The organism is Aurantimonas manganoxydans SI85-9A1 (assembly GCF_000153465.1).
Taxonomy (GTDB): Bacteria; Pseudomonadota; Alphaproteobacteria; order Rhizobiales; family Rhizobiaceae; genus Aurantimonas; species Aurantimonas manganoxydans.
Map to the genome: position 1 here is coordinate 1557717 of NZ_CH672387.1, position 55475 is coordinate 1613191.

The 55475-nt window shown below is 65.7% G+C and carries 56 protein-coding genes and 1 tRNA gene (2 of these 57 cut by a window edge); 32 read left to right on the top strand and 25 right to left on the bottom strand.

Annotated features, from left to right (window positions below; genetic code table 11):
* Window positions 1-261, top strand: partial view of a type II toxin-antitoxin system toxin DNA ADP-ribosyl transferase DarT gene (gene darT, locus SI859A1_RS07390; RefSeq protein WP_009209194.1) — the final stretch only. 378 nt of this gene lie to the left of the window's left edge; only the last 261 of its 639 coding nucleotides appear in the window; its start codon lies off the left edge, out of view; it ends in the stop codon at window positions 259-261.
* Window positions 261-1340, top strand: coding sequence for a type II toxin-antitoxin system antitoxin DNA ADP-ribosyl glycohydrolase DarG (gene darG / locus SI859A1_RS07395; RefSeq protein ID WP_009209195.1), 1080 nt, complete (start codon window positions 261-263; stop codon window positions 1338-1340). Before darT ends, darG begins: the two co-directional genes overlap by 1 nt.
* 219 nt (window positions 1341-1559) lie before the next feature.
* On the opposite strand, the gene SI859A1_RS07400 is transcribed toward darG, so the two are convergent.
* Window positions 1560-1853, bottom strand: a complete 294-nt coding sequence (locus SI859A1_RS07400) for a hypothetical protein (protein WP_024351529.1) — start codon at window positions 1851-1853, stop codon at window positions 1560-1562.
* Window positions 1854-1866: 13 nt separating this feature from the next.
* Complete coding sequence (locus SI859A1_RS21755) at window positions 1867-2274, bottom strand: hypothetical protein (RefSeq protein ID WP_024351528.1); 408 nt, start codon at window positions 2272-2274, stop codon at window positions 1867-1869.
* Between SI859A1_RS21755 and SI859A1_RS22055 the strand changes: the two genes are divergently transcribed.
* Complete coding sequence (locus SI859A1_RS22055) at window positions 2253-2408, top strand: hypothetical protein (RefSeq protein WP_156416169.1); 156 nt, start codon at window positions 2253-2255, stop codon at window positions 2406-2408. The genes SI859A1_RS21755 and SI859A1_RS22055 overlap by 22 nt on opposite strands.
* 279 nt (window positions 2409-2687) lie before the next feature.
* On the opposite strand, the gene SI859A1_RS07410 is transcribed toward SI859A1_RS22055, so the two are convergent.
* The 7 genes from SI859A1_RS07410 to SI859A1_RS07450 all read right to left on the bottom strand — a co-directional run bounded on the left by SI859A1_RS07410 (window position 2688) and on the right by SI859A1_RS07450 (window position 10497).
* The gene (locus tag SI859A1_RS07410; protein ID WP_024351527.1) at window positions 2688-2969 is read right to left on the bottom strand and encodes a hypothetical protein; all 282 of its coding nucleotides are present in this window, start codon (window positions 2967-2969) and stop codon (window positions 2688-2690) included.
* Window positions 2963-3184, bottom strand: coding sequence for a hypothetical protein (locus tag SI859A1_RS07415; protein WP_024351526.1), 222 nt, complete (start codon window positions 3182-3184; stop codon window positions 2963-2965). The genes SI859A1_RS07410 and SI859A1_RS07415 overlap by 7 nt, the downstream gene beginning before the upstream one ends.
* The gene (locus SI859A1_RS07420) at window positions 3178-3408 is read right to left on the bottom strand and encodes a hypothetical protein (RefSeq protein ID WP_024351525.1); all 231 of its coding nucleotides are present in this window, start codon (window positions 3406-3408) and stop codon (window positions 3178-3180) included. The genes SI859A1_RS07415 and SI859A1_RS07420 overlap by 7 nt, the downstream gene beginning before the upstream one ends.
* 129 nt (window positions 3409-3537) lie before the next feature.
* Window positions 3538-5088, bottom strand: coding sequence for a DUF6508 domain-containing protein (locus SI859A1_RS20280; protein ID WP_050767473.1), 1551 nt, complete (start codon window positions 5086-5088; stop codon window positions 3538-3540).
* Between the two features lie 556 nt (window positions 5089-5644).
* Complete coding sequence (locus SI859A1_RS07435) at window positions 5645-8404, bottom strand: hypothetical protein (protein WP_009209201.1); 2760 nt, start codon at window positions 8402-8404, stop codon at window positions 5645-5647.
* 14 nt (window positions 8405-8418) lie between these two features.
* A complete protein-coding gene (locus SI859A1_RS07440) occupies window positions 8419-9207 on the bottom strand; it encodes a PASTA domain-containing protein (protein ID WP_024351522.1) in 789 nt (262 codons plus the stop codon).
* Window positions 9208-9747: 540 nt separating this feature from the next.
* Window positions 9748-10497, bottom strand: a complete 750-nt coding sequence (locus SI859A1_RS07450) for a hypothetical protein (protein ID WP_024351520.1) — start codon at window positions 10495-10497, stop codon at window positions 9748-9750.
* A 354-nt stretch (window positions 10498-10851) separates the two neighbouring features.
* Between SI859A1_RS07450 and SI859A1_RS07455 the strand changes: the two genes are divergently transcribed.
* Complete coding sequence (locus tag SI859A1_RS07455; RefSeq protein ID WP_024351519.1) at window positions 10852-11034, top strand: hypothetical protein; 183 nt, start codon at window positions 10852-10854, stop codon at window positions 11032-11034.
* Window positions 11035-11286: 252 nt separating this feature from the next.
* Window positions 11287-11448, top strand: a complete 162-nt coding sequence (locus SI859A1_RS22440; protein ID WP_081451353.1) for a DUF433 domain-containing protein — start codon at window positions 11287-11289, stop codon at window positions 11446-11448.
* Between the two features lie 346 nt (window positions 11449-11794).
* On the opposite strand, the gene SI859A1_RS07460 is transcribed toward SI859A1_RS22440, so the two are convergent.
* From SI859A1_RS07460 to SI859A1_RS07475, 4 genes are all read right to left on the bottom strand, one after another.
* The gene (locus tag SI859A1_RS07460) at window positions 11795-12283 is read right to left on the bottom strand and encodes a hypothetical protein (protein ID WP_009209204.1); all 489 of its coding nucleotides are present in this window, start codon (window positions 12281-12283) and stop codon (window positions 11795-11797) included.
* A gap of 367 nt (window positions 12284-12650) precedes the next feature.
* Window positions 12651-12890, bottom strand: a complete 240-nt coding sequence (locus SI859A1_RS07465; protein WP_148233772.1) for a hypothetical protein — start codon at window positions 12888-12890, stop codon at window positions 12651-12653.
* 14 nt (window positions 12891-12904) lie between these two features.
* The gene (locus SI859A1_RS07470; RefSeq protein WP_040325510.1) at window positions 12905-13477 is read right to left on the bottom strand and encodes a hypothetical protein; all 573 of its coding nucleotides are present in this window, start codon (window positions 13475-13477) and stop codon (window positions 12905-12907) included.
* 592 nt (window positions 13478-14069) lie between these two features.
* The gene (locus SI859A1_RS07475) at window positions 14070-14462 is read right to left on the bottom strand and encodes a hypothetical protein (protein WP_024351517.1); all 393 of its coding nucleotides are present in this window, start codon (window positions 14460-14462) and stop codon (window positions 14070-14072) included.
* Window positions 14463-15366: 904 nt separating this feature from the next.
* Between SI859A1_RS07475 and SI859A1_RS07480 the strand changes: the two genes are divergently transcribed.
* From SI859A1_RS07480 to SI859A1_RS07510, 7 genes are all read left to right on the top strand, one after another.
* Window positions 15367-17160: a hypothetical protein gene (locus SI859A1_RS07480; RefSeq protein WP_156421792.1), complete on the top strand. Its 1794-nt coding sequence runs from the start codon at window positions 15367-15369 to the stop codon at window positions 17158-17160.
* 189 nt (window positions 17161-17349) lie between these two features.
* On the top strand, window positions 17350-17691 hold the full coding sequence (locus tag SI859A1_RS07485; protein WP_024351516.1) for a hypothetical protein: 342 nt from the start codon (window positions 17350-17352) through the stop codon (window positions 17689-17691).
* Between the two features lie 11 nt (window positions 17692-17702).
* The gene (locus tag SI859A1_RS20285; protein WP_051141624.1) at window positions 17703-18059 is read left to right on the top strand and encodes a DUF6634 family protein; all 357 of its coding nucleotides are present in this window, start codon (window positions 17703-17705) and stop codon (window positions 18057-18059) included.
* Complete coding sequence (locus SI859A1_RS07495; RefSeq protein WP_024351514.1) at window positions 18056-18403, top strand: hypothetical protein; 348 nt, start codon at window positions 18056-18058, stop codon at window positions 18401-18403. The genes SI859A1_RS20285 and SI859A1_RS07495 overlap by 4 nt, the downstream gene beginning before the upstream one ends.
* Window positions 18404-18490: 87 nt before the next feature.
* Window positions 18491-18847, top strand: coding sequence for a hypothetical protein (locus SI859A1_RS20290; RefSeq protein WP_009209210.1), 357 nt, complete (start codon window positions 18491-18493; stop codon window positions 18845-18847).
* Between the two features lie 2 nt (window positions 18848-18849).
* Window positions 18850-19662 carry a metallophosphoesterase gene (locus tag SI859A1_RS07505; protein ID WP_009209211.1) on the top strand — a complete coding sequence of 271 codons (813 nt, stop codon included), beginning with the start codon at window positions 18850-18852 and terminating at the stop codon, window positions 19660-19662.
* Window positions 19659-19898, top strand: coding sequence for a hypothetical protein (locus SI859A1_RS07510; RefSeq protein ID WP_024351513.1), 240 nt, complete (start codon window positions 19659-19661; stop codon window positions 19896-19898). The genes SI859A1_RS07505 and SI859A1_RS07510 overlap by 4 nt, the downstream gene beginning before the upstream one ends.
* On the opposite strand, the gene SI859A1_RS07515 is transcribed toward SI859A1_RS07510, so the two are convergent.
* Window positions 19895-21286 (bottom strand): site-specific integrase, encoded by a 1392-nt coding sequence (locus SI859A1_RS07515; protein ID WP_009209212.1) that lies wholly within the window; start codon window positions 21284-21286, stop codon window positions 19895-19897. The genes SI859A1_RS07510 and SI859A1_RS07515 overlap by 4 nt on opposite strands.
* Before the next feature lie 621 nt (window positions 21287-21907).
* Here SI859A1_RS07515 and SI859A1_RS07520 point away from each other — a divergent pair.
* Together SI859A1_RS07520 and SI859A1_RS21400 are read left to right on the top strand one after the other, a co-directional pair.
* On the top strand, window positions 21908-23107 hold the full coding sequence (locus tag SI859A1_RS07520; RefSeq protein ID WP_009207891.1) for an IS256 family transposase: 1200 nt from the start codon (window positions 21908-21910) through the stop codon (window positions 23105-23107).
* Window positions 23108-23503: 396 nt separating this feature from the next.
* The gene (locus SI859A1_RS21400) at window positions 23504-25087 is read left to right on the top strand and encodes a hypothetical protein (RefSeq protein WP_009209213.1); all 1584 of its coding nucleotides are present in this window, start codon (window positions 23504-23506) and stop codon (window positions 25085-25087) included.
* 110 nt (window positions 25088-25197) lie between these two features.
* On the opposite strand, the gene SI859A1_RS07530 is transcribed toward SI859A1_RS21400, so the two are convergent.
* Window positions 25198-25653, bottom strand: a complete 456-nt coding sequence (locus SI859A1_RS07530) for a hypothetical protein (protein WP_060567672.1) — start codon at window positions 25651-25653, stop codon at window positions 25198-25200.
* 99 nt (window positions 25654-25752) lie between these two features.
* Here SI859A1_RS07530 and SI859A1_RS07535 point away from each other — a divergent pair.
* Window positions 25753-25846, top strand: a tRNA-Lys gene (locus SI859A1_RS07535).
* Between the two features lie 258 nt (window positions 25847-26104).
* Here the strand turns inward: SI859A1_RS07535 and SI859A1_RS07540 are convergent.
* A complete protein-coding gene (locus tag SI859A1_RS07540; RefSeq protein WP_148233773.1) occupies window positions 26105-26761 on the bottom strand; it encodes a GntR family transcriptional regulator in 657 nt (218 codons plus the stop codon).
* 89 nt (window positions 26762-26850) lie between these two features.
* Here SI859A1_RS07540 and SI859A1_RS07545 point away from each other — a divergent pair, with 89 nt between their 5' ends.
* Complete coding sequence (locus SI859A1_RS07545; protein WP_040325513.1) at window positions 26851-27720, top strand: isocitrate lyase/PEP mutase family protein; 870 nt, start codon at window positions 26851-26853, stop codon at window positions 27718-27720.
* A 47-nt stretch (window positions 27721-27767) separates the two neighbouring features.
* On the opposite strand, the gene SI859A1_RS07550 is transcribed toward SI859A1_RS07545, so the two are convergent.
* Complete coding sequence (locus SI859A1_RS07550; protein ID WP_009209217.1) at window positions 27768-28391, bottom strand: DsbA family protein; 624 nt, start codon at window positions 28389-28391, stop codon at window positions 27768-27770.
* Window positions 28388-29107, bottom strand: coding sequence for a L,D-transpeptidase (locus tag SI859A1_RS07555; protein WP_009209218.1), 720 nt, complete (start codon window positions 29105-29107; stop codon window positions 28388-28390). Before SI859A1_RS07555 ends, SI859A1_RS07550 begins: the two co-directional genes overlap by 4 nt.
* 137 nt (window positions 29108-29244) lie before the next feature.
* On the opposite strand from SI859A1_RS07555, the gene SI859A1_RS07560 reads away from it, so the two are divergent.
* A complete protein-coding gene (locus SI859A1_RS07560) occupies window positions 29245-29910 on the top strand; it encodes a response regulator transcription factor (protein ID WP_009209219.1) in 666 nt (221 codons plus the stop codon).
* Window positions 29907-31262, top strand: a complete 1356-nt coding sequence (locus SI859A1_RS07565; protein WP_009209220.1) for an ATP-binding protein — start codon at window positions 29907-29909, stop codon at window positions 31260-31262. Before SI859A1_RS07560 ends, SI859A1_RS07565 begins: the two co-directional genes overlap by 4 nt.
* Before the next feature lie 37 nt (window positions 31263-31299).
* Here the strand turns inward: SI859A1_RS07565 and SI859A1_RS07570 are convergent, their stop codons facing one another.
* Window positions 31300-31701 carry a response regulator transcription factor gene (locus SI859A1_RS07570; RefSeq protein WP_040325514.1) on the bottom strand — a complete coding sequence of 134 codons (402 nt, stop codon included), beginning with the start codon at window positions 31699-31701 and terminating at the stop codon, window positions 31300-31302.
* Window positions 31702-31897: 196 nt separating this feature from the next.
* Here SI859A1_RS07570 and SI859A1_RS07575 point away from each other — a divergent pair, with 196 nt between their 5' ends.
* From SI859A1_RS07575 to SI859A1_RS22445, 5 genes are all read left to right on the top strand, one after another.
* A complete protein-coding gene (locus tag SI859A1_RS07575; protein WP_009209221.1) occupies window positions 31898-32875 on the top strand; it encodes a 1-phosphofructokinase family hexose kinase in 978 nt (325 codons plus the stop codon).
* Window positions 32876-33005: 130 nt separating this feature from the next.
* Window positions 33006-34898, top strand: coding sequence for a PAS domain-containing sensor histidine kinase (locus tag SI859A1_RS07580; RefSeq protein WP_009209222.1), 1893 nt, complete (start codon window positions 33006-33008; stop codon window positions 34896-34898).
* The gene (gene fixJ / locus SI859A1_RS07585) at window positions 34888-35508 is read left to right on the top strand and encodes a response regulator FixJ (RefSeq protein WP_009209223.1); all 621 of its coding nucleotides are present in this window, start codon (window positions 34888-34890) and stop codon (window positions 35506-35508) included. Before SI859A1_RS07580 ends, fixJ begins: the two co-directional genes overlap by 11 nt.
* A 222-nt stretch (window positions 35509-35730) precedes the next feature.
* Window positions 35731-37086, top strand: coding sequence for a UDP-glucose dehydrogenase family protein (locus SI859A1_RS07590; protein ID WP_040326381.1), 1356 nt, complete (start codon window positions 35731-35733; stop codon window positions 37084-37086).
* 89 nt (window positions 37087-37175) lie between these two features.
* Window positions 37176-37370, top strand: coding sequence for a hypothetical protein (locus tag SI859A1_RS22445; RefSeq protein WP_040325515.1), 195 nt, complete (start codon window positions 37176-37178; stop codon window positions 37368-37370).
* A gap of 109 nt (window positions 37371-37479) precedes the next feature.
* On the opposite strand, the gene SI859A1_RS07600 is transcribed toward SI859A1_RS22445, so the two are convergent.
* Entirely contained in the window at window positions 37480-38415 is a 936-nt protein-coding gene (locus tag SI859A1_RS07600; RefSeq protein ID WP_420804748.1) for an NAD(P)-dependent oxidoreductase, read from the bottom strand.
* 191 nt (window positions 38416-38606) lie between these two features.
* Between SI859A1_RS07600 and SI859A1_RS07605 the strand changes: the two genes are divergently transcribed.
* The 4 genes from SI859A1_RS07605 to SI859A1_RS07620 all read left to right on the top strand — a co-directional run bounded on the left by SI859A1_RS07605 (window position 38607) and on the right by SI859A1_RS07620 (window position 42750).
* The gene (locus SI859A1_RS07605; RefSeq protein WP_009209226.1) at window positions 38607-39614 is read left to right on the top strand and encodes a TRAP transporter substrate-binding protein; all 1008 of its coding nucleotides are present in this window, start codon (window positions 38607-38609) and stop codon (window positions 39612-39614) included.
* Window positions 39615-39694: 80 nt separating this feature from the next.
* Window positions 39695-40174 carry a TRAP transporter small permease gene (locus SI859A1_RS07610; RefSeq protein ID WP_009209227.1) on the top strand — a complete coding sequence of 160 codons (480 nt, stop codon included), beginning with the start codon at window positions 39695-39697 and terminating at the stop codon, window positions 40172-40174.
* Window positions 40171-41475, top strand: coding sequence for a TRAP transporter large permease (locus tag SI859A1_RS07615; protein WP_009209228.1), 1305 nt, complete (start codon window positions 40171-40173; stop codon window positions 41473-41475). The genes SI859A1_RS07610 and SI859A1_RS07615 overlap by 4 nt, the downstream gene beginning before the upstream one ends.
* An 87-nt stretch (window positions 41476-41562) precedes the next feature.
* Window positions 41563-42750, top strand: coding sequence for an AGE family epimerase/isomerase (locus SI859A1_RS07620; RefSeq protein ID WP_009209229.1), 1188 nt, complete (start codon window positions 41563-41565; stop codon window positions 42748-42750).
* A gap of 65 nt (window positions 42751-42815) precedes the next feature.
* On the opposite strand, the gene SI859A1_RS07625 is transcribed toward SI859A1_RS07620, so the two are convergent.
* On the bottom strand, window positions 42816-43859 hold the full coding sequence (locus tag SI859A1_RS07625; protein ID WP_009209230.1) for a Gfo/Idh/MocA family protein: 1044 nt from the start codon (window positions 43857-43859) through the stop codon (window positions 42816-42818).
* A gap of 184 nt (window positions 43860-44043) precedes the next feature.
* Complete coding sequence (locus tag SI859A1_RS07630) at window positions 44044-45615, bottom strand: aldehyde dehydrogenase (NADP(+)) (protein ID WP_009209231.1); 1572 nt, start codon at window positions 45613-45615, stop codon at window positions 44044-44046.
* Window positions 45616-46009: 394 nt separating this feature from the next.
* Here SI859A1_RS07630 and SI859A1_RS07635 point away from each other — a divergent pair, with 394 nt between their 5' ends.
* From SI859A1_RS07635 to SI859A1_RS07645, 3 genes are all read left to right on the top strand, one after another.
* Window positions 46010-46996, top strand: a complete 987-nt coding sequence (locus SI859A1_RS07635; RefSeq protein WP_009209232.1) for an aldo/keto reductase — start codon at window positions 46010-46012, stop codon at window positions 46994-46996.
* A 182-nt stretch (window positions 46997-47178) separates the two neighbouring features.
* A complete protein-coding gene (locus SI859A1_RS07640) occupies window positions 47179-48855 on the top strand; it encodes a thiamine pyrophosphate-binding protein (RefSeq protein WP_009209233.1) in 1677 nt (558 codons plus the stop codon).
* A 93-nt stretch (window positions 48856-48948) separates the two neighbouring features.
* The gene (locus SI859A1_RS07645; protein WP_009209234.1) at window positions 48949-49578 is read left to right on the top strand and encodes a glutathione S-transferase family protein; all 630 of its coding nucleotides are present in this window, start codon (window positions 48949-48951) and stop codon (window positions 49576-49578) included.
* 92 nt (window positions 49579-49670) lie between these two features.
* Here SI859A1_RS07645 and SI859A1_RS07650 read toward each other — a convergent pair whose 3' ends face one another.
* From SI859A1_RS07650 to SI859A1_RS07660, 3 genes are all read right to left on the bottom strand, one after another.
* The gene (locus SI859A1_RS07650) at window positions 49671-51629 is read right to left on the bottom strand and encodes a TRAP transporter permease (RefSeq protein WP_009209235.1); all 1959 of its coding nucleotides are present in this window, start codon (window positions 51627-51629) and stop codon (window positions 49671-49673) included.
* A 112-nt stretch (window positions 51630-51741) separates the two neighbouring features.
* The gene (locus SI859A1_RS07655) at window positions 51742-52680 is read right to left on the bottom strand and encodes a TAXI family TRAP transporter solute-binding subunit (RefSeq protein ID WP_009209236.1); all 939 of its coding nucleotides are present in this window, start codon (window positions 52678-52680) and stop codon (window positions 51742-51744) included.
* Window positions 52681-52727: 47 nt separating this feature from the next.
* Window positions 52728-53804, bottom strand: coding sequence for an Ldh family oxidoreductase (locus SI859A1_RS07660; RefSeq protein ID WP_040325517.1), 1077 nt, complete (start codon window positions 53802-53804; stop codon window positions 52728-52730).
* Between the two features lie 214 nt (window positions 53805-54018).
* On the opposite strand from SI859A1_RS07660, the gene SI859A1_RS07665 reads away from it, so the two are divergent.
* Entirely contained in the window at window positions 54019-54771 is a 753-nt protein-coding gene (locus SI859A1_RS07665) for an SDR family oxidoreductase (RefSeq protein ID WP_040325518.1), read from the top strand.
* 71 nt (window positions 54772-54842) lie between these two features.
* A protein-coding gene (locus SI859A1_RS07670) for a dihydrodipicolinate synthase family protein (RefSeq protein WP_009209239.1) crosses the window boundary here: on the top strand, window positions 54843-55475 show its 5' portion. It continues 300 nt past the right edge of the window; 633 of the gene's 933 nt are visible here — the first part of the coding sequence; the start codon lies at window positions 54843-54845; the stop codon falls past the right edge of the window.

Sequence of the window (55475 nt, forward strand, 5' to 3'; positions counted from 1 at the left end):
GCAAGATTCTATACGGACATGCAAAGGTTGAATGAAATAGACTGGGCAATATTGCGGGCGAAGGACTTCAAGAGAAATGCGGAGGATCCCGGCAAGTTCGAGCGATATCAAGCAGAAGCACTTGTCCACAGGTCGCTTCCGTGTGCTGGTCTATTGGGTATCGCATGCTATAATGAGGCCGTCATGGCTTCTGTGAAGCGCCAGACCGAGCGCCGGGGGTTAAATATGCGGGTCATCGCACAGCGGAAATACTACTTCTGATGATTAGATTTGTTTCAGGCAATCTACTCAACTCGGGTGCTGAAGCCCTCGTCAACACGGTCAACACTGTGGGCGTGATGGGAAAAGGCATTGCCCTCATGTTCAAGGAGGCGTTCCCGGCTAATTTTCGGGCTTATGCTGCAGCCTGCAAGAACGAAGAAATCAAGGTCGGCCAGATCTTCGTTACAGAGCGAACCGACTGGGTCGGCGGACCACGCTGGATCGTCAATTTCCCCACCAAAAAGCATTGGCGAAACCCGTCGAAAATCGAGTGGATCGATCAAGGATTGGAAGATCTCAAGCGGTTCGTGATTGCGAACGGCGTACGGTCGATTGCTCTGCCGCCACTCGGCAGCGGAAACGGGGGCTTGGACTGGCGGGAAGTGAGGCCGCGTATCGAGCAGGCTCTGGGTGATTTGATTGATGTTGATGTGATCGTCTACGAGCCGACTGATGTCTATCAGAACGTCGCCAAACGAGAGGGCGTCGAGAAACTCACTCCTGCGCGTGCTCTGGTTGCAGAGTTGGTGCGTCGGTATTGGATCTTAGGCATCGAATGCACAATGCTGGAAATCCAGAAACTGACCTACTTGCTTGATCGAAATGTGAAAGCGACTGGGGTAGATAGTCCGTTGAAGCTAGCCTACAAGGCGGAGCGGTATGGCCCCTATGCGCAGAACCTGCAACACCTGCTGAACAGTTTGGACGGTAGCTACCTGCACTGCGAGCGGCGGATTGCTGATGCTGGACCCTTGGATATTGTATGGTTTGAGGACAGTAAGCGCGACCACGTTGCAGCCTACTTGAAGTCGGCAGACGCTCGTCCCTATCTGGCAGCCCTACACGCAACATCGGACACCATTGATGGCTTCGAGTCCCCCTTGGGTATGGAGCTGCTAGGGACGATCGATTGGCTCCTCGATCACGGGGCTGAGGCCAACGTTCCTGCGGTGCGGGAAGGTCTTCGCAACTGGGCGGGCGGGATCGAAGCTGGCGAGCGTAAGCAGCGTCTGTTCGATGACCGGATGCTTCAGCTCGCCCTTGAGAGGCTAACCGGACGGATAGCCGAGGAAGCCTAACCGGAAGGTACGTCTTCATTCGGCTCCGCATCCGGCACCGACACGCTGACGAACGCCGCCGACACATCGATCTTGGTGCCCGGCGCGCTCCGATGACGGTGAACTCCTGCGCGCTCTCCCCGCGACCCGCGCGGATATCCGCCGCCCGCAGGACGCGGGTGCTGATGGGCCGGGTCGCCTTCTTGAGCGCGCGGACGAGCTGACGGGTGGACGAGCTGCTCATGCCTCGGACTCCAAGTCGATCTGCCTCGGCAGCGCCAACGGCCGGCACGTAACCCGCAGCCTCCTTGAAAGCAGGTCCTCCTGTCGCAAGGCGTCGTAGCCGACGACAAGCTGCGTCACCCGCGTTGCCAACTCCTTCTCCGGGTCGTCGGCGACGAACATCGCGGCGAGCTGCGACGCCGCTTGGTTCGACCACTCGAACACGCGCGGCGTCGCAATCCGAAGGGACATCGCGTTGACGGGCGTCGAAGCCGACTTGCCCGTCACCTTGTAGACGAGGGCGCCCGTCACCTCATCGAACTCGTCATCGGGCGGGATCGCCGTCGCCCGGCACGCAGCCGGTGGTGAAGCTCGCGACACGGTTGCCGTCCCCGTCGGCGGACAGCTCTAGGTCCATGATTTTCCCGACCGGCGCGGCGCCCGAGATGTAGCGGCCCGCGACCCGGATCTCGTCGTCCACCGTGAGCTCGCGGGCCAACTCCCAAGGGATTTCGCCGCTGAAGCGCACGCACTGTGCCTGTAGGAGGGCTTCGCGCTCCAGCATGTGCAGCGCGCAGTTCACCGTTCGCGCGCCCCGGTCGGTATCGACGTAGCTAGACCGCCGCGCATCGAGAGGGACGTCTTTCTCGGCTCGCTCCCACAGCACGACGCCCCCGTCGTCTTCGTGCAGAAGGCTTTCGCCTTGACGGTGTGCGCCTTCTTGCAGGACCACGCCTTGCCGTTCGCCAGCACCCGGTCTCCATCTCGCTGTCGCTGTCGCTGTCGCTGTCGCTGTCGCTGTCGCTGTCGCTGTCGCTGCCGAAGGCGCGGACCGACTGCACCTCTGTGGCGAGGATCGAGTCGTAGAGCGGGTAGTGCGGCACCGGGAGAGCCTTCGCCCGGCGGGTGTCCCGCCTGACCGATTGCGGCGCCGCGCGGCTGTGACTGGACCAGCCCGATGACGCCGTCGCGCTCCTCGATCGCCGTGAGCGTGCTGATGCCCTGGGCGTGCCACTTGAACCAGCGGCCGAGGTCGTCGGGTGCGTTGGGGTCCTTGTTGATGGCCGTCGTCAGGCTGGTGAAGGTGAAGAGGTCGGAATGGTTGAGCACGGTGTGCGTCTCCAAGGGATGTGGGGAGGACCGCGCTCAGCGGGCCTTAATGCCGTTCACGGCGAGTGCCGCGATGGCGGAAGCGGCGGCCGCTGGGACGGTCGGTAGCGTGAGCTCGAACCGCTTGACCTCGTCGCTATCGATGACCGCAGCCTCGACCCCCACCAGCGGGGCGGCGTCCGTCGCGTCGACGTGGCGGCACAGGATGACGGCGGTCTCGGCGCCGACGTACGGAACCGCGAACCCGGTAGGGTCGCCGTCGACTTCCTCGGACTCGAGCACGGTGCCGGCTTGGTAGTCGGCGCCGGCCTTCAGCACGCGGTGCCGCGCGAGCGGAAGCCGTTGGCCTCCGACAGGATGAAGACTTCGTCCGGGATGTGGGGGTGAGCCAGTCGGCCATGTGGGATGTCTCCGGGGGAAAGGGTGGCGGCGCGACGGCGTTTGGCTTCGTCCTCCGGGATGTGGCCCGGCTCGCTCGGCGGCGACCGCGTCGCCTCGGACTCGGCGGCCCGGCGGACGAGCCACTTCACCACGTCGGCGATGTCCAGCTCCCACGGAGTTCTGGTCGCTTGTTGCCGCGCTGGATGGCCGGGCAGCCCTGTTCCAGCCATTTCGCGATCGTGTTCCGGTCGCGGTCAAGCATCAACGCGATGGCGGCGAGCGACTTCACGCGGTTGGAGGCGCTCTCACCGCGCGGCGTCGTCTCATCGCCGCTCTCAATCATCACCCCGGCGCTGTTGCGCGGCCGCCTCGGCATCCTGCCCGACTCCTTTTGTTGCAAGGACTCCGGCAGGTTTGGCCGCAACTTTCGACGGCAGGCATGATGATGTTGGGAGGGCGATTCCCAGATTGTTGACGGCGGATTTGCGCGGCCGCCGTTGATCCCTTACTCGGGCGGCGCGCCGTCCCCGCCCGGCTGCCCCGTGCCGTTCAACGTCCCACGCTCCGCGATCAGCGCCATTTCCCGCGCACCGATGTTCCCCGCCGCCGGGTTCTCGAGAATGTGCAACTCGATGCCCCGTCCAGCCCGCACCGCGTCCGCCAGCGCGACATGGATGCGCCTGAACCCGGCAGCGTTCCCTGCGCGGTATCCCCGCCCGGCGAGCAGGTTGCGGACGTTCTGGGTATACTGACGGGTCGGGCGGGTGCCGCGCGTGTAGCGGCCGATGTAGCTGCCGACGCCCTGGATGACCCACTCGTAGATGCCGGGCAGCTCGAGCGACGCCCCGTCATGGACGGTCAGGGTGAACCAGGGGTCCGGTAGCTCCATGGGCTGATACCCGGTCAGATTGGCCAGCTCCGCGACCCGGCGGAGGATGCGGGGGAGAAGCCCGCTCTCGAACGCGGACGCGAGCGTGCCTTCCGAGAACCGGTCGCCCCGGATCAGCGTCGTCAGAAGCTTGGCAAGCTGACGGACGCTCGCCGCCTCCACCGCGCCGGGCTCGCGCTGGAGGCGGGTTGCCTCCTTCGCGCCGTGCCAGTCCGTCCACGAGAAGTCCGACGGCACCCACCCGCCATCGTATGCAGCGGTGACGAAGGCTTGCGCAGGATCCGACATCGAAAAGAACGGCATCTGCACCGCGCCGCCTTCCATCGGTTGCCCGCCGGCCCACTCGCCGAAGAAGAAGCCGGGCGCCGCGAAGGCGTCGGCGAACGGGGCGAGCGCCGCGAGGTCGGGGTTCATCCTCCGCCGGATGATCCCGCCGGCCTGGGTGTCCGGTCCGACGTTGATGGACCGCTGGGAGTCGGTCACCAGGCGGACGCGGTCGCCGTCGTCGGCGAGGCCCCAGCCGGCGTGGCTGCGGAACAAGATGACCTGCGCGCCCTCGGTCGCCCGTTCCCGGACGAACTCGATCGCGAGCTGGGACGACGGCAGCGCGGCGATGAGGTCGTCACTGATGAGGTTGGATCTCCGCGAGTGGTAAGCGACGATCTCCACGCAGGCGACGCGCTGCGCAAGGGACGACATTGCTTCGTCGAACGACCAGCCGTCGGCAACCAGCCCGTCGGCAAGGGCGGCAAATTTCGGCCACCACCATCGGAAGGCGCCCGTGTTCGCGATCTCGGGATCGACGCACCAGAACGGTGACGCGAGAGGTGCTTGATGCAGTCCCGAAAGCTTCAGGGCACGCGTCACTGTCCGGCTGCCCTCGTCGAGCCAGTTGCCGGGGTCGAGGCCGGGGTTCAAGAGGCACAGGACGATGTCCGCGCGGCGCAGGTCGCCGATATATGGCTGCGGGATCAGCGAGGCTTGGAGGCGGGACCGCTCGCGGCGGAACTCGTCAACGGCGTCGGTTTGGTTCTCCGGGGCGTCCCAGCGGACGCGGGCATCGTAGCGGTCCTGCCGAAGGATGGCCTCGTCGGCGGGGTGGATCCAGTGGCGGCCGCCCTCGAAGCCACCCCAGAACTCAGTCAGCCTATCTGCAGCCGTGCCCATGCGATCCTCCCCGACGTCCGGCACCGGATACTATGGCCGGGCGTCTCATGGAAACCGCTCGCTAACCATCACCACCGAACGGACGCGCGCGCGGCGGAGCATCGACCGGACGTTGAGGGTTTGTCCGCAATCACGGACGCACGATGGCTCCCACGTCCCTACGAGGCTGCCCAATGGAGTTGTCCTCCTTCATGCTTCCGGTGACGCTCGCGGTGTTCAGCATCGCGTTCTGCGTCCTCTGGCTCTACGGCTATAAGGCAGCTTTCTGGTGGGCGCTCGGATACGGAGCACACGGCCGGTAGCGGTTGATCAGCTCGGCACCATTGTATGCGATTGATATCGGCGGAAATCGCTGACATCAGCGAAGATGATGGTGTGAAGAGGAGATCGCGAAGCGTGTCGGACCAGTCCGACGCCTCGTCGTCGGCCTGCCGGAGGGTCAGGCCGTAATGGGCGAGACGCGCCTTACAGGCATTCCAACAGGCGACTTTCGATGGCGTCTTTGGCTTCCTGCACCGGAGGCAATGCGCTTCTTCAATCCGACAGTCGGAAACTGCTACTGAGGCAATACGACAGCCGCGAGCGCGGTATCCTCACCGAGCTGATAGTCTAGGTATCTCTCGATCATCCTCTCCCTCTGGGCGAACAGTGCGGCACGCCTTGGAGGATAAACGAAAGAGCCCTCCGCGAAACGGACTGGGGTAGGTAACGGCAGAACGGCGTTTCGCTCACCTACCGAGAACTGCATCCCGACCGCACCCTGCTCTGTGAGCGTCAAGGGCCGATCGCGACCGAAAAGGGCGTAAAGCGGTTCGAAACGGTTCGCCTCGTTCGAGACTTGTGCATACACGTAGGCTTGGCCGTACTTATCGGCGAAGCTGGGCTCGGCCGTGTCGGGCATCGGAGGCCAATTCCCGCGGAGCATGTTCAGATAGACGTGAGCCGCATTCTCGGCAAGATAGGGGCTGTTCTCAGCTATGCGGACAAGGCGGTCGTCAAGCCGACCGTCGCGAATGTCCTCCGCCATCGCAAGCGCCGTGACGCCTCCATGTATGCGCGCATAGTAGGCGATTGCGAGAGTCAGCATGTCTACCGATGCGCGGGTGATCTCCTCGCCGTGCGAATAGGAGGGCAGCCGGTAGACCTCGTCCATGTCGCGCGCGAACCGAACCGGGTCCTCCGCGTAGAGGTCCGCCAACTGGCTCACGACGAGCATCCAGTCCGTGATGTCGAGCAAAATATCAGTGTTGAGAGCGATCGAAGTGATGTCCCGCGCGATCTCGTCCTCGCTTTCCCCGGGGAGGCAAACTAGTCCCCGGATCAGGGCCTCCCGCCCATCGCGACTGGTGCACTGGTACCGGAACCCCTTGCCGATCTCGCCGCTCACGGTCGCTAGGTCCTGTACCCCCTCGATGGGAGATGCGTTCATGAACAGAAGTGTCGAGGGAGAGGCTCCGTGGCGGATGGCGAAGTCGACCGCTACGGCAAAGGCTGGGTCGACCACGTTCTGGCGGTACGACGTGAGAAGCCCCTGCCACGCATTCGCCTCATCCCTTTCCGCAGCCGACAGGGTGCTCGGGTCGCGCAGACGCTCGGGGTTAAGGGCGCGATCAGCGTCCAAGAAGTGGCCGAACCACCTACTGGCTGTGCCGGCCGACGTCGTGCGCAGCACGGTCTGGATGCAGTCGCTCGCCGGGGCAGCCCGCGCATCGAGGAGGCGGCGGGCGGCGTCGAACGAGGGGAACCTGAGGGTCGCCCGGTCGACATATGACCCGTCGTCTTCGGAGATGCTGTCTCCGGTGATCGCCTTGGCATAAACCGTGTAGCAAGCTTCCCACTCTCGCCAAACCAACGATTTCACTGCGTTTGAGATGCGCTGCTGCTCGACCTGCATCTCGCTCAGGCGCGCGTCCAGCGCCTCGTAGGAGGCCTGGACTTGGCGGGACACCTCCGACACGGCATCCAGGAGCACCTTCTGGTTCTTCAGAATGTCATCCAGTTTGGCATTGACGGCCCCAAACTGTTCCTTGAGGTAACCCATCATCACCTTGAACCGCTCCGCATCCGGATCGGGCTTCTTGCCGAACATGCCGGTGACGGAAGCGATCGCACCCAACGGATTGCCGGACATAAAGCTCATGTAGGCGTTTAACGCACCCGAAGCGATATCAATCGCCTTCTGACCGTCCTCACCGATTGGAATTCCTAGGTTCGAGGTGATCGCTTGGACGTCGCTGATGCCCCTGAGCACCTGTCCCGCGGCTTGCACCCGCATCGCTACTCGTGCCTCGCCATCGTACTGTTCAATCAGTGCCGTTTTAATCGTCTGGGCGTCGCAATTGGTCTGCTCCGCAGGGCAGGCGATCCGGGAGTCCATTAGCCCAGACCTCAGAGCGCGGACTTTCTCAGATGGCGGCATGGAGGAGAACATGAAGTCCGCCATCAGGCCTTGGTTGCTGCCAAGCTTGGTCACCTCCTCCCTGACAGTCTGGACGTCGGACGCCAACTCGGTAACATCGCCGCTTAGGGAGACGATAGCGCCCTCGTGTGCGACCAGAGTATCCTGCACCCGCTTCTGGCTGTTTCTGACCTCGGACGCGAACTCCCCGAAACTCCGATCTAGGCGATCTACGTCGTCCGCGACGACGCCCAGCGCATCCAGCGTCGCGACGGTGTGGGCCGCCCCGGCCCGCGACAGCGCCTCGGCAGCGGTCTTGACTAGCTCATCGTCGTTGGAGGCCTGGGCCCGCTCCTTAACGTCGCGAAGAAAGCGGTCGCTCTTCTCGACGGTCTCCCGTAGAAGCTCGGGATTGTTGAGCAGACCCTCTAAGCTGGCGGCGCCAGACTCAGCCACTAGTTCGTTCCGGAGCGTGCTGAGAAGCATGCCTGCCCGCTTGTTTCCGATTTCCTCAACCTTGCGGTTCGTGAGGTCGAGCGAAATTGCCGAGGCGGCACCGATTAAGGTAAGCGGCACGGTCACCGCGGCCTGCGGACCGCCGTAGAGGGCCACGCCTGCGATAAGTCCGCCCGTGCCCCATTTCACTCCAGTCGCAACGGTCGAAACGCCGGAATAGCCGTTGCGAAGCTCTTCGTAGCGGCTGAGCGACTGCTCGATTTTCTCGCTGCGCTCGGCGGCAGGAAGCGACGATGGGGGGATCGAGATGCTCTTGTGATCCATCCAGAGCTTCGCCGTGCCGAGGCCGACGCGGGCCGCGAGATTGGCCGCATCGGACGCTTCGATCTGCTTGGCGGCCACATGAGTCGTGCACGTCAAAAAGAACGTCAGCAGCACGGCAAGGCGACAATATCGTTCCATTTTGCACCTCGCTTCTAGCAAACCTCGTGCCTAGCCCCACCCGCGCAGCCACCCCTGTCATGAGGAGTAAGCGGCTCCGGCCCGCACTGATTGTCGTAGCGGAACCCCTGGCCTATGGCATAATCCACCTGGACACTGGTGCCTGGATAAACCTCGCTCCCAGCCGGCGGCTTCGTCCCGATCACGGTGGCGGTCCGAACGTCGAATCCCGAACAATCACGACGATTCTCTTGTACCGACCGGCTCACGAAACCGCTTGGATCGGTAGGCATCTCCATGGGAGTAAGTTCCCCTGAACGGATCGCATTCATACCATCGCTTAGGAGCGTTCCCGTCACGCCTGGGACAGCTACATATCGACCACCGACCACGTCGAGGAAGACCGCTTGGGTCGTCACGTCTATGGCTGTTCCGCCTACTGGGACCTGCGACCAAACGGTCCCGCGGACGCCGCCGTCGTGCCTGCTTTCGGTGACGTCGACCGCTACTCCCAGGTCGCGCAAGGCGGCAAGCGCCTCCTCCTGCGGACGGCCCTTCAAGTCGGGCAAGGTGATCCCGTTCGAGACCCTCAGCCAAACGGCGCGGTCGCTTCCTAGCTCCGAGCCCGGGCCGGGGATCTGTTTAATCACGATTCCCTTGCGATCCGAGGACTCGACTATCTCGATCTCAAGCTCGATCCCGACGTGTCCGGCGGCCTCCTGCGCTTCCTCCAGATACATGTTCTGGAACGACGGAACCGGCTCTGCTCTCGCGAGCACCGGGATGATCACCATAAGCATTATTATGGCCACGATGCGAATCATTGGAGCGCTCCAACGCAACGGAAGCACGAATATACCCAAAACCTTATGGGACTATGGTCGATTATCGCGCAAATGCAAGCGCTCGCTGTGGTGTTGCAGCTCAGGGTTTCCGCCGACGCGATGACACAGAACCGCGGCATCAAAATACCAATGCTTGATAAGGTGGAAATGCGCAGGAAGATACTCCGAGAATCAGTATTATCACGCATTACTCTGCACTACTGATGTAATTATGGCCAAGTGGTTCGCGGTATCGCCTGTCCGTTGGAAGCAACAAGGCTCACGAAGGCAGTGACACTCCGTCCCCGGGAGGGAGCCGCGCGTTCCGCCCAATTCATAACAAAGGTCTTGAGATGTCTCCTGGCGCCCGGCTGCATCATGTCGTGGGCTCCTTCGGACTCTCTAGGCGGCGGCCGCGCGCGGTGCCGCTAGGCAGGCCGTGGCGGCACGCGTCGGTAACGCGTTTTGCACCATCGACGCTGCCAAGTGGAAGTGATCCGGCCTTAGGTTCCGACCGCTCTCACGGTCTGTCGAGTGCCGTCAGCCCTTCGCCTTCGCCCGCTCCACCACCGCCGCGTGCCGCTCTCGGTGCGCGGCGTTGGCCTCCCGCCACCCGGCGTCCCATTCCTCCGCGAGTTCCGGATGGTCCGGCCGCCCCGTCGTCTCGTCGTCCGACAGCCCCGCGAAAATCTCGTACGCCGAGGAGCCCGCGTCCTGCGCGGCCTCGGCGTCGTCGGTCGAGACGGCCGGCCAGTCCCGTTTCCGTGTTCGCGGACCCGGCGGCGGAGCGACGACGCGCGGCGGCTCGGCATACCGCGCGACCCAGCCGCGGAGGACGCCGTCCATCCGGCGCTCCTCCTCGACAAGTGCCGCGTCGAACTCGGCGACCTGCGCCCGGAGGTGATCGATGTGTGCGCGCATGCGGGCGATGGCGATGGACGGGATCTTCAGAAGGGCAGGGCCGACCCAAGGCGGGATGGGCTTCTCGCCCGACGCCCAGCGCCGGATCAGGCTGCGGTCCAGCGCGCCGGCGGACGGCATGCTGCCCTTGCCCGCAGGCCGGAAGAGCACGAGGTCGGCCGCGATCTCGCGACGCCATCGATCCTCGGTTCCGTAAATCTCGAGACCGATCCGGACGAAGTCCCCGGCTTCGATGGACTTGTCCGGCCACGTCGCCCGCAGGACGCGTTCCGTCGCCTCGTCGAGGACGCCGAGGGTCTCGCGGGCGACGGGACTGGTGGTTCGCCGGGCGGGTTTGGGGCGAGGCGGCGTGTAAGGAGGCTCGGTCATGACGAGACTCCTTACACCGGGCGCCCGTCCGCGCAAGCCGTCGTCAGCTCCTGGCGCCGCGCGTCCCAAGTGCACGGGCCATCTTACGGTCGAGCTGGTACCCGAACTCGCGTTGGGTCGCGAACTTCCGGTTCGCCTTCTGGACGGTCTTCTCGAACCGGAACCGCTTCCTCGACGCTCCGCGCGGCACGCCGCAATAGCGGTCCGGCTTGATCGCCTACGTGAAGAGGTCGCGCGGACCGGACCCGCCGTCCTCGCCAGTCTTGCGAACGCCGCCCTTGATCTGGCGGACGAGGTACGACGCCGCCGGCAGCTTTGATGCTCACAGTCGCCGTGGCGGATGCGCCGTGTTTGATGCGCGCCGGCCGTAAGGTGAAGGCCTGGAGCGTCATCGGCTTCGGCCTGTCGAAGACGTCGACGGCGTTTTCCTTCAACGCGACCACGGCCTCGCGGGCCGCCCGGTTCATGACCGCGGCGGCAGCGCGGGGGATGGCCTTCCGGCCGATGGCGTTCATGTCGCGGGCGAAGGCGGCGTGATCGATGGAGAGGCCGAAGCCGATGGAGGGGGGGGGTTGGCATGGAGGGCCCGTGCGGGATGAGTCTCGGGATAGCGGAGACTCGTCGGGCGCAAGATGCTAGGCGAGGCGGCCGAAACCGATTGACGAGCAGGTGGAGACTTTCAAGAGGCTCTGGCCCGACAACCGGGCTGCGGCGAATGCCAAGCGGGCGGCGCGCGTGTTGGAGGACCCGAGTATCATTTCCGGGGAGCCGTGCGTGTCTGGCACCTAGGTGCCCGCGCGGACCATCCTAGCATACCTGCAAGCTGGGCGGTCGGACGTTGAGATCTTCGAGGACTACCCGACTCTGCCTGCTGAGGGTGTCCGTGCCGTCCGGGCGTGGACCGAGGGGTTAGGCTCACGCGTCCGAGAGCGGTCCAGATGCCCTGGATGACCTCTCGTACAGCGACGAGAAAGCAGACTGATAGACCTCCACGTACACAATTACACCCACTTCCGCGAATTGGGGGCTATTGTGTACGTGGGGCGCCTAGATGGGCCCGCCACCGTTCCGACGGCGACGCGGCGGCTCCAGACTTTGATGTCGGGTGGCTACTCGATGTCCGGCAGCCGCACGGACCCGTACGGTCAGCGGCTGGTCATCGTGACGCTCGCCGACGGGCGCGATGCCGGGAGGGTGCTCATCGACGAGGGGGCTGGCGCAGTCATCGCCAAACTCGGGGAATCTTTGGTGTTGACGCCCTCGATTCTTGCAATCGCTGATCCGACAAGCATGAGAACTACGCTCCGCCGACGTAGGCAGGATTCGGCTCGACCTCGATCCCGACGGTATGGTACCGCGCCAGCGGGTCTCGACCGTCCCAGTTCGGAGGCATGCGGCTGCCGAGGCGGGCCGCATTGAGAAGTGCCTCTTCCTCGGAGGTGATGATGCAGACCGTCAGGTCGCGGACGAGGACCTCCTTTACCGCGTCCGTGGAGGGGTCGGCCATCTCCATGAGCTGCGCCTGCAAGGCCCTGAACGGCACGGCGTGGTCGTAGCGGATCCTGCCGCCGCCCCGGGGGATGCCCGCAGAGGCGAGCGACCGGTAGCGGGCGGCCTCGAGCTTGTTTCCCCCGCGCTTCTCCCACAGGAAGTGTATGGGGTCGCGCAGCGCCTTCGTCCAGGCCGAATTCGGCATCCCCTTGTCGCGGACGCGCTGGCAGTACCGGATCGCGTCGCAGATCAGGTCGAGTCGCTGGGCTTCTGATAGGCCGCTCCTGACTGTCATGGGTCCTCCTTCTGTCGAGAGGGCATCTAGTCAGGTGGTGGCGGTCGTCTCGTCCGTGATCTCGGATGTCACGGGCGGATGATGCGGTCGGACCAGGTCACCTCCTTGCGAAGGACAGGCACTAGGCGGCGGGTTGAGTTGGACGTCGTTATGCGGCTGCCTCCGATGCGATGCTTCGAGGTCCGAACATGCGGCGTTTCGCCTACACCCGCTGTGCGATGTCGGATCGCTCGATGGTGCACTTCTGCCTCTGACCGATGCCCTGGCCTAGCGCGGTGGATCACCGTCCGAAGCGAGGCGTATCATCCGGGCTGGGTTCGATGCCCAAAGCGATGCGTCGTCGACGGACCAACTCCTCGACGATGGTCTATTCCGTGAACTCGTCACCCCTGACCCGGTCGACGAAGCGTGGCTTCGGGCCCGTGATCCAGAAAAAGAGCGCGTTGAACCGGGGTATCTCGACCAGCCGTATTTCCCGTTCGCCGGGTTCGTCGGCGATACGATCAGCTATGCTGATGGCTGCCAACAACCCGCGCTTCGTGGCCACGAATTCCGTTCGTTCGGCTTGGAATTTGCCGATCAACCCACGGACGGAAACTCGGGCCACGAGTGCATTCTCCTTCAGGACCTAGAAAACGAATGCGTCCGGGATCCACGCCTTTGGAAACAGATCGCTGTCCTCGTCGCCCTCGGTAACGTAGGAGCGCAGCGCCACCTTCGACTGCGAGTATTCGGTCGCTTGACCGGGTCTCGGACGACCGAAGGAACGTACCGCGCGACCTGCGCGGCGACCCGCCCGTGCAGCCGAGCCTCCTCGGCGGCGATGAAGTCCCGCGCCTCGCGATCTTGCGCGCTAAGCTCTGCCAGCCAACGCTCGATGTCTTGCTGGCGTCGGGTACGGACGATCCCGGGCGGGCGCAGCAGCCCGGCGGCCATCCACTCCGGGATCCGCCGTTCGCCGTTCCTCCAGCGCTTCATCAGCATCCTGTCGATGCGACCCTGCGACTCGAGGCCGCCCTTGCCGTCCTGCCGAATGGCGGCGCGGTCCCCCGCGAATTCGATCTCCCAGTCCCTCCGTCCGTCGTAGATCGCCTCGGCAACCGCCGATACGGCGTCGGGATCCGCGCCGTGGCCGTGCGGCCAGTGGCGCTGCAGGAGCGTCAGGTCGTCTTCGGCTGGAGGGGTCTCAGTCATGGTGAGACTCCTCCAGCCGGGCGTCTGATTCCGCAAGCGCGCCGTCACATCGGCACATTCCATGTGTGGTCATGGGAGGCCCGCTGGCGGTGCAAAATGCCGACACCGCGTGATCTGCCGGCGGTGCTCACCGCATGACGGGAGTAATGGGCGCGAACGTCAATCCGCACGGTCTCCGGATGCCCAGAAACGGCGCTCCGCGTCGGCCCGTCGACGGCGTGCCTTGGCGTCGTCCGGCAGCGTGTAATGAGATAGCCTCGTGTAGGACTCGGCAGCATCGAATCCTTGCCGGGTGAGATGCCTGTGAGCCGTTCGCATTAGCCGCTCGTAGACAAGGGCTTCCGGGCCGTCTGGAGCCTTGCGCACAGCCTCAGCCAGACGCCGCACGGCGACGGCCAGTCCTTGAACGACAATCCGCGTTTCGGGCGCGCCGCGGGAACCGGTTGCCCCGGCCTTCGCACGTTCACGCAGCCGTGCCCTGTACCTCCGCTGCTCTTCCGCATGTCTCGTCACCATAGCCCTGTCATCCCGCTCACCGCGTGAGGCATGAGCTTGTCGGATGGGCCTGCAAGAGACGACGGCGACGTGTGGATCAGGGTTTAGGCATAGAGAGACGTTCGGGGGTCAACATGCGCGGCCGCAGCGTCCCAGCTCGCGCTCGCATGCGCGTCGACGACGCGACGCCCGGTCGTCCCGGGAAAGCCGTATGAACGGCTCGCTCGATCGCGTTGGCGCCGGGACCGCCCACGGCGAGCAGGAGAATCGCGGCATCGGAGAGGGCGATCCTGATCGCTTCGTCCGTCGCCTCCGGTCGGCCGGCTTCGGCCGAGGCCCGCTTCTTCTCGCGGTGCCTGCGCTGGGCATCGCGGTTGTACGTGGCGCGGTCTTCAGCCGCCAGCTCTCGTACGGTGCGTTTGCCGCCCTGCGTCGCCATCGCGGTGTACAGCGCCGCGATGGCTTCGGTCTGCTTGTCCGTCGTCGTCATCTCGGTGTCCCCCTGCTCAGACCAAGGGTGCTCCGCCGGCGGAAATCTCGCAAGCGATGTTTGACATGTAAAACACGAAATCGTCGGCGCTTATTGCAGGCTTCCCACCCGGGGGAGACCCCTCGCGATAGCGTCGGCCCGCGCGCGAGCGGGGATCCCGCTTCGCCCCGGGGCGACAGGCTTCTTGTCGCGCGGAGCGCACGGAGACCTTCTCGCGAGATCGGTCGGCTGCTCTCGCGAGAAGGTTGACGACGGGCGTGGGGGGAGACCCATCGCGTAGCGATCGCTCGACGCTCGTCGGTTGGGCGCGACGCTTATCTCTCTCCATGCCCTGGCCAATACCCCGCGAAGCGGAACGGCTTTCGAGAGACCCTCGCGGAGCTTGTTGTCGGCTGGCTCGCGCGGAGGATCCCAACAGCGCGAGCAGGAAGACTCCTAGCAGGGGCGGAATCCCAAGGTGCGAGAGGGTCGTTGGATTCTACTTAGTATCAGGCCAAGGCGGTGGTGGATTTTTCTCGAAATGCCTACGTTTTTGCGGACCATTTGATCGCAGATCTAACGGAAGATGTTCCATTCGGTCGCATATCTAACGAGTTGCGCGACCGATGGCGCGAGCGAGCGGCGTACCGCCAGCCGAAGGCACGGAGCCATCCGCCGGCGGAGCCCTTAGTTGACTTCTACTTAGTATCGCAAACCCAAACGGTTGACCGGGCCTCTTCGTCGCTCGCCAGATCGAAGGCATTTGATCGCGCATCTAACGGCGAGCGGCTCATTTGGTCGCACATCTAACAGCCATCGCTTGCTCCACGCTCGGACAGAGCTCAGCATTTGATCACAGGACGTCTGCACGAGGCGACGAAATGGGAGAGGGACGATGGCGGTACAGAGATTGAGGCGGAGGCGGGTGCCCACGACGTCGTACGCGCGGCTCGAGAACGCCGCCCTGGCTGCGGTGGTATCCGAGGGCGGGGAGATCGAAGGGCGGGAGAGCGGGCTCTATAACCCGGCTCCACGGGGGAGCGTCGCAAAGGCATCGGCCAGCGTCGAAATCTTCCGCTCGATCGCCCCCCAGTCGCCCCGGCCGGCGGAGATGCTCGACACCGTCACCGTCAAAGGCGACGGGATGCTCTCCGCTCGAGACTTGGCAATCCACGAGTACCTTGTCGCCGCCGCGTACGAAGCCGCGTACGTCGCATCGGAGCAGGGGACCGAGCGCGAGGTCGTCGGGCAGGAGCTCGAGGTTCCGATGAAAGGCGTCCTTGCGTTCCTCGGTACTTCCGCCCGGCGTGCCCACGTCTTGAAATCGGTTGCCGCGCTGAACCGGACTTCGGTGTCATACAGCATCCCCGGGGGGCGCACGGTGACCGATGTCCCTCTCTTGGTCGGCTGGCACGAGTCGGGCGCCGAAGCCGACGTCGTCCGGTTCTCGCTTCCGTCGCGGGTGTGGTGGCTGCTCGCAAGCCAGCCGTCTTACGCGTATCTCGAGTTGGCCGCACTCGCGACGATGTCGTCGCGCTACGGCATTCATCTCTACCGCCACCTGGCGCTTCGAATGAGCCGGACGCGCTGGGATCCGATGGAGCCAGATACGGTCCTTCACTACAGCCCGGAGGAAGCGGCTGCCGCCATCGGCTACGACGAGGCGCCGATGCAGGTGGGGCGACTGACGACGGCACTGAAGCGCGCCGTTTCGGATCTTAAGGAGGTCCGGCGCTTCCGCGTCGAGTACGCCGCGCCGCGCCGCCGAGCTGCGAAGGGGGCTCCGATCTCGGCGTTCGTCCTCCAAATCGCGATGCTGCCCCCGCAGGTCGAGACGGCCAAGCTGGGGGGCATCCACAAGTCGGCCAAACCCTTCACCGGCGCGCCGGACGTGCCGGATCTTCGAGTCAATTCGCATGTGTGGGACAAAGCCTCGGAACTCGCGCGGCAGCACGGCCGGCGTATAGCGCCAAATTACATCTCCGGCGCTTGGTTCGGCTCTCTTCACGAGGCGTACGGGGGCGGGCCGACGGATCGGGACGCCGCCCGGAAAGAATATCGAGGCGCAGTCCTCCTCCGCGCGATCCGGGCGCACGGCCCGGACCGGGCGGCATTCGCTTGGTTCACGGAAGAGCTCAAGGATCCAGACCTGCTCGCCGAGGTTGACCATTCGTCAGAGCTCGACAGAAGGTTCAAGTACGAGGCCGCCGGCGAGAAGGCCCGACGTATCCGCCTCAGGGACTACAAGCACGGCGACCGCAAGCAACGGGCGGCGCGGCTGCCCAAGCCGACGCGTGAGCAGCGGTTTGCAAAAGCGGTGGCGAAGGTCGAGGCCGGCAAGGCAGAGCGCTTGAAGCGTTTCGCCGATGCGACAGTAGTGGAACTGGACGTCGCCTACGACGGTATCAACGACGCGAGACGAATGGCTGACGACTTCACGCGCCGGACCTGGCGGGGCAACCGACTGATCGAACTTCGTCTCAGCCACCTAGTACGCGACGACATCGTCACGGAGGTCATCGGACGCTACCCGGCATCGGTCGACGACCTTGAGTCGGTGCTCTCGCGACCGGACATCATCAGTGGCTACCGACCGATCCACGATCCGACGGTGGAAGCGCCGGTAGTCACGGGACCGCGCCGCCCCGCCTTTCTTCCCGGAAGCAAGCCATGGGAGGTCGTAGGCGGGACGACCAAAAAGCCGAGCGATGACGATTGACGATCGCTCCCCGTTAACCCTGCCGGCGTCCGCGTCCGGCAGGGTCCTCGACGCCGCGCCGCCGGCCGGCTACCTGTGGCAACACAACCGGAGCGACCACCATGCGGAACACGACCTTCTCGATACGTAGCTGACACCCGTCAGGCCCGCCGCCGCAATCAAGCGACGGCCGTATCAGAGGAGAACCGCATGCCGTCTCACGAAGATTCCTACGATTCCCGACCGATTCCATTCCCCCAGCGCCGGCGGCTCGACATCCGAGCGTTGGCCGACCGCACCGCGCTTTACTATGCCCAGGATGCCGCCCCGGGGCCGCGTCTGACGGACGACTGCCCGGTGCTGCGCCGGTGGTCCGTCGCTCGGATGGGCGGTTGCCCCTGCATCATGGGCGTCGACGATTTCGGCCACGTCCTGTCGATCGAGATCCAGGCATACGCCGCAGACGGCACGTGGGCGCGGCGACTCGACGGCAGCTACGTCCGCCTCCGGGAACCGTGGCCGCTGCCGCTTGCTCCGGAGGCCGGACGATGAGCCGGACGCCCATGACGGACCGCGAGCGCGCTCACATCGAGCACACGCTCGCGCGTTACGAGAGTCTCTGCGCCGACCTGCGGGACACCCTCCTTCACGGATGGCCGTCACCTAATTTTCTGGAGGAGAAGGGTACACCGCTCATCGACCTTTGGCGGTTCGGCAGCCGCGGAGTGATCATTCTTGAGGGGGAGGTCGCGTCGCATCCGGTCCTCGGCGCCGGATGGACGCGGACTTCGCCGCTTCTGGCGCTCTCCGTCCGGGCGGGCGTCGGGCGCACCCAATCGCGCTGGTACCGTCTGGGTACGCACCTCCAACAGGTGGCCGACGCGCTCGGGGCCCAAATCGTCGACGGAGGCCCCGAATGAAGCCATTTGACATCAGCCCCGAACAGCGGGAGCTGCTCATCCGGGATGCGGAACGCTACGAGCTTGTCGCCCGAGGGGTCCGAGAGATCGCGGAGTTCGGGCGTCCCTCCGACATCGCGCTCGCGAGTTCCCCGGTAATCGAGGGATGGGGCTTCGAGGCGCTGGTGGGTAACGAACTCGTCGGCGCATGGAAGCCGGCAGGAAAGCCTACCCTCGTCGCAGGCCGCGCCGGTCGCGTCATCCTCAATGCTGCCGACCTGTCGGCTGTCCTGACTGAGCAGGGCTGGTTCCGCCTCGGCGCCCCGGACGAATCCCGGGCCAGAACAACGGAATTGCCCCGATGATCGACATACGACCACGCACACGCACACGCTGACGGCATCCGGTCTCTCTCCGGGTGCATCGACACCCTGTGAAAAGGAGACATCCTGATGTCCGATAATATCCATACCTATGATCCGGCGGGCCTGCGCGAGCGGTTCCCTGAGATGCTCCAGCAGGCATTTGATGTCTCGCCGCCGCCGGGCTGGGTGCCGCTGGTCGCGCGCCTGCTCGAGCGCATCGACCCCGCGCTCGCACCGGAGGATCGTCAGTCTTTCCGGATTACGCAGATCAAGGAAAAATTTGGCGGACTTCGCTGTTACCACAACGGCGGCGAGGACATCGAGATGATGGTCGACGCCGCCGACGAGGAGGCGCAGCGGACGTGCGAGGTCTGCGGAGCTCCCGGGCGCAAGCGCACGGGCGGCTGGATCGCCGTGCGCTGCGACGAACACGCGGAGGTCTGACGATGCGTATCTGGATCCTGTCCGACCTTCATATCGGCGCCGACGGCATGGAACTCGAGATCCCGGAGGCAGACGTCTGCGTCTGCGCCGGCGACGTGACCGACCCGGTGCTCGGTTCGATGCGCTGGCTGAGCCAGTGCATCGGGTACCATATGCCCGTCATCTTCGTCGCGGGGAATCACGAGTTCTACGGGGACTCGGTCGCGCACGGCCGCGCGATGGCGCACGCTCATCCCGTCGATGGCGTGCATTTGCTCGACGACAGCAGCGTTGTCCTCGACGGCGTGCGCTTCGTAGGGGCGACCCTCTGGACCGATTACGCGCTGTACGCGGCGGGCAAGGTCGACCGCGAGGCGGATCTGGAGATCGGACATTCGATGGACATCGCTGAGCGGCTGCTTGCGGATCATTACGCCGTACGCGTCGGTGACGGGGGAGGCCTGGTCCGCCGTTGGACGCCGAACGACGCGCGAGCGATGCACCAGCGGAGCAGGACGTATATTGAAGAGGCGCTTGCGACGCTATTTGAAGGACCTACGGTCGTCGTGACGCACCACGCGCCGCATCCGCGCAGCGTGTCGCCTGAGTACCATGAGAGCCTACTGAATCCGGCTTTCGTTTCGGATCTAACCCCGGTCATCGAGACCGGTCGGCCCGACCTGTGGGTGCACGGTCACGTACACTCGTCGCACGATTATCGGGTGTCCGACACCCGGGTCGTCTGCAATCCTGGGGGCTACTCGCACGAGAGGTCCGACTGGGATCCCGGACTCGTCGTCGAGTTGGATCGTCGCTCGGGGGGAGGATCCCGATGACCCGCCGGGTTTCCTGTACTTCGAAGCAGGCTTTGCTCGATGATGCCAGAGAGCGGGCGCGTCGGCTGATCGAGGAGAGCCGGGCGCAGAGGCAGCGGGACATCGAGGGCTGGACGTCCGTCGGTGAGCTGGCGGACCGGATCACCGCCGCCGTCGACGAGGCGCGCCGGGGGCCGGCAATGTCGGTGGAGGAAGCGCTTGCGATGATCGACGGCTTTGGCGAGACGAGGCACTAGGGCCGCTGGAGCCGGGCTTCGGCTTGGGCGCAGCCCTCTTTGATCAGGCGATCCCACTCCTCCAGCATCAGCGACTTGTCGGGCAGGGCGGGATCCTGGTCGTATACCGTCTCATCAAGGCCATACCGCCCTTCATCGGCTCTCGTGATCATCGGCACCGCCTCTTTCGTCAGTCCGAGAGTCGTCACCCGGGGGCGCATGTGCGTGACGAACGCGCGACGGAGGTCATGGGTGGCTGCCCATGGCGCGGACGCCAGAGGACCGCCAGGCGCGCGCAGCTCCTCCAAAACTTCGTTGAGCATGCGCTCGGACATGTGGCCGGTCCCGGGGTCCGTCTTACGGCGCAGACGCTGTTGAGGGAAAAGCCAGGCATTACCGGTCCGACCATACGCCTGCGCGGCGCGAACCGCGCTGGCGGCGAGATCGGGCAGCGGCAAGACGCGAAATTTACCGCTCTTGTCCGGCCCGATCTTCCAGACCATGCCGTACTTGGGGTGCTCCACGAAGGCCCGCCGACGCGCGCGGACAACGGTCATCCGGCGCTGCCCGGTCATCATCTGTAGCAAGATGGCTAGCCTCGCGGCATGATTCTTCGCCGCCTCCAGCCCGATGACGATCATGCCGAGTTCCTCCAGTGTCAGCGCCCGTGGAGCCTCGCTCTCTTCGTGCTCTTCGTATGCGCTGACGGACGACGTCGGAGCGCGCTTCAGCTCGGTAGCGACATTCGCGGTCAGGCCACTGACTTCAGAGTTCTCGACGGCCCAGCCGAACACCGCCTTCATAGCTGCGACCGATAACCGCGCCTGGTTCGAGTTCGACACCTGCTTCCCGTCCACGTTGCCGCGTCCGAGGACGGAGTTCCGGACGAGCCTGAGGTCGTGCGTGGTGATCAGCGTCACTGGGCGCCCGGCGATCGACTTGAAGTCCGCCTCAAGTGGCGAGCCCGGGACCGCACCGAGGGCGGAGCGGTAGCCTCGATGTGTGTCTGGCGAACGGTGGCCCTTGCACCAGGCGAGGTAGGCGTCGCGCATGCCTTCCCACCTCATGACGGTTCCCGCCGCCGCCGCCGCCTGGGCTGTCGAGGCGTCGACGGAGCGGTGGGCGACGGACGCCTTGAGCATTGCTGATGGGTCGTTGCCCTCGGTGAGCATGCCACGAGCGCGAGCGACCAGATTGCGCAGCTCCGGGATGTCCGCGGCGTCGAACGCCGACAGCGGGCCGATGGCAATCTTTTTCACCCGCGTGATCAGGTACCAAGCGGCGGCTCCTGACTGCACGCGGATCGCGAGACCGGGCATTGTCGCGTCCCGGTAGATCTCGCTGTCGCCGTCACTGGCGATGCGAGCGGCCTTCCTGATGGTGTTCCCGTCGAGGATTTCAGTTGGCATAGGCGTGACCTGTGAAAGGGAGGCGTGACCTGACGGTTAGCACCATGGGCTCCAAAGGTCACGCCGAGGTCACGGCCAAGAAAGTTTACCGTTGCAGGCGGGGTTGAGAAAATTGCTGAACACGCGGTAGTTTAGGGGCTATATCACGATGCGGAGGTAGGGTCTGAGCCTCCTGACGCCCCTTACCAGCTATCTCTTAATCAGCGGGTCGTAGGTTCGAACCCTACATCACCCACCATTCAATCCCTTGAAATCGCTGATTTAATGGGCGCGAGCGCCCGGCTTGTCAGTTGCTCCTGTGTTCGAGACTGTGTCGGTGCTTTCGCGCTAAGCCCTCCGAGAGCCAAATTCTGCGGCGCATTGGGGAATGGATTATCGCGAAACTTCAGATGTTAGCGCCGGTTCGCTGTGTGTGTTTCGGTTTTTTCTCTGTGTGTGTTTCGGTTTTTAGGAAAATTTTTTATGGTCGTGTCCCCATAGGTGGTGTAGCTCGGCGATAGCGTCGCCAATCTCGTCCGCGCCTTTCATCGCGCTGTAGGACGAGATTGGCGGCGCGGTGGTCACCAGCGGTTTCCGGTTAGGCTTGGGTTGCGAGACCTAACTGCAACCGGAGATCCCCTGATGACCAATGACATGATGGGCCTGCGCAGCCTTCTGGAGAAGACCCCTGATGCCGATCTGCTGCGCGAGATGATCGGCTTTGCCGCCGAGCGGCTGATGGAACTGGAGGTCGGTGCCGCGACTGGCGCCGGCTATGGCGAGAAGAGTGCCGAGCGCCTCGCCCAGCGCAATGGCTACCGCGACAGGGACTGGCAGACGAGAGCCGGCACAGTCGAGTTGCGCATCCCAAAGCTGCGCAGGGGCAGCTACTTTCCCGGCTTTCTGGAGCCGCGGCGCATGGCCGAGAAGGCCCTGACGGCCGTCATTCAAGAGGCCTATGTCCAGGGCATCTCGACGCGCTCGGTCGACGACCTGGTCAAGGCGATGGGCATGACCGGCATCTCCAAGAGCCAGGTGTCGAGGCTGTGTGAAGAGATCGACGGCAAGGTAAAAGCCTTTCTGGAGCGGCCGATCGAAGGCGACTGGCCCTATCTCTGGATCGACGCCACCTACCTCAAGGTCCGCCGCGGCGGCCGCATCGTCTCGGTTGCCGTGATCATCGCCGTCGGCGTCAACGCCGATGGCCGGCGTGAGGTTCTCGGCATGGAGATCGGCACCTCGGAAGCCGAGCCGATCTGGACCGAGTTCCTGAGAAAGCTGACCCGACGCGGCCTTCGCGGCGTGAAGCTCGTCGTGTCCGACGCTCACGAGGGCATCAAAGCCGCGGTCACCAAGGTGCTAACGGCGACATGGCAGCGCTGCCGCGTGCACTTCATGCGCAACGTCCTGGCCCATGCTGGCAAGAGCGGCCGTCGTGTCGTCTCCGCCTTCATCGCCACCGCCTTTGCCCAAGAGACGCCAGAGGCCGCCAGCCAGCAATGGCGCTCCGTCGCCGACCAGATCCGGCCAAAGGTGCCGAAGCTCGCTGCCATCCTCGACGAGGCCGAGCCCGACGTGCTGGCCTACATGACCTTCCCTAGGGAGCATCGGGCCAAATTGCACAGCACGAATCCGATCGAGCGGCTGAACGGCGAGATCAAGCGGCGCACCGACGTCGTCGGCATCTTTCCCAACGATGAGGCCATCCAGCGCCTCGTCGGCGCGCTGCTGCTCGAGCAAAATGATGAGTGGGCGGTTCAGCGGGCCAGGTACATGACACTGGAATCCGTCGCTCCCCTGAGCGATGATCCGTTCGTTAGCCTGCCAGCCGTGGCACGCTGATCAATCCGGCTTGGCCGGAACCGCACGGCCATCGCCGTCAGCTACACCACATGGTGGGACACTATCTTTTTTATCGCTATAGACGCTGAGGTGGGGCGGCTGATTTATAATCAGGTGGATTGTTTTGAAAGTTCGCGTGCCGGGGGCGCAGTTATTCTTTCCGCTGAGTCGTGAGGTGGGGGGCGTGTCTGGCGACCCTCAAGTTTGGTCAAGATCTAACGCAATGCGAATTTGCTACGCGCGATGCATCAGACATAGCCGGCGACCGCCCGTGAAGTGGGGGCATTCAAACGCGATCTGCTGAGTTTCGCGGTTTCACGTCGAAATAGTGATTTCACTCACGTACTCGATCGATAATATGCTGCTCCCTAACGTGAGAGGGCAGGATGTTTAAAAGTGGAAAATGAATATATTCCCAATGAGCTCGAGCAATTAAGACCTGCTATTGTTCGATCTATTGGATCGACCGCCTCCGAGCGCTATCTCGCGCTAATATCCGAAAAGACATTCCTTAACCTTTGGTCTTATCCTAATCCGTACCGTTCGCAGAAGCTTTGCGGTGGTGGGGACGGCAAGGAACTGTGCGACCTACTTGTCGTTTGCGATCCCCATATCATCGTTTTTTCAGAAAAAGATATTTCGTGGACGGACAAGCCAGACACTGTCGCATGGCCGCGTTGGTTTCGGAAAGCAGTCCTTTCAGCAGCGACACAACTGAAGGGCGCCGAGAGATGGCTCTCTGAATTCCCAGACCGGATCTTTCTTGATCGATCATGCGGAGCGCCTTTCCCACTTGAATTCCCCTCGGTCGAAACACGGCGCCTGCACCGTATTGTGGTAGCTAGGGGAGCTGCTGAGGCCTGCCGCCGTTATTTCGACGGTGGGTTGGGGACGCTAGCCTTGAAGCCTGGATTGAAGGGGAACGATCACTGCAATCCAGACTGCACCGAATTTTTGCCGTTTGCAGTAGGTGATATCGATCCAGAGGGTGACTTCGTTCATGTCTTTGACGAAGTTTCCCTAGATATCGTAATGCACGAACTCGACACGATTTCCGATTTTACCGACTACCTCGACAAGCGAGCCAACTTTTTGCGTTCTTGGCTGCTGCACCTAGCCCATGGAGAGGAAGATCTTCTCGCGTACTATGCAATCCGGATCAACGAAGTTGGTGAGCATGATTTCACCCCGCCGAACGATGCGACGTGGGACGACATTGGCTCTCTGGTAATCGGCGCGGGGCACTATTCGGCATTTATCGAAAATGAGCAGTACAAAGCCAAGAAGAAGGCTGATGAGGTCTCGTATGCTTGGGATCGGTTAATTGAGACTTTTACGAACCATATGCTTGGCGGTACAAGTATTGTTCTTCCTGGATACAATTACTCGCTGAATGATAGCGAGAAAGCGGTGCGTTATATGGCTCTGCAAAGCCGGTACATTCGGCGGAGTCATAGCGAGGCCATCATGGGGGCGCTGAGTATTGGCCGCGAAAGAGAAATGTTCTTCCGAGCTATGTTAGCATCTCCGGAGTCTCGGGAAAACGAGACCGGATTTTTCTTCATCACGATGAAGTACATGGATTGGATGAAAAGTCGGGGTGGATACGAGAAATATCGAATTGCCAGAACGTTTTATCTGCAAACCTATGCGCAAGCTCTTCTTATTAAATATCCCTATTTAAAGCGGATAGTGGGCATAGCGATGGAACCCCCGGACCAGGGCGGGGGTGCTTCAGAAGACATTGTCTACGCAGAGCAAATCGAATGGACGCACGATGATAGAGAAAGGGTGCTGAAAGACTGTGAGGCACTGAGTATAATGAAGCCGTTTAAGGAAATTCCCTATCGCGGCATGGAGTTTCCTGAAGTTTCAAAGTCACAGGAAGTTACGCAGAATCGCGGCAATCGCCGGGAACGGCGAGCCGAAGCAGCGCGCATTCGGAACAGGCGATCGTCGGGCAATCGTTTCGAAGCATAGCCCGAAAATGTTGAGGTCATATCGCAGCTGGCTGTGTACGTTGGTATTCGCTGCGGGCGCCCCGCGGAGACCGCGGAGCACGCACCAGTATGCCCTGAGGCGGGTATCGATCATTTGGCTCCTGGCTTCATGAGTTCGGGGATGGCCGTCTCCAGAAGACCTGCGACGGCTTCGAGCTGGGTGAGGGTGAAGTCGTGGATGCCCAGCTCCATCTTGCGGGTGACGAGGCGGTTCACGCCCAGCTTGGCGCCCAGCTCCTCGTAGTTGAGATCGTTGATGACCTCGCGATAGTAGTTCAGCTTCACACCGACGTTCCGGTGAAACTGAGAGATCGGGCTTTGCTCGGCGAAGGTCTGCCGGCCTCCCTGGCGGCGCTCGGAGAGGTCGACGACGGGTTTGAGATCATACCGCGTCCTCATGAAGCGGATGTGGTGAGCGATCGTGCTGTAGGCGCGCCCATATTTATTCGCGAGCCAGCTGTAGCTCGCTCCGTGCTGCCAGTCTTCGACTGCACCTTCAGGCCAGGACTTCTTGGAGTCAAAGCCGTCCACGGGTGATATGCTCATGTCTATTCCCTTATGCCGCATTCTGGGAACTGTGTTCGGAGGTGTGTCTCCGAACACAGTCTTTGTTTCCGATAATGGCGTTCCTGCTCGCCGTTCTCGGTGTGATTATGCAGCAAAATCAGGGGGATGGAAGGAAAGCCCCGCTTGAATCTTAATCAGCGGGTCGTAGGTTCGAACCCTACATCACCCACCAAATCTTCTTCACAAGATATGTTTTTGGGTCACCGTCGACCCTTCAGATATCGCACAGGTTGCGCTCATCGGTATGGGCGCAACGAAGGTCGTTCGCGCGCAATCTCCGCCGCCGGCTGCGCATGGTTTGAGCCTTCGCCGGGGGTTCTGCGCTGCGATCGGCACCGGTTCGCAGCCTTTGGCAGATCTGCGGGCGTGAGTCTTAGCTAGCTCGATGGTCCAGCCGAGGTTCGCCCCTCTGCTTCGCCGCGAGATGGCGTCACCGCGCCGGTGACGTCGCGATCACCACGGACGACAGGATGTGCGCCTTCATGATCGCCTCGGCCCATTGGGCGTCGCCGAGGGAGAGGGCGGCGGCGATCTCGCGGTGGTCGCTGCAGCTGCGCCGGATCTGGTCGGGGGAGAACTTGCGGTAGGTCCGCATGATCAGCGCGAGATCGATCATCGGCGCCGCGACGCTCAGCAGGTGTTCGTTTCCCGACAGTTCCAGCAGGCGGACGTGGAAGGCGGTGTTGGCCTGGGAGAACGTCTTCAGGAAATCGCTTTCGCTGCCCGCCAGCAGCTCCTCCATGGCGGCGCACATGGCCTCGAGGCCGCGAATATCCGACGCCGTGACCCGCCGGACCGCCAGCGCGCAGCCATAGCTCTCCAGAACCGCCCTTGTGCCGAACAGGCCGGCGACCTTGTCGCCGTCCCAGGACGCGACGGTGGCGCTGGACCGTGCCTTGGTGACGGCGAAGCCCTCCGCGGCCAGCCGACGGATGGCCTCGCGGACCGGCGTCCGGCTGAGGCCCGACAACCGCGCCAGTTCCTCCTCCGCCAGGCGAGATCCCTCCGGGAAGCGATTGGAAACAATACCGTCCCGGATGAACCGGTAGGCTTCGTCGGCCGCGCCGAGGCTGTCGTTCTCCGCCATCAATTCCGCTTTCTGTATACAAGGAGTTGCTTTCGTCCGTCTTGTATGCCCTTTTGACGGCCTGTTGTATCCAGAATGAGCAGGCCCCCATGTCGTCCAGTCTCAGATCCATTCTCGCCGAGCCCGGCTGCGTCGTCGCCCCGGGCATCTACGACATGATCTCGACCCATCTCGCGATCAGCGCCAAGGCGAGAATACTCTACATGACCGGATACGGGACCGTGGCCTCGCATCTCGGCATTCCGGACGCCGGGCTGGCCTCCTTTCGCGACATGGTCGACCGGGTCGCCGTGATGGGCCGCGCCGCGCGGGAGGCGGGCATTCCGCTCGTCGCCGATGGCGACACCGGCTATGGCGGCCTCCTGAACGTCGACATGACGGTGAAGGAGTACGAGCGGGCCGGGGCGTCGGCGATCCAGCTCGAGGATCAGGTGTTTCCCAAGAAGTGCGGCCACACGCCCAACCGGCCGGTGGTGCCGAAGCAGGAGATGGCCGACAAGATCCGTGTCGCCGTCGAGGCGCGCCAGAGCGACGATTTCCTGATCATCGCCCGCACCGACGCGCGCTCCGATCAGGGGCTCGAGGAGGCGCTGGACCGCATGGCCGCCTATGACGCGGCGGGGGCCGACATCCTGTTCGTCGAATCGCCGGAGAGCGAGGACGAGTTGCGACTGATCGGCGAGCGGTTCCCGCACAAGCCGCTGGTCGCCAACATGGTCGAAGGCGGCCGCACGCCGGTGCTGGACGCCCGGCGCCTCGGCGAACTCGGCTTCAGCCTCGCGATCTTCCCGGCCATCGGTTTCCTGTCCACCGCCAAGGCGCTGGAGCGGGCCTATGGCGACCTCGTCGCGACGGGCGCCTCGGCCGGCAAGGACGATCTCTACAGCTTCGAGGAGTTCAACCGGATGATCGGCTTCGAGCGGGTCTGGGAGTTCGACAAACGTCACGCCCGCGACTGAGGAGGCGCGGGCGGCCCGGCAGATCACCTGCCGGGCCTTGCCGGGCTTCAGCGCGTGCGGGCGGCGGCGACGGCGCGCTTCATGTCGGCCGCGGCGACGACGCCGGGGAAAAGCACCGTGCCGACCAGATAGGCCGGGGTTCCCATCAGCCCGAAGCCCTCGGCCTGCTGGTTGTTGCGCTTGAGGATGCCCTCGATGCGTGCCCTGTCGGCCTCATAGGCCCGCTTCAGGGCCGCGACGTCGAAGCCGGCCCGGGCGAGGATGTCCTCGACCTGGTCGGGCGTGAGATGGCCGGGCGTCGCCATCAGCGCGGCCTGTGCCCTGGCGTAGTGCTTGCCGGCAGCCAGGGTCAGCCGGGCGGCCAGCACCGAGGCCGGTCCGAAGACCGGCCAGTCCTTCATGACGTGGCGGATGTTGCCGTCCTCGCGCATGAGGCGGGCGACGTCCGGATGCGCCTTCTTGCAGTAGGGGCACTGGTAGTCGAAGAATTCGGCAATGGTCACGTCGCCCTTCGGATTGCCGAGCACCGGGATCTCGGGGTCGAACAGCACCGCCTCCGGCGACATCGGGTCGGCCGGCGCCGCCTTCGTGGCGCGCGGCATCAGCGTGACCGTGCCGGTGGCGAGGAGCGCTGCGATCAGGTGGCGACGGTCGAGGCTGGGGCGGGTCATGCGGCAGGGTCCCTGTCGAGATCGGCGACCTGCGGGGCGGCATCGGGGCCGAGCACCACGACGCGGGTCTTGGGCGGCACCCGCCGGTTCAGGTCGATGACGTCCTGGTTGAGCATGCGGATGCAGCCCGACGACACGGCCTTGCCGATCGACCATTCCTGATTGGTGCCGTGGATGCGGTAGAGCGTGTCGCGGCCGTCCTTGAAGAGATAGAGCGCGCGGGCGCCGAGCGGGTTGTCGATGCCGCCCTTCATGCCGTTGCGCAACTCGCCGCCGTATTTGTCCGGCTCGCGCTTGATCATGTCCTGGGTCGGGGTCCAGCGCGGCCAGGCCGCCTTGCGCTGGATCAGCGCCTCGCCGGTGAATTCCAGCCCCGCCTTGCCGACGCCGACGCCGTAGCGCATCGCCTTGCCGTTCTCCATGACGAGATAGAGGAAGCGCTGATACGGGTCGACGACGACCGTGCCCGCCGGCTCGCTGGTGTCGTAGTCGACGATCTGGCGGATGTTGCGGGATTCCATCGCGGTGGGGGCGACGGCCGGAATCTGCCAGCCATCGTCCAGCACCGGCCCATACATCTCGGCAACGCGCGGATCGACCGGCGGCTTGGGCTGGGCGTAGGCGAGCTGCCGGGTCGGTTCGCCGCTGGTGGAGCAGGCGCCCAGCGCCAGTCCGAGGAGGGCAATCGCAACGGCGCGGGGGACGGTTTGGATCATGCGGTCTGTTCCTGAAATGCTGTAAGGCGTAGGGCGCCTCGTCAGACCGGGTGGTCGGTCGCCAAGCTTAAGGCAGCCTTAAGCTGGATCGGCAGGATCACCGCCGTGGCAGAACCGCAACGGAGCAGGCATCAGGTATGCGCATTCTGATCGTCGAGGACGACGAGATCCTGGGAAACGGCCTGAAGGTCGGACTGGGCATGAGCGGATTCACCTCCGACCTCACCGATTGCTGCCGCGATGCGGAGGCGGCACTGGCCGTCGGAGGCTTCGACGCGGTCGTGCTCGACGTGATGCTGCCGGACGGATCGGGCCATGACATTCTCGCGGCCATGCGCCAGCGCGGCGACACCACGCCGGTGCTGCTCCTGACCGCGCTCGATGCGCTGCCCGACCGGATCCGCGGTCTCGACGGCGGCGCCGACGATCATCTGGGCAAGCCCTTCGCGCTGGACGAGGTGGCGGCGCGGCTGCGGGCGCTGATCCGCCGGGGGACCACACGCGCCGAGCCCTTCCTCGAATGGGAGGGGGTGCGGGTCGATCCGGCCGCCATGGTGGCGACGCAAGACGGCGTGGACATCCGCCTGTCGCGGCGCGAATTCGCCGTCCTCCACGCGCTGATCCAGCATCCCGGTGCGATCCTGTCGCGCAGCCAGCTCGAGGACAAGCTCTACGGCTTCGACGAGGGCGTCGAGAGCAACGCCGTGGAGGTGCATGTCCACAAGCTGCGCGCCAAGTTCGGCAGCCGCTTCATCGAGACGCTGCGCGGGGTCGGCTACCGGTTGCGCAGGGCCGATTCATGAGGGCGTCGCTGAAGGGCCGGCTGTTCGTCCTGCTTCTGGTTTCCACCGGCTTCATCTGGCTGTCGGCGACGGCCTGGATCTACGCCAGCACGCGGGCGGAGGTGGAAGAGGTGCTCGACGCCCGGCTGATGGAAGCGGCGCGCATGGTGTCCTCGCTGGTCGGCAGCCGGCAGATCGACCTGGCCGCCGCGGCCGAAATGGGCACCGCGGACCTGCCCGCCTTCACGCAGGCCGGACAGAGCTACGAACGGCAATTGTCGTGCCAGATCTGGTCGCTGTCCGGCTCGCTGCTCGGCCGTTCGGACGGCGCGCCGCAGCAACGGCTGTCGGACCACGGATCGGGCTTCGCCGAGCGGCAGATCGATGGCGAGACCTGGCGCGTCTTTGCCGTGCGCAGCGCCGAGACCGGCGTGGAGGTCCTGGTCGGCGACAGTCTGGAAGTGCGGGCGCGGCTGGTGCGCGACATGGTGACCGGCCTGCTCCTGCCGATGATCCTGATCGCGCCGGCGCTGGCGCTGATCATCTGGTTCGCCGTGCAGCGCGGCATGCGCCCGCTCGACGAACTGGCCGGCACTTTGGCCGAGCGCAGCGCGGACGAACTGCATCCGCTGCCGGCGGAAGGAACCGTGACGGAAATCCGCCCGATGGTGGGCGCGCTCAACGGGCTGTTCGACCGGGTGGGCCGTGCCCGCCGCAGTGAGCGGCAGTTCCTTGCCTACGCCGCGCACGAATTGCGCACGCCGCTGGCCGGGCTGAAGACCCAGGCCGAGATCGCCACGCGCAGCCCGGATGCGGCGGTGCGCGACGTCGCCCTTGCGCAGATCACCACCGCCGTGGACCGGACGTCGCGGCTGGTGCAGCAGCTTCTGGCGAGCGCCGAGGCCGAATGCATCGACGGCGACGACGTGCGGGGGCCTGTCGGGCTCTCCGACATGCTTGCTGATCTCCTGACCGACCAGAAAGCGCGGCTGACGGCGAAGGGCGGGCGGCTGGATCTCGGTGCGTCGCTTTCGGACATTCAGATCTCCGCGAACCCGACGTTGCTCGCGCTGGCCTTGCGCAATCTGGTGGAGAACGCGATCAACCACTCGCCCGAAGGGGGGACGGTCCGTATCGCACGCAGGGGCGAGGCGATTTTCGTCGACGACGAGGGACCCGGCCTGCCGGAGGACGAACTCGCCCGTGCGACCGAGCGCTTCTTTCGCGGCCGGAACCGCGTCGCAGTCGGTTCGGGGCTGGGGCTCAGCATCGTCGCCCAATGTGCCGAGCGGCTCGGCGGCACGCTGTCGCTGGCCAATCGCGACGAAGGCGGTCTGCGCGCCACGCTCAGCGTTCCGGGTCTGGCCGCCTGACTGCGGTCCGGTCGCGCGGGGCAGGGGTACCGTGCGGTCAGTGGGAGCGGGCGGCGCCGGGGTAGCGGCCAAGGCGGATGGCATGGCGAATGCTGTCGAGAAGGGCGCTGTCGACGAGCGGCTTTTCGAGAAGCTGCATGACGCCGGCCTTCCTGGCGCGACGACGCAGGGATTCGGTGGCGTGGCCGGTGATCAGGATGATCGGCAGCGCCAGCCCTTTCGCACGCAGGGCATCGAGCACGTCGAGCCCGTCCATGCCGGGCATCTGGTAGTCGAGGACGAGACAGCAGGCGGCGCCGAGATCGTCGTGCAGCAGCAGTTCCTCGCCGGTGCCGCAGAGGCTCACGGACAGATCATCCAGCTCCAGCGCGAATTTCAGGGATTCACGCACCGCGAGATCGTCGTCGACCAGAAGGATCAACCGCTTTTCTTTCCTCATGCGAGGTGCTCCGGCACCGTCATCGGCCACGCCCTGCCACGCCCATTCGATCCATTAGGACGGCACCCGGCGCGCCTGCCTTGATCTCGCGCAAGAGGGCGGCAAGGCTTGCGATGCCGGCCCTTGCTTGATCGACCGCAAGGCATCCGGGTCGAGACCCGCTACAGCTGACGACATGTGAAACGAGGGCGCTGCCGTGATCGTCACCCTGACCATGAACCCCGCGCTCGACCTCACGACCTCCGTCGGCCGTCTGCTGCCCGAGGCGAAGCTGCGCTGCGGGCCGGCACGCCTCGACCCGGGTGGCGGCGGGGTCAATGTCGGCCGGGTGGTCGGCGCGTTGGGCGGCGCGGCGCGCGCGATCTTCGCGGCGGGCGGGACCATGGGACAGGCGTACATGGAACGCCTCGTCGGCGAGGGGCTGGAGACCCGGCCCATCGCCATTGCCGGCGAAACCCGGCTGAACATCACCGTCGCGGAAACCGACACGACCGCCCAGTACCGGCTCGTCCTGCCGGGACCCGAACTTTGCGAGGCCGAATGGCGGGCCTGTCTCGACGCGGTGGATGCCGATCTGGTGCCCGGCGGCTTCGTCGTCGCCAGTGGCAGCCTGCCGCCGGGCGTGCCCACCGATTTCTATGCGCGCATCTCGGCGGCCGCGAAACGACAGGGCGCCCGCTGCGTGATCGACACGTCGGGCCCGGCGCTGGCCGTGGCGCTGTTGGAAGGCGTGTTCCTCGCCAAGCCGAACCAGCGCGAGTTCTGCGAACTGACGGGCGTGGCGCCTGCCGACCGGCAGGGACAGGAACAGGCGGCCCTCGACATGGTCCGGCGGGGAGCGGCCGAGATCGTCGCCCTGACCCTCGGGTCCGAAGGTGCCATCATCGCCTCGGCGTCGGGCCTCCTGCGGATCCCGCCCGTCAGCGTGGAGCCGCAGAGCGCAGTCGGCGCCGGCGACAGCTTCGTCGGTGCGTTCGTGCTGGCGCTCTCGCAGGGCCGGCCGCTGGAAAACGCTGCCTGCCTCGCTTCCGCTGCCGGTGTGGCGGCGCTGCTGACGCCGGGCACGGAGCTCTGCCGCGAGGCGGATGTCCGGCGGATCGAACGCGAGCTTGTCGCTCGCATGGGGCTGGAAACGCCGGACGACGCCTGGCAACCCGTTCCGGCGACGAAGTGATCGGCCCAGGCTGAGGCAGATTGCAAGCGCGCAGGATAATCCGGCAACTTGACCACGAGGCCGGCACGGTGGAAGTGTCGGTCATCGACGGGGGATACAACCTCCAGCACCTGCCGGCTGCGATCTGTCCATGGAATCCGACATCGAGACAGTACCGACCACCTCCTGCGGGAGCGCGGAGAATGCGCTTCGGGCGCTCCAGGCGGCGGGCGTCGGCACGTGGCGGTTCGATCCGGTTGCCGGCACCATCAGCCTCTCGCAGATTGCCGCCGACCGCTTCAGGACCGGCATCGACGTCCAGCCGCTGACGGCCCTTCTGGATCGGCTCCACCCCGACGACCGCGCCATTGCCGAGCGGGCGTTCGGCGCCGCCGTGCCATCCGGCATCGACATCGACGTGCGATCGATGGCGGCGAGCGGCAAGGAAGAATGGCTGCGGCTGCGCGGCCGTGCCATCGAGGAGGCCGACGGAGGATCCGCGATCCATGGGGTCCTCGCGGACATCACCTCGCGCAAGGCAGCCGAGAACGCCAACAACCGCCTTGCCGCGATCGTCGCCTCGGCGGACGTGGCGATCATCGGCAAGTCGCTCGACGGCCTCGTCACCGACTGGAACCGCGGCGCGGAGGCGATCTTCGGCTACAGCGCGGCGCAGATCGTCGGCCAGCCGATCACCATGCTGCTGCCCGAAGGCCAGGAGGACGAGGAACGCGTCTTCATGGAGCGGCTGCATCGCGGCGAGCGGGTCGAGCATTTCGAGACCCGGCGCCGCCGTGCCGACGGCGAGATCATCGACGTCTCGCTCACCCTGTCGCCGGTGTGGGACGCGGCCGGCCGGCTGGTCGGCGCCTCGAAGGTGGCGCGCGACATCACCACCACCCGCCGCGCCCTGACCGAGCTGGCCGAGCGCGAGGCCCGCCTGCAACTGGTGCTCGACACGGTGCCCGACGCGATGATCGTCATTGATACGGCGGGCATCATGCAATCCTTCAGCGCCACCGCCGAGCGGCTGTTCGGCCATCGGCCCGACGAGGTCATCGGCCGCAATATCAGCATGCTGATGCCGTCGCCCTATCGCGAGCAGCACGACCAGTATCTCGCCCGCTACCTTGCCACCGGGGAGCGGCGGATCATCGGCATCGGCCGGGTCGTCGTCGGCGCCCGCAAGGACGGCTCGACCTTTCCCATGGAATTGTCGGTCGGCGAGATGCAGAGCGGCGAGAACCGCCTGTTCACCGGCTTCGTGCGCGATCTGACCGAACGCCAGAACACCCAGCGTCGCCTGCAGGAGCTGCAGGCGGAGGTCATCCACATGTCCCGCTATACCGCGCTCGGCGAGATGGCCTCGACGCTGGCGCACGAGCTGAACCAGCCGCTGACGGCGGCGGCGAATTACCTGAAGGGCGCGCGCCGGCTGCTCGACGGCGGCGATGCCGACAACCTGCCCACCGTGCGCGACGCCGTCGACCGCGCCGCCGACCAGGCGCTGCGGGCCGGGCAGATCATCCGCCGGTTGCGGGATTTCGTCGCGCGGCGCGAAAGCGAGCGGCGGATCGAGAACCTGCCGACGCTGATCGAGGAGGCCAGCGCGCTGGCGCTGGTGGGGGCGAAGGAAACCGGCGTGCGGGTGTCCTTCGACTTCGCGCCCGAAGCCGCGCTGGTTCTGGCCGACAAGGTGCAGGTGCAGCAGGTTCTCCTGAACCTCATCCGCAATGCGGTGGAGGCGATGCAGGAAACGCCGCGCCGCGAACTGATCGTCGCCAGCTCGCTCCGCGAGGACGAGATGGTGCGGGTGGACGTCACCGACACGGGCACGGGAATCGCCGCGGATGTGGCCGAGCAACTCTTCCAGCCCTTCGTGACCAGCAAGGCGCAGGGCATGGGCGTCGGCCTGTCGATTTCGCGCACCATCATCGAGGCGCATGGCGGGCATCTGTGGGCCGAGCCGAACCCGGACGGCGGCACGATCTTCCGGCTGACCCTGCGCAGCGCCCGGATGAAGGAGGTCGAGGATGGCGCGTAATGCCGTCGTGCACGTCATCGACGACGACGCGGATGTGCGCCAGTCGCTGGCCTTCCTGCTGGCGACGGCCGGACTGGCGGTGCGGGTCTACGATTCGGCGACGGCCTTCCTCGCGTCATTGGAGGGTCTGCAGCCCGGCTGCATTGTCAGCGACGTGCGCATGCCGGGGATCGACGGGCTGGAGCTGCAACGACGGCTGAAGGGGCTGGGCGTGATGCTGCCGGTGGTCATCATGACCGGCCATGCCGACGTGCCACTGGCCGTGCAGGCGATGAAGGAGGGCGCCGTCGACCTGGTCGAGAAGCCTTTCGACGACGAAATCCTGCTCGAAGCGATCCACACGGCGCTGGAACGCTGCAACCATCAGGGGGGACCGGACGGCGACACCGCCCGGATACAGGGACGCCTCCAGTCGCTGTCGCCGCGCGAGCGGCAGGTGCTGGACGGGCTGCTGGCCGGCCATCCCAACAAGACCATCGCCTACGATCTCGGGCTCAGCCCGCGCACGGTAGAGGTCCACCGGGCCAACGTGATGACCAAGATGGAAGCCTCCAGCCTGTCCGAGCTGGTGCGGATGGCGGTGCGCGCGGGCGCGCTGGCGGACGGGTAGGGCGGATCCGATGCGCCGCTCGCGCCATCCGCCATCCGCCAGCAGGCTGGGATGGGCGACGGCGATCCGGCTCGCGATCTGTGCACGGCGCGTCACCGTTGCCGAGCGCGCTCGCGCCCTTCATCTGGACGCCATGATGGGCGGCGAGAACCCGTTTGCCGGGCTGCCACTTGCGCAGCCGGACCGGTGCCGGGCAAGCGCCGCTCGCGAAAGGACTGAATGATGCGTATCACGATGATCGGTGCCGGCTATGTCGGCCTCGTCTCGGGGGCCTGCTTTGCCGATTTCGGCCATGCGGTCGTCTGCGTCGACCGCGATCCGGCGCGGCTCGAACTGCTCGAACTCGGGCGCATGCCGATCTACGAGCCGGGGCTGGACGAACTGGTGGCGCGCAACGCGGTGCAGAAGCGGCTGCGCTTTTCCAGCGATCTGGCGGCTTCGGTCGCGGCCTCCGACGTGGTGTTCATCGCCGTCGGCACGCCCTCGCGGCGCGGCGACGGCCATGCCGACCTGTCCTATGTCTACGGCGCGGCCGCCGAGATCGGCCGGGCGCTGTCCGGCTTCACCATTGTCGTCACCAAATCCACCGTGCCGGTCGGCACCGGCGACGAGGTGGAGCGGATCATCCGCGAGGTGAACCCGGATGCCGACTTCGCCGTCGTCTCCAATCCGGAATTCCTGCGCGAAGGCTCGGCCATCGAGGATTTCAAGCGGCCCGACCGGGTGGTCATCGGCACCGAGGACGAGACGGCGAAGGCGATGATGTCGGAGGTCTACCGGCCGTTGTCGCTGAACGCCGCGCCGGTCTATTTCACCTCTCGCCGCACCGCCGAGCTGACGAAATACGCCGCCAACGCCTTCCTCGCCATGAAGATCACCTTCATCAACGAGATCGCCGATCTGTGCGAAAAGCTCGACGCCGACGTCCAGGACGTGGCGCGCGGCATCGGCATGGACGGGCGGATCGGGTCGAAATTCCTGCATGCGGGGCCGGGCTATGGCGGCTCTTGCTTTCCCAAGGACACGCTGGCGCTGGTCAAGACCGCGCAGGATGCCGAAAGCCCGGTGCGGCTGATCGAGACGACGGTGTCGATCAACGACCAGCGCAAGCGCTCGATGGCGCGCAAGATCGTGGCCGCCTGCGGCGGATCGGTGCGCGGCAAGACGATCGCGGTCTTGGGGCTGACCTTCAAGCCGAACACCGACGACATGCGCGACGCGCCGTCGATCTCGATCATCCAGGCGCTGCAGGACGGCGGCGCCAGGGTCGTGGCCTATGATCCGGTCGGCATGGAGCAGGCCCGTGCGGTGCTCGACGGCGTCACCTTCGCCGACGGGATCTATCAGGCGGCCGAGGGCGCCGATGCGCTGGCCATCGTGACGGAATGGAACGAGTTCCGCTCGCTCGACCTGGCGCGGCTGAAATCGCGGATGACCAGCCCGGTGATGGTCGATCTGCGCAACGTCTACAACAAGGAGACGGTGACCCGCGCAGGCTTCAGCTATGCGGGCGTCGGACGCCCACGCGGGAGCGACGCGGATGCGCCGGCTCTGTCGGCCGAAACCCGCGCCGTTTGACACGCCACCCCGCAGCGATGGATAGCCCTTCGGCAAGACCACGCCACCCGGCCGGACCGGCCGGGGCGATCGCGACCGGAGGTGCCGATTTGCGCCAGGACGAACGGGACCAGGGCACGATCGCCGTCATCGGGCTGGGCTATGTCGGCCTGCCGCTGGCGGTGGCCGATGTCGGCGAACTGGAGCGGGCCGTCGGCTACCGGCCCGCGACACCGGTGAAGGAGGGTGTTGCGGCCTTCGTCGAATGGTACCGCGACTATTACCGGGCCGCCGCTGACGCTTAAGGAGGGCAGGGCGCGCCGTCCGGCCCTTGGGGATGGTGCCGGCGGAGATCGCGCCCTTGCAGGGATCCGGCAGCGGGGCCGCCGGATCCGGCTTTTTGAGCGCTGACGGTTACTTCTTGCCGCCGAACAGGCCGGCGAAGAACGCCACCATTTCCGGCACCATGCGCTGGCCGAAGCCGCCGGCGGTCGCCAGCGACAGCGCCTGCTTGGCGGAGGTCGACATGACGCTCGGCACGCCGAGATCGTCGGCCATGCGGCTGTAATAGCCGACATCCTTGCGGGCATTGGCGACGGAGAAGGCCAGCATGTTGGGATTGTCGTCGACGGCGTAGGCCTTGACGAAATCCATCATGCCGGACTTCAGCGGACCGGCCGACATCACGCCGTACAGCGTGTCCCGCTCGATACCGGCCTGGTCGGCCATGGCGAAGGCCTCCGACATCGCGCAGGCGGTGGTCATGGCGAAGAAATTGTTGATCAGCTTCAGCGTGTGACCGGCGCCGAGCGGGCCGACATGGAAGATGTTCTCGCCGAGATCCTCGAAGATCGGCTTGGCGCGCTCGAAGGCTTCCGTGCTGCCGGCCGACATGATGTTGAGCTTGCCGTCGACGGCGTGGGACGGGGTGCGGCCGAGAGGCGCGTCCATGTATTCGGCGCCAGCCTCGGCCACGGCCGCGGCGATCCGCTTGGTCGAATCGGGCAGCGAGGTGCCGAAGTCGATGACGAGGCTACCCGGACGCAGGCCGGCAATCACGCCGTCCTCGCCGAACATCCGCGCCTCGACCGAAGCGGAGGTGTCCATGCATATCATGACGATGTCGCTGCGGCCGGCGAGCTCGCGCGATGTCTTGGTCTCGGTCGCCCCGCGCTTGACCGCGGCATCGACATTGCCGCGGCTGCGGTTGGCGATGACGGTCATCGGGTAGCCGAGCTTCTGCATCCGCTCGACCATGGCCGATCCCATGAGCCCGAGGCCGATGAAACCGATCGATGGCTTGTTGGTCATAGTGAAGTCCCTCTCCGGCGAACGGTCACGCTGCTGCACGTCGATTCCCGCTCGCGATCTCCAATCGCACCGGCGACAAAAAGCACCGATAGGCTTAGCGTATACGTTGTTGACCCGCGCAAGTCATCGGATATAGTCGGAATCGGGAGAAAATACTGCACTGCAATATTGCAGCGCAGAAAAACGGTGCGCGTTTACTGCAGAAACGCGCACCATATGGGAGGAACAATATGACGTTTGGATTCATGAAGGGTGCGGCCGCCGCACTTCTGCTTGGTGCCAGTGCCGTGGCGCTCGGTTCGGCCGCACCGGCCATTGCGCAGACGAAGCTGATCGGCGCGAGCCAGTTCGACGAGAACCACGCCTTCACCAAAACGATGCGCAAGTTCGAGGAGCTGGTTTCGGCCTGCTACACCGAAGAGCCCATCGAGTTCGAGATGCACCTGAACTCCGAACTGGGCCTCGAGAAGGATTACGTCGCCTACATGAACCAAGGCCTGTCGGTGGACTATGCGGTGGCCTCGCCCGCCCACATGTCCACCTTCTCGAAGATGGCGCCGCTGATGGACATGCCGTTCCTGTTCCGTGACGAGGATCACTGGAACAAGGTGCTGGAAGCCGACGCGCTGAAGCCGATCGCCGACGACATCCTCGAAAAGGCCGACATCCGGCTGCTTGGCTATGCGGGCGGCGGCACGCGCAACGTCTTCGCGACGCGGCCGGTCACCAACATGGAAGAGATGAAGGGCCTGTCGATCCGCATGCAGGGCGCCCCGATCTGGACCAGCGTCTTCAACGCGCTTGGCGCGGCGCCGACCGTGATCGCCTATAACGAGGTCTACAACGCCATCCAGACCGGTGTCATCGAGGCGGCCGAGAACGAGGCGGCGGGCGTCGAGCAGATGAAGTTCTACGAAGTGGGACCGGAGCTGTCGCTGACCAAGCACGCGATCACCATCCGGCCGCTGATGATGTCGAACAAGACCTATCAGCGCCTGCCGGAAGGCCTGCAGAAGTGCATCGACGAGGCCGGCCCGCAGGCCGGCAAGCACGGCCGCGAGATCGAGAGCAGCGAAGACGGCAAGAAGCTCGACGCAATGGTCGAGAAGGGCTGGCTGAAGACGCATGAATTCACCGAGCGTGATGCCATGCTGGCGGCCGCCAATCCGGTGCTCGAGGCCTATGCCGAAGAGCTCGGTGCAGCCGACGTTCTGAAGAACATCCAGGCGATCAAGTAACGGCGCCTAGCCGGGGCGGTTCTGCCGTCCCGGCGACCCCGGCTGTTTCCGCGCATTTCCCGCATTTTTCGGTAGAGTTCATGCATCGCATCCTCGACGCAGTCCACCTCGTCCTCAAGGTGGCACTGGGCCTGCTCGTCGCAGGCCTGATCATTCCCGTGACGATGCAGGTGCTGTCACGCTCAGACTACGTGCCCCGATATATCTGGACCGAGGAGATCGCCCGCTTCTGCTTCGTGTGGATGATCATGATCGGCGCCATGTGCGCGGTGCGCGACGGCACCCATTTCGATCTGGAAATCCTGCCGGAATCGGCCAATCCCAAGATTGAGCGGGCCAAGCGCATCTTCGTGCATCTGATGGTCTCGCTCGTGGCCGTGGTCTTCGTCTGGTACGGCTGGCAGTTCCTGCTCTTCGGCTGGTACCAGACCTCCGAAATCGCCTCGCTGCCGATGAACTGGATGTTCGTCGCCTGGCCGCTGATGGGGGTCGTCACGCTGCTCTTCATGGCCGAGAAGGTCATGATCGAACTGCGGCGCCCGCTGGGAGAGGTCGCATGACCCCCGGTTTCGTCGCCGCGCTGCTGTTCGGGCTGTTCCTGCTCTTCATCATCCTGCGGGTCCCGGTCGCCTTCGCGCTCGCTCTCGCCTGTATCCCGGTGTTCTTTCTTGAGCCCCGGCTGACGCCGATCCTGCTGCTGCAGGAGATGTTCCGCTCCTACAATTCCTTCGTGCTGCTGGCGGTGCCGTTCTTCCTGCTCGCCGCCAATCTGATGAACGCGGCGGGCATTACCGACCGCCTGATCCGATTGTCGCGGGCCCTGGTCGGGCACCTTCCCGGCGGTCTCGGCCACGTCAATGTCGTGGTGTCGATGTTCTTCGCCGGCATCTCGGGCAGCTCGACGGCGGACGCCGCGGGCATCGGCTCGCTGCTGATCCCGCAGATGAAGAAGGAAGGCTTCTCGGCCTCGTTCTCCGTCGCGGTGACCGCCTGTTCCTCGGTGATGGGCGTCGTCATCCCGCCATCGATCCTGATGGTGGTCTGGGGCGGGCTGATGTCGGTCTCGATCGGCGGCCTGTTCCTGGCCGGCATCATTCCCGGCATCCTGATCGCCGGCGCGCAGATGGCAACCGTCTACATCTATGCCAGGCGCCATGGCATGGGACTGCACACCCGCGCCACGTTCCGCGAACTTGCCGGTGCCTTCCTCGGGGCCGCGCTTGCTCTGATGACGCCGATCATCATCGTCGGCGGCATTGTCGGTGGCGTCTTCACGCCGACCGAGGCATCCGTGGTCGCCGCGCTCTATGCGCTGTTCCTCGGCATGGTCGTCTACCGGACCATCGGCCTGCGACTCCTGACCGAGGTGCTCTACGACACCGGACGCTTTGCCTCGATCGCGCTGTTCTGCATCGGCACTGCCAGCGCCTTCGGCTGGATCCTGGCTTATTTCAAGGTTCCGGCGGCGCTGGTCGCCTATGTGCAGGCGATGGATCTCGGGATCACCGAGATGGGCTTCGCGGTGGCGATCGCCTTCCTGATCATCGGCTGCTTCATCGACGCGATACCGGCGATCATCATCCTCGGTACGGTGCTCTGGCCGGTCACCCAGTCGGTCGGCATGCATCCGATCCACTTCGCCATGATCGGCGTGATCAGCCTCGCCTTCGGCCTGGTGACGCCGCCCTACGGCCTGTGCCTGCTGATCTCCTGTTCGGTTGCCGGCATATCGGTGAAACGGGTGATCAAGGACGTGGCGATTATCCTGGCCCCGATGCTGGCGATCCTCGCGCTGGTCATCGTGTTTCCGTCGATCAGCCTGTGGCTGCCGCGAATGCTGATGCCGCAATTCGTCAACTGAGCCATCGGTTGAGGGGGGAGGAGCGCGGCGCCCGGAAACGGTGCGCCGCGCTCTTTTTGTTGACCACACGATCGGGGGAAGACCCACATGACACGCAGCGATCGGCGGCCGGATTTCTGGCTCTACGACAAGGCGATGCCGTTCTGGATCGCGACGGCACGGGACAGCCGGCACGGCGGTTTCTTCGACCGGCTCTCGGCCACTGGTGAGCCTTATGAGGACGATCCCAAGACGACGCTGGTGCAGGCGCGGATGCTGTTCACCTGCGCCCATGCGCGGCTGAACGGCGGCGGCGAGGACTGCGTCGCCGGCGCCGAGACGGCATTGGCGTTCCTCACCGACCATCTGCGCGACCCGTCCGATGGCGGCTTCTACCGCGCGGTCGGCCGGGACGGCGACCCGGCCGCGCCCGGTGCGAACCGGGTCAAGGATGCCTACGACCACAGCTTCGTGCTGCTCGGCCTTGCCGCCTTGCTGCGGCTCGGTCCGTCGGAGACGGCGCGGACCCTCCTCGACGAGACCTTCGACTGGTTCCACGGCACGCTCTTCGATCCGTCGACCGGCGGCTATCACGAGGACGACCGGGCCACGCAGCCCGGCGAGCCCTATCCGCTGCCGCGCCGCCAGAACCCGCACATGCATCTCTTCGAGGCGCTGCTGGCGCTGCACGAGGCGACAGGCGAGGCGCGCTGGCTGCAGCATGCGCGGCGCATCGCCGAAATCTTCGCGGCGCATTTCTACGACGCCGACACCGGCTCGCTGCGCGAGTTCCTCGACCGCGATCTCGGCGAGGCGCCGCCGCCGGCCGGCCGCATCCGCGAGCCGGGCCACCAGTTCGAATGGGTCTGGCTGCTGCACCGCTATGCGACCCTTTCGGGCGACCGGCGCTTCGATGGCCATGCCGCGGCGCTCTACCGGTTCGGCTGGAACAACGGCACCCATCGGGGAGGTCGGCTGGGCGGCGGCGTCTATGACGAGATCGACCCGTCAGGCGCGCCGATCTCGACATCGATGCTGCTCTGGCCCCAGACGGAAGGCATCAAGGCGCATCTGGCGCGGGCCGAATCGGCCGGCGACGCGGAGGGCGTGGCGCGGGCCCGGCAGTTGACCAAGCTGATGTTCAAGCAGCACATCGCCGCCGACCGCCCGATCTGGCGCAACCAGATCGATCCCGACGGCAAGACGCTGCAGGCCGATGCGCCGACGCGGCTGCTCTACCATGTCGCCATGGCGATCGTCGAAGGCCAGCGGCTCGGCGCCTGGGAGGCGCAATAGCGCCAGTGCGGTCCACTGTCTGGTGCAACCCGCGCCGGCCGTAGATGGCAGGCGCGGGTGTGCCGTCAGGCGGGGGCTGCGGCGACCGCGACGCTGGTTCCTGTCCGTCCGGCCTCGATCAGCGCATCGATCAGGCGATGCACCTTCAGCGCCTCGCGGCCCGAGATGCGCGGTGCGCGCTCCCCGTCCAGCGCGTCGAGGAAGTCGGCGATGGCGCTGCGGTGCCAGTCATGCGGGAAATCCATCGGATTGGCCCCGGTCCCGCCAGCGGTCTCCAGCGGTGCCACCCGCTCGGTGCGGCCGTCGTGGAAGGTGACGTCGAGGCCGGTGCCGGCGAGGACCGCGGTCCCGTTACGGCAGATGAACTCGATGCGCTCGGCAAAGCCCGGATAGGCGGCGGTCGTCGCGTCGATGGTGCCGAGGGCACCGTTTTCGAAGCGGATACCGGCGGCGACCATGTCCTCGGTCTCCATCACATGCACCGGGCTGGTGGTGGCAAAGCCCCGCACCTCGGCCGGTCGGCCGGCAAGGCTCAGCATCAGGTCGAGCGTATGGATGCCCTGGGTCAGAAGCACGCCGCCGCCATCGCGGGCGAGGCTGCCGCGGCCGGGCTCGTCGTAATAGGCCTGCGGACGCCACAGCCGGATGATCGTCGAACAGCCGGCGATGTCGCCGAGATCGCCGGCGGCCAGCATCCGTGCGAGCGCCTCGGCGGCCGGGCGGAAACGGTGCTGCAGGACGATGCCGAGGGTGATCCCGGCGGCCTCGCAGGCCTCGACCATCTGCGTGGCGCGCTCCGTGGTGATCTCCAGCGGCTTTTCCAGAAGCACGTGCTTGCCCGCCGCCGCACAGCGCCCGACGATGTCGAGGTGGGTGTTGGGCGGGGTCAGGACGATGACGGCGTCGATGCTCGGATCGTCGAGGATCGTCTCCAGACGATCGCAGGTCGGGACCGGAAACTGCGCCGCGAAGGCCTCGCGCCGGGCCGCCGTGGGACTGTAGGCATAGGCGATCTCGACCCGGTCGGCGAGATCGTTGAGGCTGCGGACATGGGCGCCCACCACCATGCCGAGCCCGACCAGCGCGACCCGTCTTTTCCGAACTGCCAAGATTCGTTCCCCCCGAAGATGTCGTGAATTTTCCCCACGGCACTGTCGGCCATATGGCCGGCGATGCCAAGGGTCGAGACAGGTGCCGGACGGGCGGGCGCCATGCGGGCTTGCCGGAGCCCCAGACGAAAAAGCCCCCGGGACCGTCGGTCGCCGGGGGCTTCGTTCGTGGTCTGCGCGGGGCTTAGCCGAGCTTGCCGTCGATACGGCGCGGCACGTTCAGCGGGTTGGCCTCCTGCAGGGCCTTCGGCAGCAGCGCGTCGGGCATGTCCTGATAGCTCACCGGCCGCAGGAAGCGGGCGATGGCCAGCGTGCCGACCGAGGTGGAGCGGCCATCGGAGGTCGCCGGGAAGGGACCGCCATGGACCATGGCCGGGGCCACTTCCACACCGGTGCCGAAGCCGTTGACCAGGATGCGTCCGGCCTTTTCCTCAAGGACCGGCAGCAGCTTGCGGGCGTCGTCGTGGTCGCCCTCTTCCATGTGCAGGGCGATGGTCAGCTGACCCTCGACCGAGCCCAGGACCTTCTGCAGTTCCGCCTCGTCGGCGCAGCGCACGATCAGCGAGGTCGAACCGAAGACCTCTTCCTGCAGCTCAGGGTTCGCCAGGAAGTCGGCGGCCTTGGTGGAGAACAGGGCCGCCTGGCCCTGGAACTTCTCGCCGACCTTGCCTTCGGCCAGCTTCTGGACCTGCGAATGGCCGTCCAAACGCTTGACGCCCTCGCAATAGGCTTCATGGATGCCCGGCGTCAGCATGGTCGCGGCCGGAGCCTCGCCCAGCGCGGCGCTGGCGCCCTTGACGAAGCTTTCCAGGCCCTCGCCGTCGATGGCGAGGATGAGGCCCGGATTGGTGCAGAACTGGCCGGCGCCCATGGTCAGGGAGCCGACAAAGGCCTTGCCGATCGCTTCGCCGCGTGCGGCGAGCGCGCCGCCGAGCAGCACGACCGGGTTGATCGAGCTCATCTCGGCATAGACCGGGATCGGCTCGGAACGGGCCGCTGCGGTCGCCATCAGCGCCGTGCCGCCGCTGCGTGAGCCGGTGAAGCCAACCGCCTTGATGCGCGGATCGGCGACGAGGCCTTGGCCGATCACGCGGCCCGAGCCGAACAGCATCGAGAAGACGCCTTCATGCAGGCCGCAATCCTTGACCGCCTTCTGCACGGCCTTGCCGACCAGCTCGGAGGTGCCGGGATGGGCCGAATGGGCCTTGACGACGACCGGGCAGCCGGCAGCCAGCGCCGAGGCCGTGTCGCCACCGGCGACCGAGAAGGCCAGCGGAAAGTTGGACGCACCGAAGACGGCGACCGGGCCGACGGCGACATTGCGCAGACGCAGGTCGACGCGCGGCATCGGCTTGCGGTCCGGCATGGCCGGATCGATGCGGGCCTCGAGGAACGAGCCCTCGCGAACGGTCGCGGCGAACAGCCGAAGCTGACCGACCGTGCGGCCGCGCTCGCCTTCGACGCGGGCCTGGGGCAGGCCGGTCTCGGTCACGCAGCGCTGGACCAGCTCGTCGCCGATATCCATGATGTTCTGGGCGATCGTCTCCAGGAACACGGCGCGTGCTTCCAGATCGGTCTCGCGGAAGATCGGGAATGCCTCGGCGGCGAGCGCGCAAGCCTTTTCCAGATCGTCGGGGCCGGCCGCACCGAAGGCCGGCTCGAGCTTCTCGCCGGTTGCCGCGTCAAGGCCGTGGATGTCGCCTGCGGTTCCGTGTCGTGTCGCGCCTCCGATGAGGAGGTCTCCTGTCAAAGCCATCAATTCACCTGTCATTTGCAGCCATGCCCGCCACACCGAAGCGGACGAGCGATCCTGGGACCCGGAATGTTTGTCGCGGGTGGCGAGCTTTCAATGCATACATCGACATTAGGCAGCACGGCTGTCCACACGAAAGTCATGCGACGCGCCGGCACCATTCGCCGGTGACGTGCTTCACGTGTCATCATATGACGCTCGGGGCAAGGTCGACGATGTGCTATCGGTTCCCGGAAGGGCACGATCGGGGCAGTGGATACGTTATCCACCGGCCGTAGAGGGAGACGTCGTGCGGGGATTGCCGGCCGGGAGCGGCCGCCGCGGCGACGCGAGACCGGAGCGTCCGTATCTGTCTGCTAGGGCGGGCGGGCGCACGGCCAGTGAATGAAGAGGGAAAATGATGGAACGGCGCAGGCTTGGAACGGACGGACCGCAGGTGGCGCCCGTGGGGCTCGGCTGTATGAGCTTCGGCGGCATCTACGGGGCGACCGACGTGGCGGAGAGCCACCGCACGCTCGATCGGGCGATCGAACGCGGCATCGATCATCTCGATACGGCCGACGTCTATGGCGAGGGCGTCTCGGAGGAGGTGATCGGCAGCTTCCTGAAGGCCCGGCCGCACCGGTTCGTCATCGCCACCAAGGCCTCGATCAAGCGTGCGCCGCAGCGCAGCTTCGACAATTCGGCCGACTATCTGCGCGGCGCCCTGGAAGGCTCGTTGCGCCGGCTCGGCGTCGAGCATGTCGACCTCTTCTACATCCATCGCCGCGAGGCCGGGCGGCCGATCGAGGAGGTGATGGAGACGCTGGTGCGCTTCAAGGAGGAGGGCAAGATCGGCGCGATCGGCCTGTCGGAGATTTCTCCGGGCACTCTGCGCCGGGCCAATGCGGTGCATCCGGTGGCCGCCGTCCAGAGCGAATATTCCCTGTGGACGCGCCTGCCGGAGCTCGGTCTTGTGCAGGAATGCGAACGCTCCGGCACAGCGCTCGTCGCCTTCTCGCCGCTGGCCCGCGGCATGTTCGGGGCAAAGCCGCTGGTGCCGGCCGAGTTTCCGCCCGGCGATTTCCGCACCGCCAATCCGCGCTTCGTCGAGCCGAATTTCAGCCACAACCTCGCCGCTGCCAACCGCTTTCGTGCCTTTGCGGCCGAGCGGGGCCAGTCGCCGGCGGCGCTGGCGATCGCCTGGGTGCTGCATCGCTCGCCGCAGATCGTCGCCATTCCCGGCACGCGCAGCGCGGATCATCTGGACGACCACGCCGACGCGATGGCGATCACGCTGTCGGCGGAGGACACGGCCGCCATCGAGGCCGTGCTGCCGGTCGGCTTTGCCCATGGCGACCGCTATTCGGACGCCCAGTCCGTCGGTCCGGAACGCTATTGCTGAGCCGGCCCCAGGCGGCCGTTGCGGCGGTCTTGGCGATGGCCCTTCGGCCGCGCTAGACCTGAACGCAACAGCCCGGCCGGCTCGATCCACCGCCCGCTGACGCGGGTTTCATCCGGCGTGATCCTCGCGCCTTCCGCAGGACGGTCTTCAAGGCCGCGCATTCCTTCGAGGTCGATCTGAACATGACCCAGTCGCAAGCCAATGCCCGCAACGGTGGGCGCATTCTGGTGGACCAGCTTCTGAAGCAGGGGGCCGACACCGCTTTCTGCGTGCCCGGCGAAAGCTATCTCGCGGTGCTCGACGCGCTCTATGACAGCCGCGACGAGATCCGCCTGATCAATGCCCGCCACGAGGCCGGCGCCGCCAACATGGCCGACGCCTATGGCAAGCTGACCGGCAAGCCGGGCCTGTGCTTCGTGACCCGCGGCCCGGGCGCCTGCCACGCCTCGGTCGGCGTGCACACGGCGTTCCAGGATTCGACGCCGATGATCCTGTTCGTCGGCCAGGTTGGCCGCGACATGCGCGATCGCGAGGCCTTCCAGGAGATCGACTATCGCCGGATGTTCTCGCCGGTCGCCAAATGGGCGGCCGAGATCGAGACGACGGCGCGCATTCCCGAATATGTCGCACGAGCCTATCAGGTGGCGATGTCGGGGCGGCCGGGGCCGGTGGTGCTGGCGCTGCCCGAGGACATGCTGACCGAGATGGCGAGCGTCGGCGACGCGCCCAAGGCGATGCCTGTCGAGGGCCATGTCACGGCTGCCGATGCCGAGGCCATCCGGGCGATCCTCACGGAAGCGAAGAACCCGCTGATGCTGGTCGGCGGCAGCGGCTGGACCGATGCGGCGTGCCGCGACATCACCGCCTTCGCCGAGGCCAACGGCCTGCCGGTCGCCAGTTCGTTCCGCCGCCAGGACGTCGTTTCCGCAGCCTCGTCGAGCTTCGTCGGCGATTTCGGCACGGCCGGCGCGCCGAGCCTCGTCAAGCGGATGGCGGAGGTCGACGTGCTGTTCGTCGCCGGCGCGCGGCTCGGCGAGATGACCACCAAGGGCTATACGACGCTCGATTCGCCGTCGCCGCGCCCGCGGCTCATCCATATCCATTCCGGCGCCGAGGAGGTTGGCCGGGTCTATCAGCCCGAGCTCGGCCTCTGCGCGTCGCCGGCCTCGCTTGCGTCGGCTCTCGCCGAGGAGAGCTGGTTCGAGCCGTCGCGCTTCGAGGGCTGGCGTTCGCAGCTGCGCCAGGAGTTCCTGGCCGACGTGGAGCCGGAGCAGGAAGCCGGTCCGCTGGATCTGGCGGCCGCCTTCACCACATTGCGCGAAGAGCTTTCGACGGACGCCATCGTCACGCTCGACGCCGGCAACCATACCGGCTGGCCGCAGCGCTATCTGCGTTACGGGCGGCCGGGTCGGCAGATCGGCTCGACGGCCGGCGCGATGGGCTATGCGGTGCCGGCGGCCGTCGCTGCCGCGATCGCGCATCCCGACCGCACCGTCATCGGCTGCGTCGGCGACGGCGGCTTCCAGATGAGCGGCCTCGAACTGGCGACCGCCGTCCAGTACGGCGCAACGCCGATCATCTTCGTCTTCGCCAACGGCACCTACGGCACGATCCGCATGCATCAGGAGCGGGAATATCCGGTCCGGGTCGTCGGCACCGACTTGCAGAACCCGGATTTCGCGGCCATGGCGACGGCGTTGGGCGCCCATGGCGAGCGGGTGACCAGCAATGACGAGTTCATGCCGGCCTTCGAGCGGGCGCGTGCCTCCGGCAAGGCCGCGCTGATCGAGCTCGTCACCGATCCCGAGCGCATCTCCACCCGCACCACGGTCACGAAGCTGCGCGCCCTGGCGAAATAGCCATCCGGTTCGGCCTGCGGTCGGTCATCGCGCCGCCGCAGGTCGCCATGCCTCGACTATCTCTAACACAGCACTCTGGGAGGATTTGCACCGATGATCGATCTCTACACCTGGGCGACGCCCAATGGCCGCAAGGTCTCGATCGCGCTGGAGGAAATGGGGCTTCCCTACGAGGCCCACGCCATCGACATCACCAAGGACGAACAGTTCGATCCCGCATTCCTGAAGATCGCGCCGAACAACAAGATCCCGGCGATCGTCGACCGCGACAACGGCCTGACGCTGATGGAATCGGGCGCGATCCTGATCTATCTGGCGGAAAAGTCGGGCAAGCTGCTGCCGACGGAGCCGATCGCCCGGATGAAGACGCTCGAATGGCTGATGTGGCAGATGGGCGGCTTCGGCCCGATGCTTGGCCAGGCGCATCAATATCTGAAGTTCAACAAGGGCAAGGCGCCCTTCGCGGAGGAGCGCTTCGCCAAGGAAGTGCGCCGCCTCTACGGTGTGCTCGACACCCAGCTTGGCCGCGAACAATATGTCGCCGGCGAGTATTCCATCGCCGATTTGTCGATCTGGCCGTGGGCGTCGCGGCATGAATGGCAGGAAATCTCGCTCCACGACTTCCCGAATGTGAAGCGCTGGTATGTGGAACTGGCCGGCCGCGAGGCGGTGCAGAAGGGCTATCACGTGCCGAAGTTCACGCAGGACATCCCGATGCCCTGATGCGGCATCGGCCGTCATGGACGGCCGGCGCCGAGGAGACGGTTCTCGGAAATGGGAAAAGGCGGGGCGCCCGGCGCCCCGCCTTTTTCGTGTCAGCCGTTGCGCGGGTGGCCGCTGTGGGCCGAGGCTTCCAGCAGGTCGCCGGGCTCGATCGGCGCGTTCTGCGGCGCCTCCACGTGGCCCGGATCGACCATCGGCCGGTTGCGCGGCACGAAGTCCGGCGCCGGCCAGCGCCAGTTGAGGAACAGGCCCAGCGCGCCGAGGCCGGCGCCGATCATGTCGGTCGTCAGGCCCGGCTTGATCAGCGTGAAGGCGGCAGCGATGTAGAGCAGCCGCGTCGGCCAGTTTGCCGGCTTCAGGAGATAGCCGGACAGGCCGCCGGTGAGCAGCGTGACGCCGGTGATCGAGGTCACGACGGACATGGCCACCTTGTCCCAGTCGCCGATCAGCAGCAGGGACGGGCCGAAGACGAACATGAACGGGATGATGTAGCCCGTCAGCGCCAGCTTGACCGCCGCGATGCTGGTGTCCCAGACGGCCGAGCGACTGATGCCGCAGGCCGCATAGACGGCGATCGCGACCGGCGGGGTGATCGCCGACAGGATGGCGAAGTAGAGCACGAACATGTGCGCCGCCTCGACCGCCACGCCGAGCCGGACGAGGGCCGGGACGAGCAGGGCCACCTGGACAATGTAGGCCGGCGTCGTCGGCATGCCCATGCCCAGCACGATGCCGGCGACCATGGTGAGCAGCAGCGCCGGCAGCAGCATGTCCTGCGCTGCGGCGCGCACGACGCTGGTGAAGGTCAGGCCGAGCCCGGTCTGGGCGATGACGCCGATGACGATGCCGGCTGTGGCGCAGGCCATGGCGACGATCACCGAGTTGATCGCGCCGGCCTCGAGGCCGTCGATTAGCTTGGCCATGGTGAATTCGCTGCGGGTGGTGCTGCGCATCAGGACCACCGGCACCACGGACAGGATGCCCATCAGCGCTGAGAAGGGTGCCGAGAAGCCGACCATCAGCGTGCCGATGATGATGAACAGTGGCAGGAACAGATGGCCGCGTTCGCGCAGCACCTCGCCGACGCGGGGCAGATCGGCCTTGGGCAGTCCTTTCAGGCCCTGCTTCTTGGCCTCGAAATGCACCGCAAGAAAGACCGCGAGATAGTAGAGGAGGGCGGGCAGCAGCGCGAAGGCCGCGACCTTCAGATAGCTGACGCCGAGAAACTCGGCCATGACGAAGGCCGCGGCGCCCATGATCGGCGGCATGATCTGGCCACCGGTGGAAGCGACCGCCTCGACGGCGCCGGCGAAGTGCGGCGGATAGCCGATGCGCTTCATCAGCGGGATCGTGAAGGTGCCCGTGGTCATCACGTTGGCGACGGCCGAGCCTGACACCGAGCCGAACAGGCCCGAGGTGACGACGGCGACCTTGGCCGGGCCGCCGGCCTGGCTGCCGGTCAGCGCCAGGGCGAAATCCATGAACAGCTTGCCGATGCCCAGCCGTTCGGCGAGGGCGCCGAAGATGACGAACAGGACGACATAGGTGGCCGAGACCTGCGCCGGGATGCCGAACAGGGCATCGGTCGTCATGTACTGGTACTCGAGCAGCCGGATCAGGTGGGTGTTGGTGAAGAACACCTGATAGCCGAGGAAGATCAGCGCGGTGATCGGCAGGATCGGGCCGATGGCGCGGCGCGTGCCCTCCAGGACGACGACGATCATCAGGATGGCGAAGCTGATGTCGGTGGCCGAGACCGGGCCGACATAGGCCATGCGGGTGTTGAAATATTGCTGCTCGACGATGGGGTAGGCCGAGGCTGCGAGCGAGCCGACCAGGAACAGCCAGTCGAGCGGCGAGGGGGCCTTGCCCTGGCGCGAGGCGAACATCGGCAGGGACAGATAGGCCAGCACCAGCGCGAAGCCGAAATGGGTGGCGCGCAGGGTGAAGGCGTTGGGCGGCCCGAAATAGGCGACATAGAGGTGGAACAGGCTCATCGTCACCGCGACGACGGTGATTGTTCGCTTCAGCCAGACTTCGTGTCGTTCCATGTCACCCCCCGTGGACGGGCCGAATTGCCGACCCGTCGGCCAGCTGGCTCAAGCGCCCGCCGGTCATAAAAGGCGTGCGGCTCCTCCCGAAGCCGCACGCCCGCCATTCTGCTTACATCTCGACGCCGTTGGCCTTGTAGAAGGCCTTGGCACCCTCGTGCATCGGCACGCCGACGTCCTGGGCCATCTCTTCGACGGTGATGTCCTTCATCGCGGCGGCGATGGCGGCGAGATCCTGACGGTTCTCCCACATCTGGCCGAGAATGCCCTCGACCACGCCGGCATCGAGATCGCAGCGCGCGATCACGTGGGTTGCGTAGCCGACGGCGCTGACGTCCGCGTCCTGCCCCGGGTAGGAGCCGGCGGGGATGGTCACGGCGGTGTAGCCCGGATTGATCTCGGACTTCATCTTGGCGATGAAATCAGCGTCCAGCGGGACCAGCTTGATCTCGGACGAATTGGCGAGATCCATGATGGCCGAGGCCGGCACGGTGGTGCCGAGGGTGAAGATGTCGGAATTGTTGTCCTGCATCAGCGACACGCCGTCCGAATAGGACACGTAGTCGACGGTCGACAGGTCGTCATAGGTCATGCCGGCGGCCTGCATCACGGCGCGGGTCACCTGCTCGGCGGTGTTGCCGACCGGCTGGGTGGCGAGACGCTTGCCGGCGAAATCCTCGACCTTTTCGATGCCGGTGCTGGCGGTCGTGACGATCTGGAAATACTGCGGATAGAGCGTCGCGAGATTGCAGACATTGTCGGCTTCGCCTTCGAAAGGCTCGCGTCCCTTGATGGCGTCCACCGTCGAGATGGAATTGGCGAAGCCCAGGTCGGCGGCGCCGTTCTGGACGCCCTGGACGTTGGCGACGCCGCCGCCCGGCAGGACCTGGATCGCCACGCCATCGGGCGCCATGCCCTGGATCGCGCCGCCCAGCGGATACCACGAACCGCCCTGCGGACCGGTCATGAACCGCAGCTGCTGTGCCTGTGCCGGCATGGTCATGGCGATGCCCGCCGCCGTGAGCGCGAGCGTCAGTAGGGTCTTCTTCATGTCGTTTTTCCTCCCAGAATTGCTGTCCGCCCGTCAAAGGCGGTCGGTCACGTCGACGCGCCCTCCCGCTCGAACAGGAAGGCGGCACCCGCCCGTTCGGCAATCTCGCGCAACTGCGCGGCGAGCTTCGAAGACAAGGGGATGCCGTGCGCCAGCCTGTCGGCCTCGCGGGCATATTCGGGGTCGCCGGCCACCATCACCGGATGGGCCGGGTCGATCGGATCGGTCGCGCGCAGGCCATCGACCATGCGGTCGAGGTCGGCCTCGAAAGCGGCGCGCGAGCCGCGGATCATTGCGGGATCGAGGGCCAGGATGAAATGGCCGACATCGTGCTTCTGGCCGGGCTTGCCGCGCAGCGGTGTCAGCGCGGCGCCGGACAGGACGCTGGACAGGACCTCGACCATGGTCGCCAGCCCGTAGCCCTTGTGGCCGCCCAGCGGCGCCAGCAGCGGATCGAGCAGCGCAAGATTCGGATCGCGCTGGGGCGTGCCTTGGCGGGTCAGCGCCCAGCCTTCCGGCAGTTCGGTCTCGGCCCGCTGCGCCAGCTTGAGCTTGCCGATCGCGGCGGTGGAGGTCGCCATGTCGAGAAGGAAGGGCTGGCCGCGGGCCGAGGGGGCGGCAAAGGCGATGGGATTGGTGCCGAGCTTCGGCGCCAGCCCGCCGGTCGGCACGATGCCGGCCCGCCAGACCGAGGAGGTCGAGATGCCGACGAGACCCTGTTCGGCGAGCCGCCGGACATAGACGCCGGCGGCGCCGTAATGGTTGGAGTTGCGGATCGAGATGGCGGAGATGCCGAAACGTCCGGCCCGCTCGGCGGCCATGTCGACGGCCATCATGCCGGGCACTTGGCCGAAGCCGGCATCGCCGTCGATCAGCGCGACCGCGCCCATGTCGTGCACGACCTCGATGTTCGGCGTCGCGGTGGCGCCGCCATTGCCGAGTTGCTGGTCGTAGAGCGGAAGCAGGGTCAGGCCATGGGAATCGATGCCCATCAGGTCGGCCGCCACCAGCACGTCGGCGGTGACCGCCGCATGCGCATCGCTCATGCCCCATGCGGACAGAATCGCCAGGGCCTGTCGCCGCCACGTCGCGCTGGCGACCCTCTCGGCTGTCTCGGACTGCATGCCGTTTCCTCCGGCCGGTTCTTGCTGCGATCTTATGACAGGGCGATCGCTTGGGATGGACGCCACCATCCGCTGCCGACGTTGTCAAGCGGCATCGCGGCAGCGTATGGGAGCGGTGGCACCGACGAACGACCACACGTCGCCATGCTGCAATGGCGTTTCGCGGGGGCGAAGCGCGACCAGGTCGTATGATGAATCAGGGGAGGTCGACGCGATGACGTCGCAGAACAAGATTGCCGTGGTAACCGGCGCAGGAACCGGCGTTGGCAAGGCCATCACCACGGCGCTGGTCGCCGACGGGTTCACGGTCGTGATGACCGGTCGCCGCCGCGAGGTGCTGGACGAGGCGTCCAAGGCCATCGGCGAGGCGCAGACCGTCGTCGTGCCGGCCGACATCTCCGACAAGGCCTCCGTCACGGCCCTCTTCGCCGAGGTCGAGAAGCGCTTCGGTCGCCTCGACCTGCTGGTCAACAATGCCGGCGCCGGCTCGCCGGCCATCCCGATGGAAGAGCTCACCGCCGAGCAGTGGAACACAGTGGTCGGTGCGAATCTCACCGGCGCGTTCTTCTGCACGCAGGAAGCCTTCCGCATGATGAAGGCCCAGACGCCGCATGGCGGCCGCATCATCAACAACGGTTCGGTTTCGGCGACGACGCCGCGGCCGAATTCCTCGCCCTACACCGCGACCAAGCACGCCATCACCGGCCTGACCAAGGCGACGGCGCTGGATGGCCGGCCGTTCGACATCGCCTGCGGCCAGATCGACATCGGCAACGCTACCACCGAGATGACCGCGCGCATGTCGAAGGGCGTGCTGCAGGCGGACGGTACGACGGCGGTCGAGCCGACCATCGACGCCGCCCATATCGGCCGGTCCGTGGCACACATGGCGAGCCTGCCGCTGGACGCCAACGTGCTGACGATGACCGTCATGGCGACCCAGATGCCCTTCGTCGGTCGCGGCTGACGCTGCCGCACATCGTCCGGGCCGCACCGGCCCGGACGCCTTCGAGACTGATCAGCAGAGCAGGAAACACGATGACCGCATGTTCCGCCGTCCGGCCCTATCGCGGGGTCTATCCCGTCGCGCCGACCATTTTCACCGAGGACGGTGCGCCCGATCTCGACGGCCAGCGCCGGGCGCTCGACTTCATGATCGACGCCGGATCGACCGGCATCTGCATCCTGGCGAACTTTTCCGAGCAGTTCGTCCTGTCCGATGCCGAGCGCGACGAGCAGATGCATCTGGCGCTGGAGCATGTCGCCGGCCGGGTGCCGGTGATCGTGACCACCAGCCATTTCTCCACCGATGTGTGCGTGGCCCGCTGCAAGGCTGCCGAGGCCGCCGGCGCCGCCATGGTCATGGTGATGCCGCCCTATCACGGCGCGACCTTCCGGGTCGGCGAGAAGCAGGTCTTCGCGTTCTTCCAGGCCCTGTCCGACGCGATCTCCATACCGATCATGATCCAGGACGCGCCGGTCGCCGGCACGCCGCTGCCGCCGGCACTGCTCGCCCGCATGGCGGCCGAGATCGAGAACGTCTCCTATTTCAAGATCGAGACGGCCGGCGCCGCGTCCAAGCTGCGCGAGCTGATCGCGCTCGGCGGTGACGCGATCGAAGGTCCGTGGGACGGCGAGGAGGCGATCACGCTGATGGCCGATCTCGACGCC

Coding starts and splice junctions, on each gene's coding strand:
- darG (WP_009209195.1), top strand. CDS start 261: ATGATTAGATTTGTTTCAGGCAATCTACTCAACTCGGGTGCTGAAGCC.
- SI859A1_RS07420 (WP_024351525.1), bottom strand. CDS start 3,408: ATGCCGAGGCGGCCGCGCAACAGCGCCGGGGTGATGATTGAGAGCGGC.
- SI859A1_RS20280 (WP_050767473.1), bottom strand. CDS start 5,088: ATGGGCACGGCTGCAGATAGGCTGACTGAGTTCTGGGGTGGCTTCGAG.
- SI859A1_RS07435 (WP_009209201.1), bottom strand. CDS start 8,404: ATGGAACGATATTGTCGCCTTGCCGTGCTGCTGACGTTCTTTTTGACG.
- SI859A1_RS07440 (WP_024351522.1), bottom strand. CDS start 9,207: ATGATTCGCATCGTGGCCATAATAATGCTTATGGTGATCATCCCGGTG.
- SI859A1_RS07450 (WP_024351520.1), bottom strand. CDS start 10,497: ATGACCGAGCCTCCTTACACGCCGCCTCGCCCCAAACCCGCCCGGCGA.
- SI859A1_RS07455 (WP_024351519.1), top strand. CDS start 10,852: ATGCGCGCCGGCCGTAAGGTGAAGGCCTGGAGCGTCATCGGCTTCGGC.
- SI859A1_RS07460 (WP_009209204.1), bottom strand. CDS start 12,283: ATGACAGTCAGGAGCGGCCTATCAGAAGCCCAGCGACTCGACCTGATC.
- SI859A1_RS07470 (WP_040325510.1), bottom strand. CDS start 13,477: ATGACTGAGACCCCTCCAGCCGAAGACGACCTGACGCTCCTGCAGCGC.
- SI859A1_RS07475 (WP_024351517.1), bottom strand. CDS start 14,462: ATGACGACGACGGACAAGCAGACCGAAGCCATCGCGGCGCTGTACACC.
- SI859A1_RS07485 (WP_024351516.1), top strand. CDS start 17,350: ATGCCGTCTCACGAAGATTCCTACGATTCCCGACCGATTCCATTCCCC.
- SI859A1_RS20285 (WP_051141624.1), top strand. CDS start 17,703: ATGACGGACCGCGAGCGCGCTCACATCGAGCACACGCTCGCGCGTTAC.
- SI859A1_RS07495 (WP_024351514.1), top strand. CDS start 18,056: ATGAAGCCATTTGACATCAGCCCCGAACAGCGGGAGCTGCTCATCCGG.
- SI859A1_RS20290 (WP_009209210.1), top strand. CDS start 18,491: ATGTCCGATAATATCCATACCTATGATCCGGCGGGCCTGCGCGAGCGG.
- SI859A1_RS07505 (WP_009209211.1), top strand. CDS start 18,850: ATGCGTATCTGGATCCTGTCCGACCTTCATATCGGCGCCGACGGCATG.
- SI859A1_RS07510 (WP_024351513.1), top strand. CDS start 19,659: ATGACCCGCCGGGTTTCCTGTACTTCGAAGCAGGCTTTGCTCGATGAT.
- SI859A1_RS07515 (WP_009209212.1), bottom strand. CDS start 21,286: ATGCCAACTGAAATCCTCGACGGGAACACCATCAGGAAGGCCGCTCGC.
- SI859A1_RS07520 (WP_009207891.1), top strand. CDS start 21,908: ATGACCAATGACATGATGGGCCTGCGCAGCCTTCTGGAGAAGACCCCT.
- SI859A1_RS07530 (WP_060567672.1), bottom strand. CDS start 25,653: ATGAGCATATCACCCGTGGACGGCTTTGACTCCAAGAAGTCCTGGCCT.
- SI859A1_RS07540 (WP_148233773.1), bottom strand. CDS start 26,761: ATGGCGGAGAACGACAGCCTCGGCGCGGCCGACGAAGCCTACCGGTTC.
- SI859A1_RS07545 (WP_040325513.1), top strand. CDS start 26,851: ATGTCGTCCAGTCTCAGATCCATTCTCGCCGAGCCCGGCTGCGTCGTC.
- SI859A1_RS07550 (WP_009209217.1), bottom strand. CDS start 28,391: ATGACCCGCCCCAGCCTCGACCGTCGCCACCTGATCGCAGCGCTCCTC.
- SI859A1_RS07555 (WP_009209218.1), bottom strand. CDS start 29,107: ATGATCCAAACCGTCCCCCGCGCCGTTGCGATTGCCCTCCTCGGACTG.
- SI859A1_RS07560 (WP_009209219.1), top strand. CDS start 29,245: ATGCGCATTCTGATCGTCGAGGACGACGAGATCCTGGGAAACGGCCTG.
- SI859A1_RS07565 (WP_009209220.1), top strand. CDS start 29,907: ATGAGGGCGTCGCTGAAGGGCCGGCTGTTCGTCCTGCTTCTGGTTTCC.
- SI859A1_RS07570 (WP_040325514.1), bottom strand. CDS start 31,701: ATGAGGAAAGAAAAGCGGTTGATCCTTCTGGTCGACGACGATCTCGCG.
- SI859A1_RS07580 (WP_009209222.1), top strand. CDS start 33,006: ATGGAATCCGACATCGAGACAGTACCGACCACCTCCTGCGGGAGCGCG.
- fixJ (WP_009209223.1), top strand. CDS start 34,888: ATGGCGCGTAATGCCGTCGTGCACGTCATCGACGACGACGCGGATGTG.
- SI859A1_RS07590 (WP_040326381.1), top strand. CDS start 35,731: ATGCGTATCACGATGATCGGTGCCGGCTATGTCGGCCTCGTCTCGGGG.
- SI859A1_RS07605 (WP_009209226.1), top strand. CDS start 38,607: ATGACGTTTGGATTCATGAAGGGTGCGGCCGCCGCACTTCTGCTTGGT.
- SI859A1_RS07610 (WP_009209227.1), top strand. CDS start 39,695: ATGCATCGCATCCTCGACGCAGTCCACCTCGTCCTCAAGGTGGCACTG.
- SI859A1_RS07615 (WP_009209228.1), top strand. CDS start 40,171: ATGACCCCCGGTTTCGTCGCCGCGCTGCTGTTCGGGCTGTTCCTGCTC.
- SI859A1_RS07620 (WP_009209229.1), top strand. CDS start 41,563: ATGACACGCAGCGATCGGCGGCCGGATTTCTGGCTCTACGACAAGGCG.
- SI859A1_RS07630 (WP_009209231.1), bottom strand. CDS start 45,615: ATGGCTTTGACAGGAGACCTCCTCATCGGAGGCGCGACACGACACGGA.
- SI859A1_RS07635 (WP_009209232.1), top strand. CDS start 46,010: ATGATGGAACGGCGCAGGCTTGGAACGGACGGACCGCAGGTGGCGCCC.
- SI859A1_RS07640 (WP_009209233.1), top strand. CDS start 47,179: ATGACCCAGTCGCAAGCCAATGCCCGCAACGGTGGGCGCATTCTGGTG.
- SI859A1_RS07645 (WP_009209234.1), top strand. CDS start 48,949: ATGATCGATCTCTACACCTGGGCGACGCCCAATGGCCGCAAGGTCTCG.
- SI859A1_RS07650 (WP_009209235.1), bottom strand. CDS start 51,629: ATGGAACGACACGAAGTCTGGCTGAAGCGAACAATCACCGTCGTCGCG.
- SI859A1_RS07655 (WP_009209236.1), bottom strand. CDS start 52,680: ATGAAGAAGACCCTACTGACGCTCGCGCTCACGGCGGCGGGCATCGCC.
- SI859A1_RS07660 (WP_040325517.1), bottom strand. CDS start 53,804: ATGCAGTCCGAGACAGCCGAGAGGGTCGCCAGCGCGACGTGGCGGCGA.
- SI859A1_RS07665 (WP_040325518.1), top strand. CDS start 54,019: ATGACGTCGCAGAACAAGATTGCCGTGGTAACCGGCGCAGGAACCGGC.